This window comes from Candidatus Dedyshia acidiphila, from assembly GCF_051025295.1.
In the GTDB taxonomy this organism is placed as follows: Bacteria; Acidobacteriota; Terriglobia; order Terriglobales; family Acidobacteriaceae; genus KBS-83.
The window spans coordinates 1-40,419 of the sequence record NZ_JBMGJV010000036.1 but is presented as its reverse complement, the minus strand read 5'-3'; the positions used below and the strand labels follow the sequence as shown (position 1 = coordinate 40,419).

Genomic DNA, 40,419 nt, shown 5'->3' with positions numbered 1-40,419 from the left:
GATTCCAGTGAGTAGATGTGGCAGGTCGAGCAAGGATGCAGGTTGTTCAGGACGTGACGGACTCGCGTCGGCCGGTTTGCCAACTCCGAAATGCCGCATCGAGCACTCGCTGGTTCTTCACGCCATCATCTCCTGGACTGGCGAAGCTGCCTCTGCCCTCCACCGTTGATGAGAATGCATCGAGCATGCGGCTGTATGCATCGCTGTTGTCGAGCACTTCCTGCGACTTCACCTCGCCACCTGCGTGATGGACCAGTGAGACGGGGCGGTCGACAGTGAAGCCCGACTCTGCCGTGAGCACTCCATCTGCGCCGACCACTTCAACGAAAGTGCGGTAGAGCGCGCGGAAGCTGACCTGTACATTTGCGAGCACGCCATCGCTCATCTCGAGCGTGATGGCCGCGCTTTGTTCTATCGGCCGCGTCGCATCGTTGCCGTGAGGATATTCGGGGAGCGCTACCGTGGTCACGCTGCGCACATCCTGTGCCAGCACGAAGCGAAGCGCATCGATCGCGTGAATGCCGACATCGCCGATCGGACCGCCGCAGGCTATGCCGGCGTTGTCGATCCAACTGCGCGGGCTGCGCTCGCTGAGGAAGCAGAAGTGTGCCGAAGCGAAGACCGGTGTGCCAAGAGCGCGCTCAGCGACCAGAGCACGCATGCGCTCGAGTGAGCGGTTATAGCGGAAGTTCTGCGCGACGCCGAAGGCGCGGCCTGCGCGCGTCGCCGCAGCGAGCATGCGCTCTGCCTCCGCCGCATTCATGGCCAGCGGCTTTTCGCAGAGGACGGCCTTCCCATGCTCAAGCGCGAGCAGGGTGTGTTCGCAATGCAGTGCGTCGGGACTCGCAACAAAGACGGCATCGATCTCCGGCGAAGCACAGAGAGCTTCCGGCGTGTCGAATACGTGCTCAATTGAGTGACGTTCTGCGTTGGCGTGCGCAGCATTGCGGTTGCGCCGCCACAGGCCGGTGAGGCGTGAGTTGCTGGTGTTCTGAAAGGCCGGCGCAAGCCGGCGCTCGCCGTGATGACCAAAGCCGAGGATGCCGTAGCGAACCATGCCAGCTATCGTACGCGGAGCAGGCAGGGGTGCGCGGCGGCAGCCTCGGCTTTGGTCTAGCGATGCGCCTGGTCGTTGCGGTAGACGCTGCCGCTCTTCATGACGAAGACGGGCCGCTGAAGGACAGTGATGTCCTTGAGTGGATCGCCCGGGACGGCGACGATGTCCGCCCACTTGCCGGGCTCGAGCGAGCCGATGCGATCGCTCCAGCCCATCAGGTCGGCGGCGTTCACGGTGCCGGTACGCAGCGACTCAAGGGGCGTCATGCCGAAGTCACGCACGTAGATCTCGAACTCGTGCGCGTTCAGCCCATGCGGGTACACGGCTGCATCGGTGCCCATCGCGACCTTCACGCCGGCGGCGATGGCATGCTTGGCGTTCACCTTCTCGACTTCGCTCACGTCCTGCATTTTCTTCAGGTAGAAGGGTGGAAGGTGTCCGTTGTCGCGCATCCAGTCGATCAGATAAGCCGTGGGTACGAAGTAGGTGCCGTGCTTCTTCATCATCGCGATGTCGTCGTCGTTGATATAAGTGCCGTGCTCGATGGAGTCGACGCCGGCTTCGCTGGCCCAGAGGATACCCTGCGCTCCGTGCGCGTGCGCGGCGACCTTGCGGCCTAGGCGGTGCGCATCGGCGACGATGGCCTGCATCTCCTCTAGCGTGTACTGGCTGGCCTGCGGATCATCGCCCTTCGAGAGCACGCCGCCGGTTGCGCCGATCTTGATCAGGTCTGCGCCGTACTTGATGTTCTGCCGCACCATGTGCTGCACCGCGGGGATGCCATCCGCCACACCGTCGCCAACCTGGTGGTACGACTCGGGGAGCAGATTTTCATCCATGTGGCCGCCCGTGATGCCGAGCGCCGGTCCGCTCACCTGCATGTGCGGTCCTTCGACGAGGCCGTCATTGATCGCATCGCGCAGGTCGACATCGGAGAAGCCGTTCGCGCCCACGTTGCGCACCGTCGTGATGCCGGCCTCGAGCGTGATCTTCGCGTTGTGTGCGCCGATCAGGGCGCTCTTGGCGACCGAGGTTGAGAGTTCGTGGTAGGGATCGAAGTTGGTGTCCATCGTCAGGTGCGTATGAACGTCGATCATGCCGGGAATCAGGGTGGCGTCCCCAAGATCGACGACAACATCGCCGGGCTGCGCAGTGACCTGAGCGTTGGGCTGCACGGAGACGATGCGTTCGCCGCTGACCACGACGGTTTGGCCGTCGAGTGTGTGACCGCTGCGCACGTCTACCAGGTGCGCGGCCTTGACCAGTGTGCGATGTGCTGCGGGTGCGGTCGAGGTTTGTGCGACGAGGGGCGAGGCAAGCAGGGCGGTGGCGCAGGCAAGGGCAGAAAGGCCCACCTTGGGCTGTAGGGTCATCGGGGCTCCAGTGGCAGAGATTCGAGCCAGTGTAGCTGGGTGGCCGCGACTCTGGGTACCTCCTGCTTTGCTACAGTGGGCCATGCGCGTGGCCCACTGCCTGTCTCTTCTGCTCACCGCCGCTCTATCCGGCTCCTTCTTGCCCCTCAGTGCGCAACAGACGCTTGCCGCCACACCAGGTACGGTTGCGTGGGGCTACTACTCCGCGCATGCTAAGCCCGCGCTCACCGTGCATAGCGGAGACACCGTGCGGATCGAGACACTCTCGACGTGCGGACCGCCGGAGCGGCTCGAGAGCGAAGGACTGACGGCTACCGCGATCCCTGGGTCGGTGCGCACGCTTTATGCGGCGGAGGACATCGAAAAGGGGCCGGGCGGGCACATCCTGACGGGCCCCGTCGCGATTGCGGAGGCGGAGCCCGGCGACGTGCTCGAGGTGCGCATTCAGAAGGTCGAAGTGGCGGTGCCGTGGGCGTGCAACGGCTTCGGGGTGGGGCGCGGTTATCTGCCGAACGATTTTCCGTACGGGCGCATGACGATCATCCCGCTGGAACTGGACGCGACGCACGAACATGGCACGGCGCAGTTCGCGCCCGGTGTACGGATTCCGCTGCATCCCTTCTTCGGATCGATGGGTGTGGCGCCGCCGGAGTCGGCGGGCAAGTACAACAGCACCGCGCCGTGGATGCACGGCGGCAACATGGATAACAAGGAATTAGTGGAAGGCACGGTGCTCTATCTTCCGGTGCATGCCGCGGGTGCGCTGTTCGAGGTGGGCGACGGGCACGCCGGCCAGGGCAATGGCGAGGTGGACATCACGGCGCTCGAGACGATGCTGAACGGCACGTTTAAATTCATCGTGCACAAGGACCAGCACCTGCTGTGGCCGCGCGCTGAGACGCCGACGGCATGGATCACGATGGGCTTTGACGAAGACCTGAACACCGCGACCAAGATGGCGCTGCACAACATGCTCGACTTCCTGGTGGAAGAGAAGCACCTGACGCGCGACCAGGCTTACCAGCTTTCAAGCGTCGCGGTGGATCTCGACATCACGCAACTGGTCGATACCAAGGTGGGTGTGCATGCCATTCTGCCGAAGGCGCTGTTCGCGGCGAAGTAGCAGCGTTATTGCGCGCCTTTGCGGAAGACCTCTTCTGCGTAGTAGTTCTCTACGCGGGCCTGATCGCGCAGCACTTCGTAGTACGCATTGCGCAGGAGCTGCGCACGGCTGTCGCGCAATTGCTGGCGGATGAACTGCTGCACGCGCGGATCGTTGAGCTCACGTTGTCCTGCGGCTTCCTTTGAGATGAGCTTGTAGATCGCGTAGCCGACCGGCTTGTGGTTTGGGTCGAGGATGGGGAGCACGGACGTGATCTCGCCCGCCTTGAGCGCTGAGATCGCGTTGGAGATGGTCGGGTCCGAGCGCAACTCCGATTCCTTGATCGAGCCCATATCGCCACCACTCGATGCAGTGGAGGGCTGTTCGCTGAAGTTCGCAGCAAGCGCGCCGAAGTCTTCGCCGCTTTCGAGACGCGTGCGCAACGCCTCGATCTTCTTCTTCGCGTCCGCCTCGTTGCTGGCCTTGTTGTTCTGCAGGTTGCCAGGCTGCTGCGAGGGCGTGGAGGTGACGACAATCTCCGCCAAGTGATAGCTCGGCTCTACCAGGTTGAAGTCGGCCTTGTTCTGGTTGTAGTACTGCGTGATGTCGGCGTCCGTGATGTTGATCTTGGAGTTGATCTCCTTGTTGATCAGCTTCTCGCTGGTGAGGCCGCGGCGGACATCGCGCTTCACATCGTCGAGTGTCACGTTACGCGCTTTGAGCTGGCGGTCAAACTCTTCTTGCGTGTAGGGCGCCTTCAACTCAGCAAGCTTCGCATCCACCTCTTCTTCGGTGGCGACCAGGTTCAGCTTGGCGGCGCGCTGTTGCTGGATCTCGTCGTCGATCAACTGGCGGAGGATCTCGAGATGTGTCTGCTCAGACTGCACGAGCGATGGCTCGCGCTGCTGGTTGCCGAGGTTGCCGCGATAGGTGCGTTCGAGTACGGCGCGCTGAATGGGATGGCCATTCACCATCGCGACGACGTCAGCATCATGCGGGCGCGAACATCCGGTGACCGCGAGCAGGGTGAAGCCGATGAGCAGGGCAGAGCGGGAGCGCACGACAGAGCGGGCAGCGGGCGAAACTTCTGGCACTCGATCTCCTTGGGGACTGGACAAGCCGGGCGTCAAGCGCGGAGCGCTGGCGCTTCAGCCTGAAATGCATGTGCCTCTACGCGAAAAAGGGACCCGGTCGGGGGACGCGCGGGCCTCTGCCGGGCCCGTCGCTGCGCTTCAGTGTACTGGCACGAGCGGGAAGCTGCTCGTGGGGTCAGCGGCTTGCGCCGCCTGGGGGCGTTGGAGGTTTCGCTGCGTCGGCGGGTGTCGCCGGTGTAGCCGCAGCCCGCTCGGGCGGCGTGATGCCATCGGCGCGCAAGGCGCGATCGATGACGTCCCACACACTCTGCGTTGGCTGCGCGCCAGGAGCGACCCGCTCGCCGTCCACGTAGAGCTGTGGTGTGCCCTCGATGCCAAGCTTCACGCCTTCTTTCATGGACGCGCGGACAGCGGTTTCGTCCTGCTTCGTGAGGCATGCATCCAGCTTCGCGGTATTCAGCTTCGCTTCGGCGCCGAGGTCACGCGCTTTCTTATCGAGAATGGCGAAGGCCTGGTGCGGGTCCTGGCGGCTGGCGTTGATCTCCTCGCCGTGGTTGTGCGCGTAGTCGACGAAGTTCCAGTACGCATCCTGGTTTTGATCCGCGAGGCAGTTCGCATCCACCGAGGCATGCATAGCCCAGGGATGAATCTCGACCAGCGGGTAGTCCTTGTACACGAACCGCACCAGGCCCTTGTAGTGGTCGAGCGTGGTGGGGAAGAGCTCTTCGTGCATGCGCGCGCAGTACGGGCACTCGAGATCGTCGTAGTTCACCACCGTGACCCTGGCCAGCGGGTTGCCGCGGATGGGTCGGTTGGTGACCGAGTAGACGGACTGCGGATCCTTGCTGATGTCGAACTTCTCGAGCCGCGCGAGCGTGTTGCCATCCTTGGAGAGCAGGAAATCGACGGTGGTCTGCTTGCCCTTGTGCGTGAAGGTGACCGGCAGGTTGTCAAAGTCCGGGATATCGCTCTTCGTCTTGCCGCCGAAGGAGACGTCGTAATCGGGCGGAACACTGAATTGCGAGCGGACGAGCACCTCGACGCGGCGATCGACGGAGGACGCGGGCGGCGAGGTCTGGACGCCGGCGTTCTGGGTCGCGGCGTTCTGGGTCGCGGCGTTCTGGATGCCGGAGTTTTGGATGCCGGAGTTTTGGGCGCGGCAGCCAATCGTGGCGGCGGCCACCAGGGTGCACAACAGGAGGAGTCGGGAACGGAACAAACAAACCGCCTTTCGTCGACCTTATTATCGCAGGGCGCGGCCGGGGCGGGCCAACCGCGACCGGTTAGTGCTTCGGTTTGCTCACGCTGCGGGCGGCCTCGCTGATCAGGAAGCGGCCCTCGTCGGTCGACAGCGGCTCGAGGTCCATCGAGAGCACATCCTGGTCGCCCATCACGTTGATGTGAGCGCGTACGTAGTAGATCTTGCCTTCGTCGGCGGTGACGTTAAGCAGCGAGACCTGATCCGAGAGCTTGCCGAAGTGCGACTGCCAGCGCGCGCAGATGTGATGTTCGCCGGGCGGGACGGAGGCACTGACATACGTGAAGCCCTGGACGGCGCCGAGCCACTGGCCGTCGAGGCCGATCTTCAGCGTCGGGCGGCCGAATTTGCCCTTGTCGCGCAGGTTGAAGAACTCGACGATGTAGAGCGTGGCCTTGCCGGCATCGGGAGCTTCGGTGTGGTCCTTCACCTCGCCGCGTTCGACATCGAAGCCGATCTTGTCATCGCCACAAGCGGCGAGCGGTGAGCCGGCGGCGGGCTGCTCCGCCAGGCAGAGCGAGGAGCCGCCGAGCAGCAGAAACAAGCCAAGAGCGAACGGAGCAATGGTCGCCGGGAATGGTGAGACTCGACGCACGCTGCGCCTCCTGAGCTGGCCAGGCACGGCCAGCGCCCCCACGGTACTAAGCGAGGCTCAGTAGATCAACTGCGATCGGTTGATGTTACCCGCGGTGCCAATACCGGCCAGGGTGAAATTGAAACTCTCATAGTTTTCATTGCGCTGCGGGCCGAGGGCCAGGCGGCGGTATTCGATGGTGATGCCGCAGCAGTTCCAGTTGTAGCTGGCCTGCATGCCGCCGTACTGCAGCTCGGAGCGGTTCAGGTCGTAGCCGGCATTGAGCGCGCTGCTGAAGCCCGGCTTGATGGCCGAGCCATAGCCGATGGTGGTGCGGAACTGCTCGTAGTTGGTGAAGGGCAGCGTGAGGGCGGAGGTCGGCTTGCTCCCCGGGACCGGCAGTGTCGAGGCATTGAGCGCATCGAGCCGCGCATCGCTGAACGAGGCAAAGTAGTTACCGGAACGCAGGTCGATGTACACATTGCTGCCGCTGATGCGGCCGCCGCGGAAGTCGTAGTCCACGTCCCAGCCCAGATCGAAGTTGCGACTCGTACGCAATTGAAGACGCGAGATCAGCGGCGAGTAGTCGCGCGGACCGCTGAGGAAGGAGATGCCCGTCAGGTCGAGCGTACTGCTCAGCACGTTGCGTCGCCCGGTGAACACTGCGCCGCCGAAGTAAGGGTCGAAGAAGTGCTTTTGGCTGACGGTCCAGGTCAGCGACTCGCTAGTCTCGGTATTGCTGCAGTCGCGATAGTCGACCGGCAGGGAGATGCGGCCGTTGCTGGGCAGCGGCAGTGGGCCGTTGTGGCACTCCTGCGGGTGCTGGCGCTTGAGGTAGAAGTGCTGGGTGACAGAGTATTCGAGCTCATCCGTGTTGCTGTAGAGGTCGACCGGATCGAAGCGCAACACGTTGCGGAAGTTGCTGATGCCGGAGACGAACTGGTAGTGAGCCTCCGGTTCGATGGTGTGGCGCAGCGCGCGATTGTGCGCCGCCAGCCAGCCGGGAGCGTAGTCGCGCACCAGCACGGGCAGGCGCACCTCGAGGCCGGCTTCGACTGCCTTGCGGTCCAGGCTGGCCGAGCGATAGACGGGCACAAACGAGTTCGTCTCCGTGTCGAGCACAAATGTCGGGGCCTGGCTCTTGCTGTAGAAGGTGTCGCGTACGCCGAAGCTGGGCTCGAGGTCGAGACCCTCGAAGTGCAGCGGCAGCATGACGGAGGGGTGCAGGTCGGTGCGCTCGACCGCGTGGGCAGTGTGGAAGCCGGGCTCGCGCCGGTTCAGGCCACCCGTACTGCCTTCGACTGTCCAGAGCAGCGGTGACTTCGCGAGCTGCCGCTCCACGCCATCCACGGAGATCGAAGGCACGTGCGCGATGGCGACGTCTTGAATAGGACTGGTGCTGCCGTAGTTAACGTAGCGGGAGACGCTGCCGGTCTCGGAAAAGCCGTCCGCGTTGTGCGTCAGGTAGATGTTTGAGTTGATCTGGGACGCCGTGGCCTGCGCGAAGCTTTCGGCAAAGGCCAGCCGGTAGAGGATCGAGCTGAGGTATTCGGCGTTCGCGACCAGCCGCGTGTGGTCTCCCAGGGTATAGCGGCCGTTCAGCAGCACGTCCTCACCGCCCTGGTTGGTCGGCCTCTGCCCGGCGCCGAGCACAATGCCGCGATCGAACAGCGCGGTGAACCGCAGGTCGGCGAAGTCATCGTTGCGGCCGCGGTAACGGAGTTCTCCACTGGGCGCCCAGCCGCGCTTCGAGAAGTAGTCCGTGCCGATGGTCATGTCCGCGCTGCGCCCGAGCACGATGTAGGCCTGCTCGCCAAAGACGGTGCCCTTGGTCGAGGACTGTGAGTAGACCGGGATCAGCAGGCCGGACTGCCGGTCATTCGACATGACCGGGTGGGTGACGTAGGGCAGATACACGATCGGGATGTTCAGCACGCGGAAGAGTGCGTTGCGCGCACTGGCCTGGCCATCGCCCAGATCGATGCGGCCGGCGGAGAGCAGCCAGTCGGGACGCGGCAGCCGGCAGGAGGTCATGGTGCCTTCGATGACGCGGAAGCGCTCTGCCCCGCTCTTGATGACGACGCGCCCGGTGAAGAGAAACGGATTGGTGGTGGTGTAGATGGCCTTGCGGCGGGCCAGATTGCCGCGCACCCCGACGCTGCCGCTGACGTTGTAAAAGCGGCCGGTGTCGAGCTTCAGGTTCATGGTGCCGCGGTCCGCGAGGATGCGCTCGTCTGCCGAGCCGCCTTCGAGGTCGAGGTGGCCCTCGGCGCGCGCTTCGCCCGTGTCCTCGTTGTAGACGACGTTGTCGGCGCGCAGCACATAGCTGCCGTAGTCGATCTCGACGTCGCCGACCAGGGTGTAGATGGAGCCGTCCTTGCGCTGGCGGTTGGCCGAGATGCGCACGGGGATCAGTTTGCGTCCGGTGTCCGGGACGGGCTCGGCGACTGGCAGCTCATGCGCGTCAGGAATGTCGGGCAGTGCATGAGACGCGGGCTGCAGCGGCGGGTCGGCGGAAGATTTCTGGGATGGTATCGCGCTTGGTTCGGGGTGCCCGATCTGCCACGCTCTCAGCGCAGGCTGCGGATGACACAGCCAGATCAGCGTGATACATACAAAACTGCGTAGGTTCCAGGGCACGGGCAAGGCCAGCATAGCAAAGGCCGGATATGCCCTTCGCCGCGGGGACCGCGCAGCTCTGGCTCGGACAATGCAGCCTGTCATACATCGCGCCACGTTCGCGCGGTGAACGGCAGAGCCTCGCTTGGTTCCCTCCGCGACCGCCTCGCTCTTCATGGCGGACAGGACTGCTGCACGACGCGAATCGCGCCGGGTAGACGATGGGGAACAAGAGCGTGCGCAGCCGCAGGGACGCGCGCCAGGAGCAGGGACGATGGCGATGCCAAAAGTCGTGCCGGGCGATATGCCCGCGTGGAAGACCGAGCTGACCGAGAAGCTGGCAGCGAGCCGGGCGCGCCGCTCCAGTCGCGGCGCAGGACAGCCGCGGCTGCCGATCGACTCGCGCGATGCCGATCAGGGACAGGGCGATCCGCGGAATGAGGGTGGGCGTGCCGAACTGGCTGCCGCCGTGGCGGCGCGCTACGCCACGCGGCCCAGCTACCGCGAGGCGCTGGAGCGGGAGGCCGTGCAGGCGGCGCTGGCTGCCGAACAGGCCCTGCGTGATGCCCAGGCTGCGCAGGAGGCGGTGCGCCGGCGCATGGAAGAGGCCCGCGAGGCCGAAGCTGCCGCCGCAGAAGCGCGCGAGGCCGAGGAGCGCCTCCGTGCCGAGCAGGCGCGCATCGAGTACGAACAGAACATCGCGGTGCGCCACCAGGTGGACGAGCGGACGCAGCGGCAGATGGACGCCTACGAGGCGCGGCAGACCATGCGGGTGCCGCCGACGTCGCACCAACCTGCACCGCGTTTCTCCGAATCGCGCCACGACGCCCGTCACGACCAGCGTCACGATCCCATGCGGGACGCCGTGGAGGACGCGACCGTCTCTCCGGCTGTTCCGCTGGCGGCGAACCTGATCGAGTTTCCCCGTGAGCTGGTGGCGGCCCGCAAAGCGCGTCCGCGCCTGGCTGAGGGACCGCTGCGGGACGCCGAACCGGCCTCCGGGCAGCTGCGCATCTTCGAGGTGGAACCTGAGGCGATCGACCACCGGCCTGCGCCCGCCGCTGCTGCCAGCGCCGGGCTCGACTGGTCGGCGATCCGGCTTGATACGCCGCGACCGGAGCGTGCGCCGCGGCCTTCGATCGCTGCACTGCTCGACCGGCCGCCGCTGAAGCCCGCCTCGATCGAGGACCGGTTGATGGCTGCGCTGGTCGATGGCGCACTCAGCTTTATCGGCTTTCTCACCTTCGTGGTGGTGTTCTGCTCCTGCACGGCGCACCCGCCGACCGGCAGGACGGCCCTGGCCGCGGCAGCCGTCTCGCTGCTGGCGATCTGCGTCGCGTACCAGTGGCTGTTCTTCCGCTTCGGCGAGGGCACGCCGGGCATGCGCTACGCAGAGATTGCGCTCTGCACGCTGGACGACGATAACCCGACGCGCCGCTCGATGCAGCGCCGGGTGGGGGCGCTGCTGCTCTCCGCGTTGCCGCTGGGCCTGGGATTGATCTGGGCGCTGTTCGACGAGGACGGTCTGGGCTGGCACGACCGCATCAGCGGAACCTACCAGCGCTCCTGCCGCTAAGCCACGCGCCTCTTAAAAGGCGTGCGGCTCCTCCACCAGGACCTCGCGCGTCTGCGCCAGCAGTTGGGCGGCGCGCGCATCCTCGTCGCTCGCCTCGCCCTGCGTGGCATACAGCTCGAGCAGGTTGTTCACCAGCATCCAGGTGTCGCGGCCCGGCGTCTCGGTGTTGAAGCGCTGCAGCGGAATGCGGAGATGTTGCGCCATCCGCACCACCTGTCCCTCGTACATCCAGCGCAGCTTGCGGAAGAGGGCAACCCGCTCCGGTTCGATGCGGATGCGGTAGCCGGCCTTGCACAGGATGTCGGTGAGCGTGACCAGTTCGGCTTCGGTCAGCCGGGTCGCGTCGGCCGGGTTGGCAGGTGCGTTCGCACCGGTCTGCGCCGCGGGATGGACTTCGATCGGCTTCAGGCCGAAGACCAGCAACAGATCAACGACGGTGTGCCGCGCCATTGCAAACGTGAGCCGGGCCTGGCGGCACGCCGTGCAGTCGACGATGCTGAGCAGGATGGCGCAGGTGTCCAGGATCGCGGTCAGTGCGCTGAGCCAGCTCTGGTTGTCGTGCTGTGAGCGGAAGTAACACAGCAGCGGATACGAGATATGGCTCTCGAGCATCTCGGCCGACCAGCGCTCCCACTCGCTGAGCAGGCCGACCAGTGCGTCGTGGCCGCCATCGACTGCATGACGGCGCAGCAACTCGCTGGCGGTCGGCGGTGACCCAGCCCGGGCGTCCAGCAGCGCGATATTGCCCTCGCGACGGGAGAACGCTTGGTAGAGCACCGGGACATAGCCGATGACGACCGCGATAAAGCCGAGTCCGGTGCCGGCTTCGATCACGATCAGGTCGCGCGCCCAGCGGTTCAAGGGCAGTAGATCGCCGATGCCGAGTGTAAAGAGCGTGGTGCCGCTGAGGTAGATCGAGGATCCCACAGGGCGCAGACCTAACGGGTCGTGCAGCGGCGCACCCAGGCCGTAGAACATCAGGCCGAAGCCGAGCACCAGCCCGACGGCCCACAGGGCAAACAGGAAGAGCAGCGACAGGGGGCCGTAGAAGCTGAAACCGGTCTCGCGCGCCCGACGGCTGGGCAGGGAGGCGACCACGGCTGCCCACGGACGCCACGTCATGATGTAGAAGAGCCGGGTCAGCCGCACCTTTCCGCTGGCGCGCCGGGGCAGGATGATGGTCTCGAACGCGTCGAGCAGAACGGTCGCGACCGCGATAAATCCGAGCAGGAATCCGAGGACGTGCACGCCAGTATTGTCAGCCCTGGGGCTCGAATCGGACCAGAGGGGAGTGGTTTCAGCGTCCCGCGGGGACCGCAGGGCGTGGCTGCGCGACCGGTCGGCCGAAGCGGTTGAGCAGGACGACGCCGCCCAGCGCGACCAGCCCGCCCACCAGAGTGAGGGTGGTGGCGCGCTCGTCGATCCAGACCCAGGAGATGGCGACGGCCACGAGCGGGATCAGGTAGAGCAGGCTGACAGTCTGGGTCAGCGGGAAGATTTGCAGCGTCATGCTCCAGGCCAGGTAGCCGAGCGCCGCAGGCGCGATGCCGAGGAAGACCACAGCGAGCAGCGCCGAGCGGGAGCCGGGCCGCGCGGCGACGGCCAGCGCTCCGGGAACCCAGGGCAGCAGCAGGAGCTCGCCGCTGGCCATCAGGCACGCCGTCAGCGCGACCGGGTTGTAGTCGCGCAGCAGGGGCTTCTGCAGCAGGCCCATGACCGCCGCGCACGCCGCCGCCCCAAGCACGAACAGAGCGCCGCCCCCGAGGCGGACATGCTGCTCTCCGCCGAGCGCGATAATGGCAACGCCGCCGACACTGATCGCCATGCCGACCCAGCCAAGCGGACGCAGGCGCTCGCCCAGGAATGCAACCGCAAGCAGTGCCGCGAACACGGGCATGCAGTTGATGAGAAAGCTGGCTGCGCCCGCGGAGACGGTCATCTCGCCGGTATTGAGCAGCAGGTTGTAGCAGGCGATGCCGAGCGCCCCGGCCAGACTGATGCGCGCGAGGGCCGCTCCCCGGGGCAGCCGCGGCCGCGTGATGGCGAGGTACACGGCGAAGAACGCAGTCGCGATCAGGAAGCGCAGCGCCGCAAGCTGTCCGGGCGAGAAGGCACGCAGCCCGACACGGATCGCTGGATAGGCCGCGGCCCAGAAGACGATGGCGAAGCCGGCGGCAATCAGGGCGGTGGTGCGCTGCTTGCTGGCCTTGGTTCTGCTGGCTGTGCGCATGGGGTCCATAGCAGGATACTGCCCGCGCGTGGTGAGGCTCGCACTCCGGATCTTGCGCTGGAAGTCAGCGACGGGGAATCAGGGAAACCGGGACCGCTCATCGTGCCTTGCGGCTGGCGACCAGTTCTTCGTAGAGCGCGATCGTCTGGTTGGCGATACTTGTCCAGGCGAAGTGCTGCTCCACGCGGCTGCGTCCGGCGTCGCCCATGCGTTTGCAGGTGGCCGGGTCTGCGAGCAGCTGGTTCAGGCGCGCGGCGAGGTCGCGCGCGAACTGCTCCGGGTGGAGCGGGAAGCTCGTGACCGGGTCCTGCTCGAAGGGGACCAGGTAGCCGGTCTCGCCATCGACCACGACCTCAAGAATGCCGCCGGTGGCGCTCGCGACAACGGGCGCGCGGCAGGCCATCGCTTCGAGGTTGATGATGCCGAACGGCTCATACACCGACGGGCAGCAGAAGACGCGGCAATGCGAGTAGAGCTGGATCGTCTCCTGGCGCGTGACCATCTTCTCGATCCACACGATGTGCGGGTTGTGCGCGCGCGCTTCGTCTACCTTGGTGCGCATCTCGGCGGCAATCTCTGGCGTGTCCGGCGCTCCGGCGCAGAGCACGATCTGCGTCTCCGGCGGCAGGAAGCGGATCGCATCGACCAGGTGCGTCACGCCCTTCTGCCGCGTGATGCGGCCGACGAACAGCACGTAAGGCCGAGACGGATCTACGCCGTACTGAACGAGCGCGGTCTGGTCGTCGGTCTTCTGGTACTCGTCGAGATCGATGCCGTTGTAGATCACGTGCACGCGTTCGGCCGGAACGTCATAGGCGCGCAGCACATCGGCCTTGGTGCCGTTCGAGACGGCGATGATCGCGTCCGCGTCAAGGATGGCAGTGCGCTCCATCCAGGAGCTCATTGCATAGCCGGAGCCGAGCTGCTCCGACTTCCACGCACGCAAAGGCTCGAGCGAGTGCGTGGTCAGCACGAACGGAATGTTGTAGAGCTTCTTCGCGAGAAAGCCGGCCATCGATACGTACCACGTGTGCGTGTGGCAGACGTCGATGCCTTCGAGCGCCTTGACCTGTGTCAGGTTCAGGCTGAGCGCCTCAAGCGCGCCCTTGAACTTGCCCGTCGTGCCATCGCTGATCGCCGCCCACGGCTCCTCGCCGTGTACGTGCAGACGGCCGCGGTCTTCGTGCTGCTTGCCCCAGCAGTACACGTCGACGTCAATTTTTTTCGCAAGCTCGCGGCTCAGGTAATCGACATGGACGCCGGCGCCTCCGTAGATATGGGGCGGGAACTCGCGGGTGAAGAGCGCTGCACGCATGGTGATCTCCCCGAATATTTCTTGACATTGCGATGTGCGACGGTGCGGCTGGGCCGGGCCGGGTCAGGATAGGGCCGGCGCGGAGATCTCGGCAAGCTCGGCTGCGATCCGCTCGCGCATCGCGGCTGTTCCACGTCGTGCGGCTTCGCGCGCCTCCTGCCGGCGCAGACGCAGCCCAAGCGTCGCCATGCGATGGCAGCGCAGGCAGAGTGTGCGCAGATTGCTGAGGTCGCACTCGCCTCCGCCTTCGACCACGGGCAGGATGTGGTCGGCCTCCCAGAGCGAGCGGCCGGTGTAGCGGGGCAGGTCCCAGTAATCGAGCAGCCGCTGGCGTGTTGTGCCGCGTGAGCGCTTCATGATGCCGGCCGCCACCAGCGTATCCACGCGGCAACTGACGCAGACGCCGCGATCGCGCTTCAGCACCTGATCGCGCAGATAGCCGGGGTCGCTGCGCAGCCGCCACTCATTGACGCAGAAGTCGGAGCAGAAGGTGCGGCGGCCGCGTGGCACCTCGAGCGCGCACCACCGGCACAGGCATCGCCCATTGTCGCCGCGCGGCAGTGTGCGGTACGTGGCGCGGCCTCCGGGCATGGTGCGGCGTGTGCTCATCCTGCCCTGCTTATAACGTCCACGCGCGTGCGGGACAACGAGCGCGAACCAAGCTGGCTACGAGGAGCCGGTGTGGTCGGACTCCGGGCCGACGGTGCGTCGTTCAGCGACGCGTTGCGCAGGAGAGCTCTCGGCGCGGATCTCGCGTTCCAGGAAGTAGTTCAGCGCGGTCCGTAGCGTGGCGATGGCTGCAAGCTTTTCGATGTCGCTCCACGTCGGCGTGACGGCAGTGTTGAGAATGTCGGCGGCGAGTTCGAACTCGAGCCCCACGGCAAGCCAGCGGCCCAGCGTGAGCCGCACCTCGTTCTTCTCCTCCGGCCGCGAACTGCGGCGGAAGAAGAGCATGAGTGCTTTGATGGTGGCTTCCAGCGCGGCGAGACCAATGACAAGCGCGGCGGCGAACTCAACGCCTCGCGCCAGTATCTCGATGATGGCCTTGGACCACGCGAGCAGCGATCCTCCCATCCGCACCCCCTTGTTGGGATAGATGCGGCCAACGAGAGGTACAGCTCAGGAGGGACGGCGCGTTGTCAGCGCGCCTGCTGAATCTCTGCGGCGGTGCCGGCGCCGATGACGGCCAGTTCTGGCTGCTCAGGGATGGCTTCGAGTGTGTAACTCTGCAGCGGACTCATCTTCACCATGTCCCACAGATACTGCTTCAGCAGTTGCAGGTCAAGGAAGGCGATGTTCATGCCGGTGAAGTAGAAGCGGCCCGGCCCATCGAGATGAATGGACGTCGCGGTGCCCGCGGCGAGTGCGCGATGCCAGCGCTTCACGAAGTCGGCGCAGCGCTGGTCGCCCTGCTTGGCGGTCGCGAAGATCTCTTCCGGCTCCATGTCGAGGAACCGCAGGCGCATGGCGCGGTGGCCCATGATGCCTTCGAGGTGGCCCACACCGCCGCAGCCGCAGAAGGTCTCCTTGGGATCGAGCGAGACGATGGTGTGGCCGCCTTCGAAGGGGCCTTCAGCGTCCGGGTAGCGGCCAAAACCGATGCCGTTACCGAGCGTCCAGACGCGCACGACTTTGTCGAGCTGGTTGCGTGTGGCGGCGAGTCCGGCAGCAGAGGCATCCGCGTCGTTGAACAGGCTGATCGGCGCCTTGACGCCGCGTGCATGTAGGCTGGCTTCGACCTTCTGCGAGATCCTGGCGCCCTTCAACTGCGGGAGGTTGGGTGAGTCCTCGACGACGCCGGCGCGCACGATGCCGGGCAGCGCGATGCCGATCGCGTCGAGGTTACTGTCGGCGGGCTTTAGCTTCAGGATCAGATCGCAGAGGACGTCGACCAGGTCGCCCGTGGGTAAGTCGATTAGCCCGTGCAGCTCATCCGGATCCTCCGGATAGCGCTGAACCTTGCCGATGAGCTTGTGGTCTTCGATCAGTCCGGCGGAGATGTCCGCGGTCATGACAACGCCGATGCTTCTGCCCATAGCGCGCCGTCCTTAGCTGTTCTCCGGGCCGGTGCGGCCCAGACGGTTGATCCCGTTGTACGCCGCCGTCTTGTAGCACTCGGCGAGTGTGGGGTAGTTGAACACCGTATCGATGAAGTAGTCGAGTGTGCCGCCGAGCGCCATGACGGCCTGGCCGATGTGGAGCAGCTCGCTGGCTCCTTCGCCGATGATGTGGACGCCCAGCAGGTGGCGGGTCTCGCGGTGGAATACGATCTTGAGCCGGCCTGTCGTGTCGCCGCGAATCTGGCCGCGCGCGATCTCGCGATAGTAGGCCACGCCTACTTCATAGGGCACATCCTCATCGGTAAGCTGCTCCTCCGTTTTGCCGATGAAGGAGATCTCCGGGATGGTGTAGATGCCGTACGGGTAGAAGCTGGGGTTCGACTGCACCGCGTTGTCGTTGAAGGCGCGTGCGACGGCGATGCGGCCCTGTTCCATGGAGACGGAGGCGAGGGATGGGAAGCCAATGACGTCACCCACGGCGAAGATGTTCGGCGTGCGCGTGCGGTAGTCCTTGTCTACCGGGATGCGTCCGCGGGCGTCCGCTTCGATGCCGGCGGCCGCGAGGTTCAGCGCGTCGACGTTGCCGCTGCGGCCCACCGCGTAAAGCAGTGCGTCGCCCTGGATGCGCTTCTTGCTCTCCAGGTGCGCGACGACGCCGCCCTCGGGCAGTTCCTCGACGCTCTCGACCTCTTCGCCGAGCCGCATCGTGACGCGGCTGTCGCGGAGGTGGTAGCTGAGCGATTCGATGATCTCGGTATCGGCGAACTCGAGCAGGCGGGTGCGCTTTTCAATCAGCGTGACGCGGATGCCGAGCGCTGCAAACATGGAGGTGTACTCCACTCCGATGACGCCGCCGCCGACCACGATCATCGTCTTCGGCAGCGTGGGCAGGTTCAGCACCTGGTCGCTGTTGACGATGTTGCGTCCGTTGATCGGCACCTTGGGCGAGAAGGCTGGCTTGGTCCCGGTCGCGATGATGACCTTCTGCGACTCGTAGACCTGGGAGGAGCCGTCCTCGGTGACGCGGATGTGCGTCGGATCTTCGAAGCTGCCAATCCCGTAGAGCACGTCGACGCCGTTACGCGAGAGCTGCGCCTCGGTGACGTCGACCTCGGTCTTGATCACGTGCTGTACGCGGAAGGCGAGATCGGCCATCGTGATCCGCTCCTTCACGCGATAGTTCATGCCGTAGATGGAGCGGTAGTTGTACCCCGAGAGATGCAGCACGGCTTCGCGCATCGTCTTCGACGGAATGGTGCCGGTGTTGATACAGACGCCGCCGACCGAGCGCATGCGTTCGATCACCGCCACCCGCTTGCCCTGCTTGGTGGCGTAGATGGCGCCACGCTGGCCGGCCGGGCCCGACCCGATGATGATGATGTCGTAGTTAGGCATGCTGTGGACTCAGGGTAACGGAACTCGGGTGCACGCGCATCAACACCGTACTCCCTCGCGCCGGGGATTGACGCGCGGCCGATGAAACGTCTGCGACATTAGGTCGTGACCAGCCGCCGCTCTGCGGGACGGGCTTCGGGTTAGACTCCGTGGATGCAGCTGTACGCCATCACTGATCGCCGCCTGCTGCCGGGAGCGCATGAGCCCGGGCTGCTGAGCCGGGCCGAGCGGGATGGCCTGCTTCGCCTGGTGGAGTCCTGGTCCGAGGCAGGCATCGACTTCATCCAGCTTCGCGAAAAGGATTTGCGCACCCCGGAGCTGGTGGAACTGGCGCAAGCCCTGAGTGGCGCGATCCGCTGCTCGGAGACGTGCAGCCAATTGCTGATCAATGCAGGCGCGCAGGGTGCAGCGGAGGCGGCCCGCGCCGCGGGGGCTGCGGGTCTCCACCTGCCCGGGCGCTGGCGTGCGGAGCAGGTGGGGTGGGCGCGCGCTTCTGGAACCGTCTCGGTCGGTTGCCACTCGATCGGTGAGATTGCGGTCGCCCGCGCATCACGTGCGGATATCGCGCTGCTCTCGCCGATCTTTCCGACCCAAAGCCACCCCAAGGCTCCTGCTCTGGGGCTGGACATGCTGGCCGAAGCGCGCCGCATCGCCGACGGCATGCCGCTGTTCGCGCTGGGCGGCATGGATGCGGAGAACGCCTCCTCCTGCATGGCTGCGGGCGCCACCGGCGTGGCAGCGATCCGCATGTTCATGGAAGCGCGCTGGCCTGGTGCGCACCAGCGAGAGCAGCGGGCCGGCTGAACTGGCTCGCGATTTCGACGCGAGCAATTGCCGACACGCGTTTTCTTTCTGCCTGGTTCACCTGTCAAGCATCGCGGCATCCCACGAGGAGAGGGCGACCTCTCGCGGAGGGCTTGGTTTGCAGGAGTGGGACCGGGAAGACAGACTGCGGCGTGCGACGGCTTCGGTCGAAGCGGGTTCGGCGATGCCGCGCACATTTGTGGTGATCGCACATCCGGATGACGAGGTGCTGGCCGTGGGTGCGCGATTGGGCCGCTTTCGCCGCGCACATTTTCTGCAGATTACGGATGGCGCGCCGCGCAATGGAGAGGACAGCCGTGCGCACGGTTTTGTCCAGCCCGCGGAGTACCGGGCGGCGCGGGAGGCCGAACTGGCTGCCGCCTTTCGCCTGGCGGGGGTTGAGGAGGCGCCTCGCGAGGGCCTCGCGATCGCCGACCAGGAGGCCAGCCACGCGCTCGTGGAGCTGACCGAACAGGTGCTGCGCCGCTTGCGTGCGCTCGAACCCGAGGTGGTCATCACGCACCCCTATGAAGGTGGCCATCCCGATCACGATGCGTGCGCTTTTGCCGTGCATCACGCGGCGCGGCTGCTGGCGGAACCCACACTCGTGGTCGCCGAGGCAGCCTTCTACAACACGCGCGCCTTTGGCGGCTTTCTGCCGCGGCCGGAGAGTCCGCTCGAGATCAATTACGAACTGAGCGCCCGCGAGCGCGAGCGCAAGGCCGCCCTGCTGGGCTGCTTTCAAACGCAGCAGGAGACGCTGCGGCAATTCCCGCTGCAATACGAGCGGTACCGTCTCGCGCCGCGCTATGTCTTTCACGAGCCGCCGCATGCTGGCGAGCTCTTCTACGAGCGCTTCCCCTGGGGCATGTCCGGCGCGCGCTTCCGCGAACTTGCCGCAGAGGCCGAGCGACTGCTGGCCGGCTTCGAGGCTGGCGCGGCTTCGGGGAAGGGCACGGGTGGCGGTCCCGACACGCCAGACGAGGCGGACGAAGAGTACGGGCGCGGATTAGTGGCATGACCCTGACGGTTCTCAGCGTGGCATTTCCGTATGCCGTGGTCGGTCCTGCCGGCGTCGGCGGCGCAGAGCGCATTCTTGCCGTGCTTGACCAGGCGCTGGTGCGGGCGGGTCACCGCTCAGTGGTGATTGCGTGCGAGGGTTCGGAGGTTGCCGGTGAGTTGCTCGCGATTCCGGCGCCGCAAGCGCTGGAGATCACCGACGCGGAGCGTGCAGTGAGTCGTCAAGCCGTGCAGGCCGCGGTCGATCGCGCTCTCAGTGAGCACGAGGTGGATGTGGTCCACATGCACGGGCTGGACTTCTATGAGTACCTCGTCCCGCAACACGTACCTGTGCTGGTGACCTTGCACCTGCCGATCTCCTGGTATCCCGGGGAGGCCTGGAACGACTGGGCTCATCGCGCGCGGTTCTGCTGCGTGTCGCACTCACAACAGCAAACGTCGCCGGGTGTACTGGGGCATGTCACCGTGATCGAGAACGGAGTCGCCGTGCCGCCGCTGCCTCCTGCTGTCGCGAAGGAGAACTACGCGGTCGTGATGGGGCGCATCTGCCCGGAGAAGAATGCGCACGAAGCACTCGAGGCGGGCACGAGGGCCGACGTGCCCGTGGTCCTCATCGGGCAGGCTTTTCCGTATCGCGAGCACCAGCAATACTTCGCGCAGGCGATTGAGCCAAGGCTGCTGGAGCATGTGTTCCTCGGCGCACTGCCCGTGGAGCGTCGACAGGCAGTGCTCGCGCGAGCTCGCTGCCTGCTGCACCCGACGCTTGCGCCGGAGACGAGTTCGCTCGTGGCGATGGAAGCACTGGCCGTGGGCACGCCGGTGATCGCGTATCGCTCGGGTGCGCTGGCAGAGATTGTCGAGGACGGTGTCACTGGATTTCTGGTGAACGGCATTGAAGAGATGGCGGAGGCGATCCGGCGCGTGAACACGATCTCGCCCGCTGCCTGCTATCACGCGGCACGGCAGCGGTTCTCCGAGGAGCAGATGATCGAGCGCTACCTGGCCGAGTACGCGGCCTTCGTGCAGCAGAAAGCGACCTCCGTATATGCGTAACCGCGCAGGCTACGTATGGATCGAGAGCATGGCGGAGCTCGAGTCGCTGACGCCACGGTGGGACGCGTTGTGGAGGCAGGATCCAATGGCGACGCCGTTCCAGAGTCCGGCATGGCTCGTACCCTGGTGGCGCCAGTTTGGCCAGCCAGTGCTGCGCGTGCTCGCGATCAGATCGGATGATGCGCTGGTGGGGCTGCTGCCGTTCTACATCTACCGTGATCCGGAGCGCGGCGCACGCCAGCTGCTGCCGCTCGGCGTTGGAACGACGGACTATCTGGATGGTCTCTTCGCGCCGCAGTGTGGCGACGCAGAGATCCGTGAAGCGCTGCGGCTGCTCTGGGGCCGCGCGTCGGATTGGGACGAGATGGTTGTACCGCAGTTGCGCCCCGGCTCTCGCCTGTTGGCTGCGGCTGGGCCGAAGGGTGAGCGCTTCAGTGCCGAGAGCTGCTGCCGCATGCCCGCACTGCGCATGGGCGAACTGCCGCAGAAGATTCGCCGCAACGCGATGTACTACCGGAACCGCGCGCAGCGGCTGGGCACGCTCGAGTACAGCGTGGCCGACGCATCCACCTGGCCTGCCGTGTTCGCGGCGCTCGAGCAGTTGCATACGGAGCGATGGCAGGGGCGGGGCGAGCCGGGCGTGCTGGCCGATCCGCGGGTGCTCGCGTGGCATCGCGAGGCGCTGCCGCTGATGCTGGAGCAGGACATGCTTCGGCTCGGCTGTCTCCGGCTCGATGGCGAACCGCTTGCGGTGCTCTACTCGCTGGTCGATCCAGCCGCAGGGCCGGCCGCGCGGTCTGAGCGCACGCAGTACTTCTACATCACGGCCTTCTCTGCCGCGCACGCGGAGTTGCGCCCCGGCACGCTGCTGCTGGCGTACGCGATCGAGCACGCCGCAGAGGAGGGTATCGCCACCATCGACATGCTGCGCGGGGAAGAGGGGTACAAGCAGATGTGGCATCTGAATCGTGTGCCCACAGAGGGGATTCGTCTCCGCCGCGACGACATCAGCGCACTTGAGAGTGAGGCAGCATGAACCTGCCACCCCGGGCCGACCGGCTGACCGTGCGCTGGACCATCGGGCGGGTGCGCCCGCGCGGATTTGAGATGCTGCGGCTCTCGATGCTCTGTGCAGTGCGGCTCTTCGGGCCGGCGACACGCTACCGTGTCTGTGTCAATACGCTGCCCATTGCGGAGGTCCAGGCGCGGACCGGACCCGTCCCCGAGGCTATCGAGTGGCGCAGCGTGAACCGCGATGATGTGCCGCCGGTGCTGCGGCCGCACTGCACCGGCGACCTGATGCAGGGCATGGGGTGGAAGCTGACACCGTTGCGCACCGACCTCGGGCGGTTCGAGCTTGCGCTCGACAACGACTGCATCCTCTGGGATCTGCCGACGGCAATGGCCGAGTGGCTGGAGGCGGGCACGGGCGCTCTGCTTGCGGAGGACGTGGACCGCTGCCTGGGCAGGTTTGACGCGCTCTGCCCGCCGGGCGCGCTGAATGCCGGCATACGCGGCCTGCCTCCGGATGCGGATCTCGCAACTGCCCTCGCCCATGTGTTGCGCGCAGTCGAGCCCGCACCCGGCGAGCAGGTGCAACTGGTCGACGAGATTGAGGAGCAGGGACTGCAGGCGGCGGCGGTCGCGCGCATTGCGCCGCTGTTTTTTGTATCGGCAGACGAGGTCAGCATCTGCTCGCCGTTTTGGCCGCGCTCGCCGGAGCTGGGCTCCTGCGGCGCGCACTTTGTCGGCATGAACGCCCGGCACACGCCCTGGAACTACTATGATCGCCCGGCCGACGAGTGGCTGGATGAGCACTGGTCCAGGCATCGCGCTGCGCTCTATGAGCGCGCCGGTCTGCCACTGCCTACCGAGAGCGCCTTCGATCTGTAGGGCCGTCAGCTACGTGAGGCTTAGAGCAGCAGCCGCGGCAGGGAGCGTGGCGGCGGGACGGGTGTGCGCAGTCGCGGTAGCTGCGGAGCCCCTTCCCGTGCGGAGAGCTGTGTGGCTCCTGGCGGTTCTGCGATCTGCGGAGCTCCTCGCAATGCTGCGAGTTGCGGAGCAAAGATGTGCTCCATTGCCATGAGCAGGTCGCCTGGTGTCTCGCCAGTGAATTCGGCGAAGTCGTGCACCAGGTGCATCTGGTCGTAGTAGCCGCCAGCGTGCGCAATGTCAGCCCACGACTGTGCGAGGTTCCGGGCCTTGCCATCGAGTGCGCGTTCAAACCGGGCGATGCGGGTAAAGAGCTTCGGTGGAAGCCCTAGTTGCTCGCGGAACTGACGCTCTAGCTGGCGCACGCTCAACCCGGCACTCCGGGCGAGCTCATCGATACGCTGCACGCTTCCATCGCGGAGCAGAAGGCGCGCAACCGTCGAGACCCCCGGGTGAGCGACGTGCCGCATGTTCGCGCAGCAGGCTAGCAGCAGGTCGTTTGCCACCTGCACGCGCTCCTCGGTCGAGCCAGCCTCGAGCAGGCGTTGTTCGAGCTCGGCGAGTGGACTGCCGAGCACGGCCAACCCGTCCACTTCCTGGTTGGTGAGCTCGTGCATAGGCAGGCGAAAGATCTGGTGGAGGGCGGCCGGCTGGAACACGATGCAGAACGAGTGCAGGCTGCCGCTCAGGCGCAGTTCGCGATCGCGTCCTGTCTGGAGACCGATCAACACGGTGCCTGGGCCCAGGCGCTCATTGCTGCCGGCGTGTTTCCGCACATACACCTGGCCGTGAAGCGTGACTTCGATGATGGCGCAGGCGCGCGCTGGGATGGGATGAATGATCGTGCGCGCACCCAGGTGGCTCTCGCGCTCCACGTAGTAGCGGACCAGCGAACGGAGCGCAGGAGCCGGCCGAAGGTGGAGCATGCTGTGCATCGCGGGATGCGAGTCTAGAGAACTGCGGGCGCGATGTACACGCAAAAGTCTGGCTATCGCGGGGTGGGTCGCTTACGGCAAGGGCAGCTGTGCCAGCCATGTGCCCAGCCGATGCCAGGCGGCGCTCGGGCCGATTACCCCGGCCCGGAGCGGGCCACTCGCGAGCATGGCCAGAGCAATCAGCCATGCGCCGGGCGAGAGCCGGTGGATAGCGAGATAGTCCCGCACCAGCACTGCGGCCAGGAAGACGCCGAAGGGCAGCATGATGATGGCGGGAGGCAGCGCGGCCAGCCGCGGGTTGTGCCCGAGCAGGTGAGTGAGCGACGGCTCCATCAGCGTCACGGTCGCGAACAGGATGCAGCGGCGGTGGAGAAGCGGGCGGCGCCGCCAGATCACCGCGAAGGTGAAGAAGAGCGCAAAGATGAGCAGATCCCACAAGGGGAATAGCGCTTCGAAGATTGGGTCGTGACCCACATGGAGATCGCCGCTCAGGTCAAAGCCGCGTCGAATCATTACGATGGCCGTGGCATAGCCCAGCGGGAGCATCGCTGCGGCGAGTGCGATCGAGGAGAATCCCAACCGACGATGCAGTGCCCGGTGGCGGGTGGCGATCATCAGCGTCTGGACCAGAAAGAGCACCAGCCAGAGCGAGGCGACGATGCCGTGGGCGGCGTCGAGCAGCGAGATCGGCGCGCGCCTTCCGGATGGATTCACGACCGAAGGCGCGAACCCCGCGATCGTCACGACGATCATGGTGACCGCGAGCCCGGTGGAGAACCACCGCTCAAGCGCTGCGCTGCGTGTCGGTGCTGAGAGCGGGAGTGCGGATGTGGTGGTCATGGTCTGCCTGCGTGAACGGGATTTGCAGGCAGGAGCTTAGGACCCACGCCGGGCCGCGGGATAGTAAGAATGCGACACGCCTGAGGAGGACGACTCGGGCTTACGGGTCGTAGAATAGGAATTGCGATGTTGATTTCTGTTGCAGATCTCAGGGTCGAACCGCTCGAGTTCGACCAGAAATTTCCTGCCGACGCGATTGAGTATGGAGAGGACATCCGCCAGGTCGGTGTTCTCGACGCGAACGGCCGTGCGGACCTGATCGAGGAGCACCGCGGGCCCAAGCAGGTCGTTCCGGACATCCGCGTTCGCGGGGAGTATTCGGGTCGGTTTGAGACGCCCTGCGCCCGCTGTGTGGAGCCGGTGGAGCACAACCAGTCCGCCTCGTTCGACCTGCTGTACCGGCCGATCGGGGTCGACGCGCAGGGGGCGGAGCGCGCCATCTCGACCTCAGAGACGGAGATCGGCTACTATAGTGGCGACGGTCTAGTGCTGGAAGATGTCTTGCGCGAGCAGGTGCTGTTGTCCCTGCCGGAGAAGACCCTTTGTCGCGCGGACTGCCAGGGGCTATGCCCCGGCTGCGGTCAGAACCTGAATACAGAGCACTGTTCCTGCGCGACGGAGTCCGTCGATCCACGGTGGAGTGCGCTGTCGGACCTGCGCAGCAAGATCAAGACTTAAGCAAGAGCCAGGCCGCCGATGGGCCGGTGTCGTGCACGGAAGCGAGTGCGCGAGCCACACCACGGGCCGGGGTATCGAAAGGAATCTGCAATGCCGAATCCAAAGCGGCGCCACTCCAAGGCGCGCACCTCCAAGCGTCGCGCGCATGATGCGCTGACGCCTACGGGCCTCTCCGAGTGCCCGAACTGCCACGAGCGCAAGCTGCCCCACCGTGCCTGCGCCAAGTGCGGTCACTACAAGGGCCGCGAAGTGCTCGAGGTCAAGGAAGCCTAGGGCGCGCGCGGGTGGGAGCGCTGACTGACATCGCTGTCGATGCCATGGGCTCAGACAACGCGCCCGGCCCGGAAATCCGGGGCGCGATCCTGGCCTGCCGTGCCTATCCGGTACGCGTTCACCTGATCGGTCCTGAGGACAAGCTGCGCGCCGGACTCGGCGTGCTCGGCCGCCGTGTACCCATCGAGATCGTCCACACGGATGAGTGGATCACGATGGACGACAAAGCTGCGTCCGCGATGCGCCAGAAGCGCAACAGCACAATGCGGCTGGGTCTCCGGATGGTGAAAGAGGGCAGCGCCGCAGGCTTCGTTACCGCCGGAAACACCGGCGCGGGCATGGCGTCCGCCAAGATGGTGTTGGGCGCGCTGCCCGGCGTCGATCGCCCCGCGCTTGCTATGCCGCTGCCGACGACGACTGGTTCTCCCTGCGTGCTGCTCGATGTCGGCGCAAATGTCGACTGCAAGGTGCAGAACCTGGCGCAGTTCGCCATCATGGGCGAGATGTATGCCCGCGCCGTGTTCAAGGTGGATCGCCCGCGCGTCGGCCTGCTCTCGATCGGCGAAGAAGAATCCAAGGGCAACGACCTGACCCGCGAAGCCTCGCAGGTGCTGAAGCAGCTGCCGATTCGCTTTATCGGCAACGTGGAAGGGCGCGACCTCTACAACGGGCATGCGGACGTGATCGTCTGCGACGGCTTCGTCGGCAATGTCGCACTGAAGACATCCGAGGGCCTGGCCCGGATGGTGCGCGAGATGCTGCGCGAGTCGTTAATGGCGACCGTCAGTGGTCGCGCTGGCGCGTTGCTCGCCCGCCGCAGCTTCAAAGACTTCAAACGCCGCTTCGATCAGTCGGAGTATGGCGGTGCGCCGCTGCTGGGGGTGCGCGGACCCTGCATCATCACCCACGGCTCCTCCGACGACCGCGCTATCCTGAACAGCATCCGCGTCGCGGCGGAGTTCGCGTCATCAGGCGTGACGGACCGCATCGCGAAAGAGTTCAGCGCGCCGGTTGTGTCGTAGCGGGCGGCCATCGCCGTCACACCTTCCCGACTTGATCCTTCGTGCCTCTGGCTGTTTGCAATTGTCAGGCGGATACGAACGTGGAACCGTATGATGCAGGCACGCCAGCGTCCCTCCAAGCCGGTCGAACCCATCTCTTCTGAAAGCGGTGACCATCGCGCGGGATGGTCCGAACCCAGAACGCATGCTGATTCAGGAGGGGTTGGAGGTTTTGGAGCTGCCGCCGGGCTCAACTGCCGCGGAAATCAAGCAGGCTTATCGCGATCTCGTGAAGGTCTGGCATCCGGATCGCTTCGGCGATGATGTTCGGCTGCGGCGCCGGGCAGAGATGCAGCTGACAAGGATCAATGAGGCGTACCGGCTCCTGCAATCGGGCCCCGTCGCGGAGACAGCCCAGGCGGCACCACGGCCGGCTGAGACGCACAATACGCAAATACCGGTGACAGTCAGACAGCGCTTCGAGTTGTGGCTGCGTCGGCCCACCAGCGTGGTCTGGCTTGGCAGCTCGTTGGGCGCTGCGGCTGCCGTCGCCCTCTCGCTCGTCTTGCTACCTCTTCGCCAGCCTGCATCGGCAGGCGCAAGCCACCCCCTGCCTGACGCCCTCGGGGTTTCGAGCAACGAATCGCGGTTGTCGATGGTTGCACCGAGCTCCCAAGCACCTCCAGCATCGCTCTCACGAAGGTCGCCGCGGGCGGATGAAATAAGTGCCGCCCGACTGGCCAAACTCGAGCCCCGGGATCGAGACGCGATCGAATCTGCGTGCGCGCCGCTGAAGCGCCGGGAAGGTCGAAGCGGATATCGCCGCTGCGTGGACCGCTTCATCATCATGCTGGACGCGACGAAGTAGCGGGGCGTCCGCTGCACCAGGATGATCACCTGCCAGATCGCAGGCTCTGACCTGAGCCGGCCGTCCATGTAAGAATGCAGCTTCGCCGTGAGCGCCTCCGCGCCCGTGCCGCACGTCTATGAGTGACCAGAAGATTGCATTCCTTTTCCCCGGGCAGGGGTCGCAGGCCGTTGGTATGGGCCGTGATCTCGCAGAGAAGTTCGACGTGGCCCGAAACACCTTTGCCGAAGCCGATGATGCGCTGGGTTACTCGCTCTCGAAGCTCTGCTTCGAAGGACCTGCCGAACAACTCAAGCAGACCGAGTTCACGCAGCCTGCGATCTTCGCGGTCTCGATCGCCGCGTTTCGCGTGCTCACGTCCCGCGGCATCACGCCGCAGCTCGCGGCCGGTCACTCCCTGGGCGAGTACGCGGCGTGCGTGGCCGCTGGCGTCATGAGCTTCGCGGATGCGATCCGCGCCCTGCGCTCGCGCGGGCAGTTCATGCAGGATGCGGTGCCGGAGGGGCAGGGTGCGATGTCGGCGATCCTGGGGCTGGACGCGGACGTCGTGCGCAAGGCTTGCGAGGCGGCAGCGAAGGAGACCGGCGAGGTCGTCTCGCCTGCCAACCTGAACTCACCGGAGCAAATTGTGATCTCGGGCAGCGTCGCCGGCGTGGGCCGTGCGGGTGAGCTGGCGAAGGAGCAGGGCGCGAAAAAGGTGGTGCCGCTGCAGGTCTCCGCCCCCTTCCACTGCGCGCTGATGCAGCCAGCGCAGGACCGCCTGGCCGAGGTGCTGAAAGCGATCGAGGTCCAGGATCCGCACTTTCCGATCGTGTCGAACGTTACCGCCGACATCACGAAGAGCGGCGGCCGGGAGCGAGACCTGCTGATCGAGCAGGTGACCGCGCCGGTGCGCTGGCTGGAGTCAGTGCGGCAGATGATTGACCACGGCGCCAGCTACTTCGTCGAGGTCGGCCCCGGCAAGGTCCTGACGGGGCTGATGCGGCAGATCGATCGCGCGCAGAAATGCGTCAATGTGGAAGACTCCGCCAGCCTGGAGAAGGCGCTCGGCTAGCTATTGGTAGCTGATCTGCCAGTAGGTCAGGCCGAAGGTTCCCTTCTGCGGTGACAGGGCGAACGGGGTGAAGCCAAGCACGCCATGCTGCACTCCTATAGTCACTGGCGTGCGACGGCCATTCACCTCGACGGCAATCAGGGTGCTGTTGCCGAGGCTCGATGTCGCGTAGAGCACCTTGTGGCTGGTGATGCGGCCATACTCGCCGTTCAGGCTCCAGTCATCGAGGAAGCGGTTGTACGGGTAGCCGGTGGAGGCGTACTTCTCCGGGTGCTGCTTCCAGTCCGGATCGTTGTTCCAGATGCCGTACGCCTGCTCGAACTGCTGCTGCTCAAGCGCAGCGAAGAAGCGGTTGACGCGGTGCTCGGCCGGCCAGTTCCAGAAGACATACACCAGAACAGCCAGCACCAGCACGCCGACGATGCTCGAGATGATGATGTTGCGGCGCTTGCGGGCGCGCGCGACGTTATAGGCAGGAGCGTCGAGCAGTGTCATGGCGGCTTTCCGAGTGCCAGTGTACGCCGTCACCAAGGGACCGGCACTGCCACTCTGCTGGGATGGTTCCCCTCACAAGAGTTAGACACCGCAGCGCGACGCGCGGTGGTTGCGGGCACCAGTTGAGCAGGGTAGCCTCAACTCACTCCGTCTCTCTGAGTTGCCGTCCATGACCCCAGCCACCCCAACCCGGACGGCGTCCGCCGCGCTCCGCCCCTTGCACTACCAGGGCCACATCGCCGGACTGGACGTGCTGCGCGGGCTGGCCATTCTCGGCGTTCTGGTCTATCACGGCGTTGCCGGCAACCTGCACTGGGCGGCGTGGTCCGGCGTGGCCCGGATGGTGGTGCATGTCGCGACCTATGGGTCGACGGGCGTCCATCTCTTCTTCCTGCTCTCCGGGTTCCTGATCACCGGCATCCTGCTCGATGGCCGGACGAAGCCGCATGCCATGCGCACCTTCTATGTGCGGCGCGCGCTGCGTATTCTGCCGGCCTACCTGGTGATGCTGATTGTGCTGAAGGCCGCTGGCGTGATCGGGTGGCGGTTCGTGCTCGCGTGCCTGCTCTATATCGCGAATATGGCGAAGCTGGTCGGCGCCTCGAACAGCGAGTATGGCTCGCTGTGGTCGCTCGCGGTCGAGGAGCAGTTTTACCTGGTGTGGCCGTGGATTGTGCGGCGGCTATCGTTGCGTGCGCTTGCGCGGGTCGCGACTGCGCTGTGCATCGCGACCGTGCTGCTGCGAGTGGTGCTCTTCCATGCTGCGCCGACGGCCGATCACTACTACAAGACGTGGGACAACGCCGACTATCTGCTCTACGGCGCGCTGATCGCGATTGGCTGCCGCAGTGGCGCGCTCCATCGCGGCAATATAGGGCGGCTGATCGCGCTTCTGCTCGGAGCTGGAGGAGCAGCTCTCCTCGTTCTGGCATTCGCCCCGGCGGTGGATCCGACCGGCTGGCTGGCGGCCATCGAGGGCGGCTGCGGGCTGCTGCCGCTGGTCGCGGTGTATGCGGCGTTGCTGCTGGTGACGCTCGCGCGGAACGAGGGCCGCACGCCCAGCAATCCAGTGGCTCGCGGGCTGATCTTTCTCGGCTACATCAGCTATGGCCTCTACCTGGTGCACTCGTTTGTCTACGAGCTGTACGACCGCTGGACTGCCGCCACCGCGCTACGCATCCAGCCGCCGCACTTCGGCACGCAACTGCTGCGCGCCCTGGTCGGCGCCGTCGTGTCCATCCTGATTGCGTGGCTCTCCCGGGCTACCTACGAGGAGTGGTTCCTTCGCCGCAAGTGGGGGCGGCCGGCACCGGCTGCCGATCCTGGCGCGGCGACGCATGTGCCGCCATCGGAGGTTCGCGCCTAGCGAACGAAGCGGGTGTGCTCGCGCTCGGCGCGGCGCTCGAGTGCAAGCTCGATCAGCCGATCGATCAGGTCCGCATACTTCAGCCCCGAGGCCTCCCACAGCTTGGGATACATGCTGATGGAGGTGAAGCCCGGGAGCGTATTGATCTCGTTGAGGTAGATCCGGCCCGGCTTGCCACCGCGGCCTTCGGGCTCGAGCAGGAAATCGACGCGCGCCAGCCCGGAGCAGTCGCATGCCTGGAAGGCAGCGATCGCCATCTGCCGCACCTCCTTCGCGAGCGCCTTTGGCAGCTTCGCCGGGATGGTCGGGATGGAGCCGTCGCTCTCGTACTTGGCCTCGTAGTCGTAGAACTCCTTGGCGGGCACGATCTCGCCGACGACGGACGCCACAGACTTGTCGTTGCCGAGCACCGCGACCTCGAGCTCGCGGGCGCGTGCGCCGGGTTTGGTCTTCGTGCCCTTGCCGGCGACACCCTCTTCGATCAGGATCTTGCGGTCGTAGCTGGCGGCAAGCACGATCGCCGGCGCCAGCTCGGAGCGATCATGCACCTTCGAGATGCCGACCGAGGAGCCGAGATTGGCCGGCTTAACGAACAGCGGGTAGCGAAGATTGCCTTCGATCTCCGCGATCGCTTTGCGCGGTGAGCTCTGCCACGCGCCACGCAGCAGCGTGATGTGATTGACCACGGGCAGCCCGGCTGCGATGAACAGCCGCTTCATGATGTCCTTGTCCATGCCGGCGGCGGAGCCAAGCACGCCTGAGCCGACGTAGGCCTTGTCAGCCAGCTCGAACAGCCCCTGGATCGTGCCGTCTTCGCCGAAGGTGCCATGCAGCACGGGGAAGAGCACGTCCACGCCGAGCGCCTCGGCCTGGCGATCCTGCACGGCGACGGCGCCCTTGGGTGCCCGCTTCGCCAGCGTGCTGCCCGGCGCTCCCGTGGCGCGGGTGGTGTCCGCTGCGCCGGCCAGGAGCTGCTTCGCTTCCTCGCCCAGCAGCCAGCGGCCCGTCTTCGAAATGCCGATCGGCACGATGTCGTACTTCTTCTTATCGATCGCAGCAAGCACGGACGCAGCAGAACGGAGCGAGACTTCATGCTCGCCGGAGCGCCCACCGTAGACGATCCCGACTCGGAGTTTTCTGGCCATAGGTCGCCAGTCTAACGTTCACAACGGTGGGCGTCTGTCCCGCAAAGGTGAAGGGTATTCGCAGCGCTACTGCCCGGAGGGCGTGGGTACGGTCACCTGCACAAAGCGCTTCAGCGGATGCGCCTCCGTGTTGAAGACGAACTTCTGCCAGTCGACCGTGTCCTTCGGCGCGTAGAGCAGGTAGAGGTACTTCAGCGTCTCGGCGAAGAAGAAGCTCTCCATGTCGTCTGCCTGCTGGTGGGTGCGCACGTCCTTGAGCGCGGTGTACGCGACGGGCGTGCGGCACCAGCGCACCAGCGAGTCGTAATACTCCTGGCCCATGTGCAGGTAGACGGGGTCGCCGGTCTGGTGGTGCAGGTAGTAGGTGGACTCGATGATCTCGGGCCGCAGCGGGTAGCCGGTGGATGGGGTCGCGAGCGTCGAGTAGTCGAGTGTCTCTGGCTCGATACCGTAGAGCGTCCACATCTGGAAGCTCGAGCGCTGCAGCGCCTCCGCACGCGGCATATCGCCGGCGAGCACGAGCAGCGCGGGGAAGAACGCATCGAGCGCACCGTACTCGTGCGTGGTGCGCGCGCCGGTGCGCATATCCGCCTGCCCGTACCAGAGGCCGAGCCGGGTCGTGTCCGCCAGGTGTGCGTTGATCGCGGCGATGCTCTTCTGCCACATCTCCAGGCAGTCGCGGTCGCCGAACAGCAGCCAGCACTTCAGCGCATATTCGTCGAAGGAATCAATGCCGCCGCTGATGGTGGCGGTCGAGTCGGTCCAGTCGCCTGTCTCGACGTTGATGCCGAGCCCGACCAGGTCGAGAGACGAGCGCCGCTTCCACATCTCCGTCATGGCGCGCTTGGCCGTGTCGTAGTAAACGGGGTTGTTGGTCAGCTTCGAAAGTGTGCCGAACTCAGGCAGCAGCGCCACCTCGGCGGGGTTCGTCACTGCTCCACGCACCTTTCCCGTGCGCAGGTTGACGAACTCATAAGGCATGCCGGTCGGCGAGTGGAAGGCGGGCAGCAGGCGCTTGCCCAGATCCTCTGCCAGTTGCAACAGGCGGGGATCGTTAGTGGCTTCGTATTCGCTGAGCAGTCCGCCCAGGCAGCGAATGGTGATCTCGAAGTTCTTGACGTAGATGTCCTGGTTGAACGACAGGTGCTTGTCGATGTCCTCCTGTGCCTCGGCCGATTCCTTGTCGAGGCCCATCAGCAGCATCGTGTCGAGGCCATCGATCTCCGTCATGTGCAGCGAGACGCCGTACCAGTCGTGCGGCTGGTGCGAGAGCGGCTTCAGCGCATCGTGTCCCCAGGCGTACTGGTGGTAGCCCTGCCATGCGTGCTGATACTCGGCCTTGACGCGCTCGGCCATCGCGGCGCTATCGGCGGTGGTGCCGAGTGTTGGCGCAGGCTGTGCGAACAGGGCGAGCGGAGTAAGGAAAGAGAACGCTATCAGAACGCGGAACAAGGCCATGCCCGCAAGAGTACCGCGCTAGAGGATCTTCTTGCCGAATGCCGAGGTGATCAGCTCGACCGCGAGGTGTGCGGTGCGGTTGTGCTCGTCGATGACCGGGTTCACCTCGACGATCTCGAAGCTGAGCATGCGGCCGTGGTCGGCGAGGATCTCCATGGCGAGGTGCGCTTCGCGGTAGGTGGCGCCGCCGCGGACGGGTGTGCCGACTCCGGGCGCGTCCTCCGGATCGATCCAGTCCATGTCGAGCGAGACGTGATAGCCCGCGGTGCCGCGACCTGCGGCGCGCAACGCCTCTTCCATCACGGTGCGCATGCCGCGCTCGTCGATGTCACGCATCGTGTAGACCTCGGTGATGCCGGCGCGCTTGATGTTTTCTTTCTCGGTCGCATCGATGTCCCGCACGCCGATCAGCACTACATTGTCCGGCAGGACCTTGGGCGAGAAGTCGTAGATGTCGGCCAGCTCCCGCGGTTCGAGGCCGACCAGCGCGGCCAGTGGCATGCCGTGCACATTACCCGAGGGTGAGGTGATTGGTGTGTTGATGTCCGAGTGCGCGTCGATCCAGATGAGGCCGATCTTCTGCCCGCGGCGACGGTGGAACTCAGCCACGCCCGAGACGGAGCCTGCGGCGACCGAGTGATCGCCGCCGAGAATGACCGGCGTCGAGCCCTCCTCAAGCGTGCGGACGACCATGTCGGCGGCCTTCACGCACGTCTCGCGAATCTCCTTCAGGTACTTGGCGCTGGACTCGCCGGGGCTCTTGGTTTCGGCGATCGCGACGCCGATGTTGCCGCCGTCGGTGACCACATGGCCCAGCGCTTCGAGGTGCGCTTCGAGGCCGGCAACACGGACTGCCGACGGGCCCATATCGACGCCGCGCCGGGACTGGCCGAGATCGAGCGGTACACCGATGACGCGGATGTGGCGCGGCGGCAGCGACTGCACGCCGCTGTACATGGGCTGATGGCCGCGGGAGGTTTCTGCCTGAACGCTCTGGTCGTCTTTAGACATAAGGGTCTCTACTCTGAATAAACCACTCAGGATAGAGGGGCTTGCCGGTCCCGGCAAATGAAGATCTCTCGCCGGCTCCGGTGTCGAAGGTTACGGGTAGATCCGGTTCAGGGTGCGGGCGAACGGGATGGTCTCGCGGACATGGTCGAGGCCGCAGATCCAGGCCACGGCGCGCTCAATGCCCATGCCGAAGCCCGCGTGCGGCACCGACCCGTAGCGGCGCAGGTCGAGGTACCACTGGAAGGCGTCCATCGGCAGGTGGTGCTGCTCGATGCGGCTCTTCAGCAGGTCGTAGGACGCGATGCGCTGCGAGCCGCCGATGATCTCGCCGTAGCCCTCGGGCGCGAGCACGTCCACGCACAGAGCGTACTTCGGGTCGTCGGGGTCGGGCTCCATGTAGAAGGCCTTCACCGCCGCCGGGTAGCGATGCACCATGACTGGGCGGTCGTATTGGGACGAGAGGTACGTCTCGTCGGGTGAGCCGAAGTCGTTGCCGTACTCGAACGGGTGCTCAAGCAGGCCCTTGGCATGCGCCTCGTTCAGCATGCGGGCGGCATCGTCGTAGCGCAGTCGCGGGAACGGCGCCTGGATCCCCTGAAGTTTGGCGATGTCGCGCTCGATCACCTTCAGGTCGGGCATGCGGCGCTCGAGCACGCGGCCGACGATGAAGCTGAGAAAGTTTTCCGCCAGGACCATCAGGTCGTCGAGTCCGGCGAAGGCCATCTCCGGCTCCACCATCCAGAACTCGGTCAGGTGGCGGCGGGTCTTCGACTTCTCTGCACGGAAGGTCGGGCCAAAGCTGTAGACCCGGCCCAGCGCGAGCGCGGTGCTCTCGATGTAGAGCTGGCCGCTCTGCGTGAGGAAGGCCTCGTCGCCGAAGTACTCGACCGGGAAGAGTGTGGAGGTGCCCTCGCACGCGGCCGGCGTCAGGACGGGCGCATCGGTGAGCACGAAGCCCTGCTCGTCGAGGTAATCGCGGGCGGCTTTCACGATCTCGGCACGGATGCGCAGGATCGCGGCCTGCCGGGCGGAGCGCACCCAGAGGTGCCGGTGCTCCATCAGGAAGTCGACACCATGTTCCTTGGGCGTGATCGGGTAGGGCTGGTCTTCGGGGACGCGCTGCACGACCTCGACGTTGTCGACGTCCAGCTCGAAGCCTCCAGGCGCCCGGGCGTCTGCGCGGACGCGACCGGTGACGACAACGCTCGACTCCTGGGTCAGCGACTTGGTCGTCTCCCAGACCTCGGGCGTGACGGCGTTCTTCGGGAGAATGCCCTGCACGGTGCCGCTGCCATCGCGAAAGATGGGGAAGAGCAGCTTGCCCGAGGCGCGCATGTTGTAGAGCCATGCATGCAGCACGACGGATTGGCCTTCATGCTGACGCAGGCTGGCGATGGTGGCCGGAGCCGGCGCGGTGTCTGGTGCGGATGGAGCGGTCTGTTCCGTCATAAATAGATCGAAGATCGGGTGCAGCTCAGAGACCGAAGCGCTGGAAGGTTTCGGCGGCGCGTTTCGCGACTGAGTCCTGCGTGTCGCCCAGTTCGTAGTGGATTTCGAGTAGGGCAGCCGGGCTGCGCGGTGCGGACTTCAGCGCCTGGATAGACGTGTCCCAGTTCACCGTGCCGTCGCCGGGCCAGAGGTGCGCGTCGCGGTCGCCCTTGTTGTCGTGCAGGTGGGTTGAGCCGATCAGCGGCAGCAGCATTTCGAGTGTCGGATCCACGCCCTGCATCAGGTTGGCGTGCCCAATGTCGAAGCACACGCCGACGCTCGCGAAGTGGCCGACCCGGATGATCTCGGCCAGGCGCTCCGGCGTGGTGACGTCGTTCTGGATGTTCTCGAGCAGCAGCTTGACGCCGAGCGGTGCGCCGAAGGCCTTCAGGTGCTCGATCGCCGTTAGGGCGTGCTCGAGCGTGCGCTCGTCCCAGTCGGAGTCGCGGTCGCCGACATGCATCACCATATAGCTGTAGGGCAGGATCTCGGCTACTTCGAGCGCGCGCTTCATCTCGTCCATCGCCTCAATGCGCCGGGACTTGTCATGATGAACGACGTTTACCCCGGGCATGCCGCCCCGCCCGGTATCCGGCTCTGAATACATGGGCGCGTGCAGGGAGTGCGGCTTCACGCTGGTGGAGCGGAACCAGTCCGAAATTTCCTTGATGTGCTGCCGGCTGGTGTAGTCGAAGTGCTGCTTGGCGGCGAAGATCTCGATAGCCTCAGCCCCGCCGCGGGCGAGCGTGTCGAGCAGTCCGGGATGCAGACGCTGGCGCAGGAAAACGTGCGTAGAGAGGGCTCGAAGCATGGTCGTGTGGACGCTCTCTATAGTCTCATTGCCGGGCGGTTTCGCGGAGACTGCGAGCCTGCCCAGGGGTTCTCCCCGGGTGTCAGACGGGTTGCCGACGGCATCTTAGTCGTACAAGCGCTTTTGCCATCGCCGGTTTCTCGGGCCCACTCGCGATGTCTCCCTGACAACTCGCGGTCTGGATGAGTAAGAGGAGACAGCTCCGTAGGCGATGGTTGCAGGGGTTTTCCGCGCCTACTGAGGTAATGAATAGGGTATTAACCGAAAGAGTAACAAAGACAAAGACTCTTCGGACCCAGGATTTGGCTCTCGAAACAACCTGCCCGACTGTGGTGACTCTGGAGGCAACATGAAACACTCCCCCTCGCGGATGAGGCACCGCCTCGTCCTCCGCTCCGCCCAACTCTCTCTCGCCGCTCTTCCCCTGCTTGCGCCCTACGCGCTGCATGCACAGGTAGAGACGGGGACGATTACAGGAACAGTTACGGATCCGTCCGGGGCAGTGCTGCCCAATGTGACGGTGACCGCCCGCAACCTGGGCACGAACGCTACCCGGACAGCGACCACGGCCAGCAACGGCACCTACAGCTTCGGTGGCCTGCAGGCCGCTCGCTACGAGATCGATATCAGTGCCACCGGGTTCCAGGGCTATCGGCAGGAGACCGAGGTGACGGTCGGCGGTGCTGTCACGGTTGACCCGAAGCTGACGGTCGGCAGCGGCACCGTTCAGGTAAGTGTGACGGCCGGGGCCGGCGGCACCGCCGTGAACACCGAGACCCAGGAGGTCTCGCAGATCATTGGGACGCAGCAGGTGGCGCAGTTGCCCAGCCTGACGCGGAACCCGTATGACTTCGTGGCTGTCTCCGGAAACATCAGCAGCGGTGACGCGGCCCAGGGCCACAGTCAGAACAGCACCGCGCGCGGTGTGGGCTTCGCGCTGAACGGTCAGCGCTCGAGCGGCACGGACATCCTGCTCGATGGCGTGGAGAACGTGGACGTGTTCAACACCGGCGTGGGTCAGACGGTCCCGCTCGATTCTGTGCAGGAGTATCGCGTCGTCACCAACAACTTCTCGGCGCAGTACGGACGTGCCTCGGGTGGCGTGGTGAACGTGATCAGCAAGGCGGGCACGAACAGCCTGCATGGAGATGCGTGGGAGTTCAACCGCCTGTCCGCATACACGGCGAACACGTATGACAACGCCGCAAACGGCGTGCCCAAGGGCAAGTACACGCGCAACCAGTTCGGGTTCGCGGTGGGCGGCCCGATCAAGAAGGACAAGCTGTTCTTCTTCGAAAGCACAGAGTGGCTGCGGACGCGCAGCTCCGCAAACCAGATCGCGCTGGTGCCGGACCCGGCATTCCTGGCGTTGGCGCCGTCGAATGTGCAAGCGTTCTTCGCCGCTTATGGGAAGGCTCCGAGCGGCAGAACGACGGGTGTGTTCACGCAGGGAGATGTCGCGGGGCAGTACAAGCTGAGCGCTACCGGACCTTTTGCAGCACTGCCTGCGTCCACACCGGTGTTCGACCAGGTCAACTTTACGGCGCCCACGGATGCAGGCGGCGGCGCGCCGACCAACCAGTACTACCTAAACGGTCGCGTCGACTACAACCTCAGCGAGAAGACGCAGACCTACGTGCGCTATGCGCTGTGGAAGTTTACGAACTTCAACGGTTACGACTTCTCAAGCCCCTACGCACAGTACAACGTCGGCGATGGCGCCACGGATAACTCCGTGCTGTGGAACATCTCGCACATTTTCAGCTCGTCGCTGCTGACAAGTACGAAGCTGAGCTTCAGCCGCATTAACACGCTCAATACCTACAACGCGGCGCTGCAGAATACGCCAACACTGTTCCTGTTCAACAATGCCTCCGCTTTTGGACACCAGGTGCAGTTGCCGGGCTTCTATAGCCAGCTCACCGGAAACGGTGGTCTGCCGTATGGCGGCCCGCAGAACACGATCCAGTGGAACCAGGACCTGAACTGGCAAAGGGGAGCGCATGCACTGCAATTCGGCGGGACGGTGCTCTACATCCAGGAGAACCGTGCGTATGGCGCTTACGCTCAGGCGAGCGAGCAGTTGGGGACCAGCGTGCCGACGGGACTCGACAACTTCCTGAGCGGCAACAATGTGCTGTTCCAGGCGGCGGTCAATCCGCAGGGAGCGCTGCCATGCATGCGCAACTATGCCACGGCTGCGCTGACAGTCACGCCGGAGTGCAGCATCACGCTGCCGGCGAAGTCACCGAGCTTTGCCCGCAGCGACCGCTTCCACGACTGGGCGGTGTACGGGCAGGACTCGTGGAAGGTGACGCCGCGCTTCACCGCGAACCTTGGCCTGCGCTACGAGTACTACGGCGTGCAGCATAACAACAACGCGAACCTGGACTCTAACTTCTACTACGGCGCGGGCGGCGACGTGGTGCAGCAGGTGCGGTCCGGCCAGGTGTACACGGTGCCGAACAGCCCGATCCATTCGCTGTGGAAGCCGCAGTACGGAACGGTGGCGCCGCGTGTTGGCTTTGCACTCGATCTGACGGGTGACGGCAAGACGTCGCTGCGCGGTGGCTACGGCATCAGCTACGAGCGCAACTTCGGCAACGTGACCTATAACGTGATCCAGAACCCGCCCAACTATGCCGTCATCCAGGTACGCAACACGCCGGTAACGAATTCCAACGCCGGGCCGCTCGGCGGCGCAAGCGGTGCAGTGCCGCTGCCCCCGACGAGCCTGCGCAATGTGGACCAGAACATCCGCACCTCGCAGACGCAGTTCTGGAGCATGGCGCTGGAGCGGCAGGTTGCGCCGAACACGGTGTTGTCCGCAACGTATGCGGCGGCACGCGGCACGCACCTGTACGACATCAAGAACTACAACGAGCTCGGGCTCGGCAACCTGGTGCTCGGTGATCCAATCACGAGCGCGACGGGTAAGTTCATCTACTCGCGGCCGAACAATCAGTACAGCTCGATCAACAACCGCGGTTCGAACGGCGACAGCTACTACGAATCGGTCAACGTCGGACTACAGTCCACCAACCTGCTGAAGTCGGGCGTGTCGCTGGTGGCCAACTACACCTATGGTCATGCGATCGACGATGTGAGTTCGACGTTCTCCGAGAGCAACAGCGCGTCCAACGGCGTGGGCAACCTGGGCTATCTGAATCCGTTGGCGCCCTATCTCGATCGCGGGTCGTCGGACTTCGATGTGCGGCAGCGCCTGGTGCTGGCGCCCATCTGGGCGACGCCGTGGTTCAAGAACCAGCACTCGCTGATGGGTGAGATTGCCGGGAACTGGGTGGTCACGGGCATCTACACGGCACGCACCGGAACTCCCTTCACGTACTCGGATAGCACGAATTCACTGAACGCCGGCTTTGGGCAGGGAATTCCACGCTATGCACCCACTGCCAGCCTGCGGAAGACGCACTACACGGGCATCGCGGGCAGCGCGCTGGGCCCCAACGATTTCCTGATGGCAAATCTACCGCTCGCGGCGAACTACTCGAACGCCGACCTCGGCGGGATCTCGGACTTCGGTCCGTATCCAGCGACGATGACGGCGCGGAATGCATTCGTCGGCCCCGGCGCCTGGAACCTCGATATGTCCGCCGGCAAGACGTTCCCGGTCACTGAGCGGGTCAGCCTCGAGTTCCGCGCAGAGGCCTACGACCTGCTGAACCATCACAACCTATACGAGGTCGGTTACCTGAACGATGTCGCTAACTATGGTTATGACACGGCTCCGCAGATCACCGGCAAGAAGGGTGGCGTGAACGGCGGCGCGAACGACGAGCGGCGCTTCGGTCAGTTCGCGCTGCGGGTGCACTTCTGAACCAGTCGCAGTTGACGGTGACGTGAGGAGGGAGCCGCGATGGCTCCCTCCCTTCGGTTGAGGCGCTAGTATCCGGCGGCCTTGCCGTAATGATGGCGATGGTCCTGCCCGCCTTCGATCTTGCCCGTCTCCGGATCGACCGCGATGCACTCGCCGTCGCCCCAGTGATCACCTTTGCGCAGCGTGTAGCCTTCGCTTGCGAGCTTGGCTGCGGTGTCAGCCGGGAAGCCTTCTTCGAGGCTGAGCAGGTCGGGCAGGTACTGGTGATGGAAGCGCGGTGCGTCCACGGCCTGCTGGATGTTGAGCCCGCCATCCGCAACGCTGAGGAAGATGTTGAGCACGGTGGTGGTGATGGTGGAGCCGCCCGGCGTGCCCAGCACCATCCGTACCTTGCCGTCGCGCAGCACGATCGTCGGGGTCATCGCGGAGAGCGGCCGATGGCCCGGCGCGATCGAGTTGTTCGGCCCCTGAATCAGGCCGTACAGATTGGGCACACCCTGCTTGGCGGCGAAGTCGTCCATCTCGTCGTTCAGCAGGAAGCCAAGCCCGGTAGCCGTCACATGCGAGCCGAAGCTGTCATTGAGGGTTGTGGTCACTGCGACAGCATTGCCATCTGCGTCCAGAACCGAGTAGTGCGTCGTATCCACCGACTTTGCGTCGGCAGCCTTCGCTCCAGGTGGCAGCGGCAGAAAGTCG

36 protein-coding genes are annotated in these 40,419 nt (G+C 65.2%); 14 read left to right on the top strand and 22 right to left on the bottom strand.

The window, feature by feature from the left end:
* Positions 1-46: 46 nt before the first annotated feature.
* Positions 47-1,057, bottom strand: a complete 1,011-nt coding sequence (locus tag AC5IJH_RS14240; RefSeq protein ID WP_491903490.1) for a Gfo/Idh/MocA family protein — start codon at positions 1,055-1,057, stop codon at positions 47-49.
* Positions 1,058-1,113: 56 nt separating this feature from the next.
* On the bottom strand, positions 1,114-2,430 hold the full coding sequence (locus AC5IJH_RS14235; protein ID WP_491903489.1) for a metal-dependent hydrolase family protein: 1,317 nt from the start codon (positions 2,428-2,430) through the stop codon (positions 1,114-1,116).
* A gap of 82 nt (positions 2,431-2,512) precedes the next feature.
* On the opposite strand from AC5IJH_RS14235, the gene AC5IJH_RS14230 reads away from it, so the two are divergent.
* On the top strand, positions 2,513-3,553 hold the full coding sequence (locus tag AC5IJH_RS14230; protein ID WP_491903488.1) for an acetamidase/formamidase family protein: 1,041 nt from the start codon (positions 2,513-2,515) through the stop codon (positions 3,551-3,553).
* Positions 3,554-3,558: 5 nt separating this feature from the next.
* On the opposite strand, the gene AC5IJH_RS14225 is transcribed toward AC5IJH_RS14230, so the two are convergent.
* From AC5IJH_RS14225 to AC5IJH_RS14210, 4 genes are all read right to left on the bottom strand, one after another.
* On the bottom strand, positions 3,559-4,626 hold the full coding sequence (locus AC5IJH_RS14225; protein WP_491903487.1) for a SurA N-terminal domain-containing protein: 1,068 nt from the start codon (positions 4,624-4,626) through the stop codon (positions 3,559-3,561).
* Positions 4,627-4,801: 175 nt separating this feature from the next.
* Positions 4,802-5,845: a DsbA family protein gene (locus tag AC5IJH_RS14220; protein WP_491903486.1), complete on the bottom strand. Its 1,044-nt coding sequence runs from the start codon at positions 5,843-5,845 to the stop codon at positions 4,802-4,804.
* A gap of 64 nt (positions 5,846-5,909) precedes the next feature.
* Complete coding sequence (locus AC5IJH_RS14215) at positions 5,910-6,479, bottom strand: hypothetical protein (protein WP_491903485.1); 570 nt, start codon at positions 6,477-6,479, stop codon at positions 5,910-5,912.
* A gap of 57 nt (positions 6,480-6,536) precedes the next feature.
* A complete protein-coding gene (locus AC5IJH_RS14210; protein ID WP_491903484.1) occupies positions 6,537-9,098 on the bottom strand; it encodes an LPS-assembly protein LptD in 2,562 nt (853 codons plus the stop codon).
* Positions 9,099-9,351: 253 nt separating this feature from the next.
* Here AC5IJH_RS14210 and AC5IJH_RS14205 point away from each other — a divergent pair, with 253 nt between their 5' ends.
* Positions 9,352-10,653: an RDD family protein gene (locus AC5IJH_RS14205; RefSeq protein ID WP_491903483.1), complete on the top strand. Its 1,302-nt coding sequence runs from the start codon at positions 9,352-9,354 to the stop codon at positions 10,651-10,653.
* Positions 10,654-10,665: 12 nt separating this feature from the next.
* Here the strand turns inward: AC5IJH_RS14205 and AC5IJH_RS14200 are convergent, their stop codons facing one another.
* The 7 genes from AC5IJH_RS14200 to sthA form a co-directional block, all read right to left on the bottom strand.
* A complete protein-coding gene (locus AC5IJH_RS14200) occupies positions 10,666-11,901 on the bottom strand; it encodes a potassium channel family protein (protein WP_491903482.1) in 1,236 nt (411 codons plus the stop codon).
* 49 nt (positions 11,902-11,950) lie between these two features.
* Complete coding sequence (locus AC5IJH_RS14195) at positions 11,951-12,883, bottom strand: DMT family transporter (RefSeq protein WP_491903481.1); 933 nt, start codon at positions 12,881-12,883, stop codon at positions 11,951-11,953.
* A 97-nt stretch (positions 12,884-12,980) separates the two neighbouring features.
* Positions 12,981-14,198 (bottom strand): glycogen synthase, encoded by a 1,218-nt coding sequence (gene glgA, locus AC5IJH_RS14190; RefSeq protein WP_491903480.1) that lies wholly within the window; start codon positions 14,196-14,198, stop codon positions 12,981-12,983.
* A gap of 63 nt (positions 14,199-14,261) precedes the next feature.
* Positions 14,262-14,807 carry an HNH endonuclease gene (locus AC5IJH_RS14185; RefSeq protein WP_491903479.1) on the bottom strand — a complete coding sequence of 182 codons (546 nt, stop codon included), beginning with the start codon at positions 14,805-14,807 and terminating at the stop codon, positions 14,262-14,264.
* A gap of 57 nt (positions 14,808-14,864) precedes the next feature.
* Positions 14,865-15,272, bottom strand: coding sequence for a DUF1622 domain-containing protein (locus AC5IJH_RS14180; RefSeq protein WP_491903478.1), 408 nt, complete (start codon positions 15,270-15,272; stop codon positions 14,865-14,867).
* A gap of 65 nt (positions 15,273-15,337) precedes the next feature.
* Positions 15,338-16,234 (bottom strand): ROK family protein, encoded by an 897-nt coding sequence (locus tag AC5IJH_RS14175; RefSeq protein ID WP_491903477.1) that lies wholly within the window; start codon positions 16,232-16,234, stop codon positions 15,338-15,340.
* Positions 16,235-16,246: 12 nt separating this feature from the next.
* Positions 16,247-17,653 carry a Si-specific NAD(P)(+) transhydrogenase gene (gene sthA, locus AC5IJH_RS14170; RefSeq protein WP_491903476.1) on the bottom strand — a complete coding sequence of 469 codons (1,407 nt, stop codon included), beginning with the start codon at positions 17,651-17,653 and terminating at the stop codon, positions 16,247-16,249.
* A gap of 153 nt (positions 17,654-17,806) precedes the next feature.
* Here sthA and AC5IJH_RS14165 point away from each other — a divergent pair, with 153 nt between their 5' ends.
* The 5 genes from AC5IJH_RS14165 (at position 17,807) to AC5IJH_RS14145 (ending at position 22,423) form a co-directional block, all read left to right on the top strand.
* On the top strand, positions 17,807-18,457 hold the full coding sequence (locus tag AC5IJH_RS14165; protein WP_491903475.1) for a thiamine phosphate synthase: 651 nt from the start codon (positions 17,807-17,809) through the stop codon (positions 18,455-18,457).
* Positions 18,458-18,641: 184 nt separating this feature from the next.
* Positions 18,642-19,478, top strand: coding sequence for a PIG-L deacetylase family protein (locus tag AC5IJH_RS14160; RefSeq protein WP_491903474.1), 837 nt, complete (start codon positions 18,642-18,644; stop codon positions 19,476-19,478).
* A complete protein-coding gene (locus AC5IJH_RS14155) occupies positions 19,475-20,530 on the top strand; it encodes a glycosyltransferase (RefSeq protein ID WP_491903473.1) in 1,056 nt (351 codons plus the stop codon). The genes AC5IJH_RS14160 and AC5IJH_RS14155 overlap by 4 nt, the downstream gene beginning before the upstream one ends.
* Positions 20,523-21,566: a GNAT family N-acetyltransferase gene (locus AC5IJH_RS14150; RefSeq protein WP_491903472.1), complete on the top strand. Its 1,044-nt coding sequence runs from the start codon at positions 20,523-20,525 to the stop codon at positions 21,564-21,566. Before AC5IJH_RS14155 ends, AC5IJH_RS14150 begins: the two co-directional genes overlap by 8 nt.
* Complete coding sequence (locus tag AC5IJH_RS14145; RefSeq protein ID WP_491903471.1) at positions 21,563-22,423, top strand: hypothetical protein; 861 nt, start codon at positions 21,563-21,565, stop codon at positions 22,421-22,423. The genes AC5IJH_RS14150 and AC5IJH_RS14145 overlap by 4 nt, the downstream gene beginning before the upstream one ends.
* Before the next feature lie 20 nt (positions 22,424-22,443).
* On the opposite strand, the gene AC5IJH_RS14140 is transcribed toward AC5IJH_RS14145, so the two are convergent.
* Both AC5IJH_RS14140 and AC5IJH_RS14135 read right to left on the bottom strand, forming a co-directional pair.
* Entirely contained in the window at positions 22,444-23,397 is a 954-nt protein-coding gene (locus tag AC5IJH_RS14140; protein WP_491903470.1) for an AraC family transcriptional regulator, read from the bottom strand.
* A gap of 72 nt (positions 23,398-23,469) precedes the next feature.
* Entirely contained in the window at positions 23,470-24,237 is a 768-nt protein-coding gene (locus AC5IJH_RS14135; RefSeq protein WP_491903469.1) for a hypothetical protein, read from the bottom strand.
* A 126-nt stretch (positions 24,238-24,363) separates the two neighbouring features.
* On the opposite strand from AC5IJH_RS14135, the gene AC5IJH_RS14130 reads away from it, so the two are divergent.
* The 5 genes from AC5IJH_RS14130 to fabD all read left to right on the top strand — a co-directional run bounded on the left by AC5IJH_RS14130 (position 24,364) and on the right by fabD (position 28,111).
* The gene (locus AC5IJH_RS14130) at positions 24,364-24,915 is read left to right on the top strand and encodes a YceD family protein (RefSeq protein ID WP_491903468.1); all 552 of its coding nucleotides are present in this window, start codon (positions 24,364-24,366) and stop codon (positions 24,913-24,915) included.
* A 90-nt stretch (positions 24,916-25,005) separates the two neighbouring features.
* Positions 25,006-25,188: a 50S ribosomal protein L32 gene (rpmF, locus tag AC5IJH_RS14125; protein ID WP_491903467.1), complete on the top strand. Its 183-nt coding sequence runs from the start codon at positions 25,006-25,008 to the stop codon at positions 25,186-25,188.
* Positions 25,189-25,208: 20 nt separating this feature from the next.
* Positions 25,209-26,210 carry a phosphate acyltransferase PlsX gene (plsX, locus tag AC5IJH_RS14120; protein WP_491903492.1) on the top strand — a complete coding sequence of 334 codons (1,002 nt, stop codon included), beginning with the start codon at positions 25,209-25,211 and terminating at the stop codon, positions 26,208-26,210.
* 184 nt (positions 26,211-26,394) lie between these two features.
* A complete protein-coding gene (locus AC5IJH_RS14115) occupies positions 26,395-27,057 on the top strand; it encodes a J domain-containing protein (RefSeq protein WP_491903466.1) in 663 nt (220 codons plus the stop codon).
* Between the two features lie 118 nt (positions 27,058-27,175).
* A complete protein-coding gene (fabD, locus tag AC5IJH_RS14110) occupies positions 27,176-28,111 on the top strand; it encodes an ACP S-malonyltransferase (protein WP_491903465.1) in 936 nt (311 codons plus the stop codon).
* Here the strand turns inward: fabD and AC5IJH_RS14105 are convergent, their stop codons facing one another.
* Entirely contained in the window at positions 28,112-28,606 is a 495-nt protein-coding gene (locus AC5IJH_RS14105; RefSeq protein ID WP_491903464.1) for a hypothetical protein, read from the bottom strand.
* A gap of 169 nt (positions 28,607-28,775) precedes the next feature.
* Between AC5IJH_RS14105 and AC5IJH_RS14100 the strand changes: the two genes are divergently transcribed.
* Entirely contained in the window at positions 28,776-29,972 is a 1,197-nt protein-coding gene (locus AC5IJH_RS14100; protein ID WP_491903463.1) for an acyltransferase family protein, read from the top strand.
* On the opposite strand, the gene AC5IJH_RS14095 is transcribed toward AC5IJH_RS14100, so the two are convergent.
* The 5 genes from AC5IJH_RS14095 to AC5IJH_RS14075 form a co-directional block, all read right to left on the bottom strand.
* Positions 29,969-31,117, bottom strand: coding sequence for a D-alanine--D-alanine ligase family protein (locus AC5IJH_RS14095; protein ID WP_491903462.1), 1,149 nt, complete (start codon positions 31,115-31,117; stop codon positions 29,969-29,971). The genes AC5IJH_RS14100 and AC5IJH_RS14095 overlap by 4 nt on opposite strands.
* A 66-nt stretch (positions 31,118-31,183) precedes the next feature.
* Positions 31,184-32,575, bottom strand: a complete 1,392-nt coding sequence (locus AC5IJH_RS14090) for a glycoside hydrolase family 47 protein (RefSeq protein WP_491903461.1) — start codon at positions 32,573-32,575, stop codon at positions 31,184-31,186.
* An 18-nt stretch (positions 32,576-32,593) separates the two neighbouring features.
* The gene (gene rocF / locus AC5IJH_RS14085; protein ID WP_491903491.1) at positions 32,594-33,532 is read right to left on the bottom strand and encodes an arginase; all 939 of its coding nucleotides are present in this window, start codon (positions 33,530-33,532) and stop codon (positions 32,594-32,596) included.
* A 144-nt stretch (positions 33,533-33,676) separates the two neighbouring features.
* A complete protein-coding gene (gene asnS / locus AC5IJH_RS14080; protein WP_491903460.1) occupies positions 33,677-35,035 on the bottom strand; it encodes an asparagine--tRNA ligase in 1,359 nt (452 codons plus the stop codon).
* A 25-nt stretch (positions 35,036-35,060) separates the two neighbouring features.
* A complete protein-coding gene (locus AC5IJH_RS14075) occupies positions 35,061-35,885 on the bottom strand; it encodes a sugar phosphate isomerase/epimerase family protein (protein WP_491903459.1) in 825 nt (274 codons plus the stop codon).
* A 349-nt stretch (positions 35,886-36,234) separates the two neighbouring features.
* Between AC5IJH_RS14075 and AC5IJH_RS14070 the strand changes: the two genes are divergently transcribed.
* On the top strand, positions 36,235-39,723 hold the full coding sequence (locus AC5IJH_RS14070) for an outer membrane beta-barrel protein (RefSeq protein ID WP_491903458.1): 3,489 nt from the start codon (positions 36,235-36,237) through the stop codon (positions 39,721-39,723).
* Between the two features lie 65 nt (positions 39,724-39,788).
* Here AC5IJH_RS14070 and AC5IJH_RS14065 read toward each other — a convergent pair.
* Positions 39,789-40,419: gamma-glutamyltransferase (locus AC5IJH_RS14065; protein ID WP_491903457.1), on the bottom strand; the 631-nt coding region annotated here is incomplete at its 5' end.

Excerpts from the sequence above, each read along its gene's own strand:
- AC5IJH_RS14240 (WP_491903490.1), bottom strand. The coding sequence starts at position 1,057 with ATGGTTCGCTACGGCATCCTCGGCTTTGGTCATCACGGCGAGCGCCGG.
- AC5IJH_RS14235 (WP_491903489.1), bottom strand. The coding sequence starts at position 2,430 with ATGACCCTACAGCCCAAGGTGGGCCTTTCTGCCCTTGCCTGCGCCACC.
- AC5IJH_RS14230 (WP_491903488.1), top strand. The coding sequence starts at position 2,513 with ATGCGCGTGGCCCACTGCCTGTCTCTTCTGCTCACCGCCGCTCTATCC.
- AC5IJH_RS14205 (WP_491903483.1), top strand. The coding sequence starts at position 9,352 with ATGGCGATGCCAAAAGTCGTGCCGGGCGATATGCCCGCGTGGAAGACC.
- AC5IJH_RS14195 (WP_491903481.1), bottom strand. The coding sequence starts at position 12,883 with ATGCGCACAGCCAGCAGAACCAAGGCCAGCAAGCAGCGCACCACCGCC.
- glgA (WP_491903480.1), bottom strand. The coding sequence starts at position 14,198 with ATGCGTGCAGCGCTCTTCACCCGCGAGTTCCCGCCCCATATCTACGGA.
- AC5IJH_RS14185 (WP_491903479.1), bottom strand. The coding sequence starts at position 14,807 with ATGAGCACACGCCGCACCATGCCCGGAGGCCGCGCCACGTACCGCACA.
- AC5IJH_RS14180 (WP_491903478.1), bottom strand. The coding sequence starts at position 15,272 with ATGGGAGGATCGCTGCTCGCGTGGTCCAAGGCCATCATCGAGATACTG.
- AC5IJH_RS14175 (WP_491903477.1), bottom strand. The coding sequence starts at position 16,234 with ATGGGCAGAAGCATCGGCGTTGTCATGACCGCGGACATCTCCGCCGGA.
- sthA (WP_491903476.1), bottom strand. The coding sequence starts at position 17,653 with ATGCCTAACTACGACATCATCATCATCGGGTCGGGCCCGGCCGGCCAG.
- AC5IJH_RS14165 (WP_491903475.1), top strand. The coding sequence starts at position 17,807 with ATGCAGCTGTACGCCATCACTGATCGCCGCCTGCTGCCGGGAGCGCAT.
- AC5IJH_RS14160 (WP_491903474.1), top strand. The coding sequence starts at position 18,642 with ATGCCGCGCACATTTGTGGTGATCGCACATCCGGATGACGAGGTGCTG.
- AC5IJH_RS14155 (WP_491903473.1), top strand. The coding sequence starts at position 19,475 with ATGACCCTGACGGTTCTCAGCGTGGCATTTCCGTATGCCGTGGTCGGT.
- AC5IJH_RS14150 (WP_491903472.1), top strand. The coding sequence starts at position 20,523 with ATGCGTAACCGCGCAGGCTACGTATGGATCGAGAGCATGGCGGAGCTC.
- AC5IJH_RS14145 (WP_491903471.1), top strand. The coding sequence starts at position 21,563 with ATGAACCTGCCACCCCGGGCCGACCGGCTGACCGTGCGCTGGACCATC.
- AC5IJH_RS14140 (WP_491903470.1), bottom strand. The coding sequence starts at position 23,397 with ATGCACAGCATGCTCCACCTTCGGCCGGCTCCTGCGCTCCGTTCGCTG.
- AC5IJH_RS14135 (WP_491903469.1), bottom strand. The coding sequence starts at position 24,237 with ATGACCACCACATCCGCACTCCCGCTCTCAGCACCGACACGCAGCGCA.
- AC5IJH_RS14130 (WP_491903468.1), top strand. The coding sequence starts at position 24,364 with ATGTTGATTTCTGTTGCAGATCTCAGGGTCGAACCGCTCGAGTTCGAC.
- rpmF (WP_491903467.1), top strand. The coding sequence starts at position 25,006 with ATGCCGAATCCAAAGCGGCGCCACTCCAAGGCGCGCACCTCCAAGCGT.
- AC5IJH_RS14115 (WP_491903466.1), top strand. The coding sequence starts at position 26,395 with ATGCTGATTCAGGAGGGGTTGGAGGTTTTGGAGCTGCCGCCGGGCTCA.
- fabD (WP_491903465.1), top strand. The coding sequence starts at position 27,176 with ATGAGTGACCAGAAGATTGCATTCCTTTTCCCCGGGCAGGGGTCGCAG.
- AC5IJH_RS14105 (WP_491903464.1), bottom strand. The coding sequence starts at position 28,606 with ATGACACTGCTCGACGCTCCTGCCTATAACGTCGCGCGCGCCCGCAAG.
- AC5IJH_RS14100 (WP_491903463.1), top strand. The coding sequence starts at position 28,776 with ATGACCCCAGCCACCCCAACCCGGACGGCGTCCGCCGCGCTCCGCCCC.
- AC5IJH_RS14095 (WP_491903462.1), bottom strand. The coding sequence starts at position 31,117 with ATGGCCAGAAAACTCCGAGTCGGGATCGTCTACGGTGGGCGCTCCGGC.
- AC5IJH_RS14090 (WP_491903461.1), bottom strand. The coding sequence starts at position 32,575 with ATGGCCTTGTTCCGCGTTCTGATAGCGTTCTCTTTCCTTACTCCGCTC.
- rocF (WP_491903491.1), bottom strand. The coding sequence starts at position 33,532 with ATGTACAGCGGCGTGCAGTCGCTGCCGCCGCGCCACATCCGCGTCATC.
- asnS (WP_491903460.1), bottom strand. The coding sequence starts at position 35,035 with ATGACGGAACAGACCGCTCCATCCGCACCAGACACCGCGCCGGCTCCG.
- AC5IJH_RS14075 (WP_491903459.1), bottom strand. The coding sequence starts at position 35,885 with ATGCTTCGAGCCCTCTCTACGCACGTTTTCCTGCGCCAGCGTCTGCAT.
- AC5IJH_RS14070 (WP_491903458.1), top strand. The coding sequence starts at position 36,235 with ATGAAACACTCCCCCTCGCGGATGAGGCACCGCCTCGTCCTCCGCTCC.